Genomic DNA, 57,671 nt, shown 5'->3' with positions numbered 1-57,671 from the left:
GAACCGGAGTCGATGTATATACGCACAGCGAAATGCTTCCGGCCAACTATTACCCGGCCTTCAAGAAATACAAACATTTTGTCGGTAACTACGGAAATGCCTGGTGGAAACAACGGGAAGAGTTCGAGAGCTTCAACGGACCCATCCTGTTCACGACCAACTGTATCGTTCCGCCACTGGAAGGAGCTTCTTATAAAGACCGTGTGTATACAACCAACTCGACAGGCTTTCCGGGATGGAAACATATTCCGTCAAGGGAAGACGGCAGGACGAAAGACTTCTCGGAAATCATAGCCCATGCCAAACGTTGTGACGCGCCCAAAGAAATCGAGCACGGACAGATCACCGGAGGATTTGCCCATAACCAGGTTATGGCGTTGGCCGACAAGGTTATCGATGCCGTTAAGAGCGGTGCCATCCGTAAATTCGTCGTGATGGCCGGTTGCGACGGACGAATGAAAAGCCGTAATTACTATACGGAGTTCGCCAGCGAACTGCCTTCCGACTGCGTAATCCTGACGGCCGGTTGTGCCAAATACCGTTACAATAAGCTGCCACTCGGCGACATCGGCGGCATTCCCCGCGTGCTGGATGCCGGACAATGCAATGACAGTTATTCATTAGCCGTCATCGCCATGAAATTGCAGGAGGCTTTCGGACTGGAAGATATCAACGAGCTGCCGATTGTATATAATATTGCGTGGTATGAACAGAAGGCAGTTATCGTCCTGCTGGCGTTGCTGAGCCTGGGCGTTAAGAACATTCACCTGGGACCGACGTTGCCGGCATTTCTTTCACCGAACGTGGCGAAGGTACTGGTTGAAAACTTCGGCATCGGAACCATCAGCACCGTAGATGAAGATATAGAAAAGCTAATTCTTGCCTGATATTTTAACTAAACTTTGTATATTCGCAACCAAATGCAATCATTTATGGTTATAACATAAAAAAGGCGAATATGTATGGGAAAGTTTTTACAAGAATTTAAACAGTTTGCCATGCGCGGCAACGTCGTTGACATGGCTGTCGGTATCATCATTGGTGGTGCTTTCGGAAAAATCGTATCTTCGGTCGTTGGAGATATTATCATGCCTGCCGTAGGGTTACTGGTGGGTGGTGTCAACTTTACCGATTTGAAAATCGTGCTGAAACAGGCGGTTATGGAAGGCGATAAAGTCATTACGCCTGCCGTCACAATCAATTACGGGAATTTTATACAGGTGACTTTCGACTTTATCATTATCGCGTTTGCTATCTTTATGATGGTAAAGGGGATGAATGCCCTGAATAAAAAGAAAACGGAAGAAGCGCCTGCCGCCCCTCCCGCTCCGCCAGCCGATGTTCAGTTGCTGACTGAAATACGTGACTTACTGAAAGAAAAGAAATAAAGAAAAACCTTATCCGTAAGGTTTCCTGAACAACAAGGAAGCGTGTCAAAACAGAGGTCAGCCTCTTTTTGGCACGCTTTTGTTTTCAGGCACCAATCGCTTCCGTCTCATCCGGTTTCGGGAACAGGCGGGAACTCAGTGCCTGCAATGCACGCGTTTTATCGGCGGACTTCATCACCAGGGAGACGTTGCTGCTGCTTCCCCCGTAAGAAATCATCCGCACGGGAATATCTTTCAACGCATCTATGATTCTTGCCTCGAAGCCGACATTCTGCCATTCAAGGTCGCCGACTACACAGACGATTACCATATCCTTTTCGACACTGATCGTTGCATATTTCTCCAGGCTGCCCACTATTTCCTGCAAATGTTCGGGATTGTCGGTCGTCACGGAGATGCCTATGTCGGAAGTCGTCACCATATCGACGGCCGTTTTGTAGCGGGCGAATGTATCGAACACCGTGCTCAGGAACTTATGGGGCGGCAGGATATTCAACGACTTCATTTTGATAAAGACGATATTGTCTTTCGCTGCTACCGCCTTGATTCTGCCTTTCTCCGCGGTATTCGAGATTAATGTTCCGGGGGCATCGGGTTGCAGGGAGTTCAGCAGGCGGACCGGGATATTGCTTTCCTTTGCCGGGCGGATGCAAAAAGGATGGAGTATCTTCGCTCCGAAATAAGCGAGCTTCGCCGCCTCTTCAAAGTTAAGCTGGCGGACAGGAGCGGTATGGTTTACCACGCGCGGGTCGTTGTTATGCATACCGTCGATATCCGTCCATATCTGTATTTCACTGGCATGGACGGCCGCTCCGATCAGGGAGGCACTGTAATCGCTTCCCCCGCGTTGCAGGTTATCCGTCTCGCCATATGCGTTCCGGCAGATGAAACCCTGAGTAATAAAGATATCCGTGTCCGGGAAGCGGGACAGCAGTGTTCCGAGATGCTCTTCGATATAGGACATATCCGGCTCACCGTCGGCATTTATCCGCATAAAATCGAGGGCCGGAAGCAATGCCGACTTCATTCCCTGCTCTTGCAGGTAAAGATGCATCATGCCGGTGGAAATCAATTCACCCTGCGCCAGCACCACCTTTTCATCGAAGACGGTAAAAGGAGTACCGGCAAACGCCCATATTTCATTGAAACGTTCCGTTACCAGTTCCAGCGCCTTTTCCTTATAGGCGACAGAGGTATATAAATCCTCGATATGCCCGGCATAAGCCTGTTCAAGGCGGGTAATAATTTTATTTGCCTCATCGACCTCCTTGCGATAGAAGCAACGGGTGATGTCGACCAGCGAATTAGTTGTTCCGGCCATCGCCGATAAGACGACAATTTTAGGTTCACCGCCGGATATGATAGATACGACGTTCTTCATCCGCCGGGCCGAGCCGACAGATGTACCGCCAAATTTTAATACTTTCATGATTGTTTACTGTGTTTTCTTACTTATTATCAGACATTAAATGAAACGATAAAGGTACTGCCCTTTCCTATTTCGCTTTCCACGCGGATGGTTCCGCCATGAGCTTCGACGAAGTCTTTGCTGATAGCCAGTCCGAGGCCGCTACCCTGCACTTTCGTACCGGGAACGCGGAAGTAACGGTCAAATATACTCTGGTGGTAACGCGGGTCGATGCCCTTGCCGAAATCGCGGACGAATATCTCCACGACTTTGCCTTCCTGGCGGGCACCGATGATGATGCGGCCGTTCTCCGGCGTGTAGTGGATGGCATTCGACAAAAGGTTTGTCAGGACCCAGGCTATCTTTTCGCTGTCGACAAAGAGTTTGGAGATTTTCTCCGGATACTCGACCTCTATATGGCAGCCGAAACGCTCCGCCTGCACACGGTTCGCCTTGATGGCGTAGTCTATCAGTTCGATCGGCTTGGTGATTTTCGGGTTCAGTTGCAGTTTTCCGGTTTCCACCTGCGTCATTTTGAGGAGTTCGCCGGTTATTTCGAGCAGGCGGTCGCTGCTTTCCTTGATACTTTCGGCAAGCGCCCTCTGTTCGTTGTTCATATCGCCTACCCGCTGGTCTTCCAGGAGTTTGAGGCTCATCATGATGGCTGAAATAGGTGTTTTCAGTTCATGGGAGATGGTCGAGATGAAGGTCGTCTTTGCTGAATCCAGTTCCTTGAACTCGGTAATGTTTTTCAGGAGGATAACGTCACCGACGTATTGGCTGACGTCTTTCTGCCCGTCCGTCAGATGGATGGGAATGTATTGCACCTTGAAATAACTTTCTTTATTATCAGCATAAATTTTAAGCGGTTCCTTCTTTTCGTCGGGTTGCACCAGTTCGCGCACGAGACGTCGCAGAAGGTCGTTTTTCAGCGCCAGTTCGGCGGCAGACTTGCCGATGACATTTTCACGTTTCAGATTGAGGATTGTCAGGGCGACATCGTTGGCGAAAAGTATTTTACGGTTCCCGTCCAACCCGATGATCGGCTCGGTGATGCTGTTGACGATGGCTTCGATGTATTTTTTTCCCTGGATAATATCTGCCAGCGTACTTTTACGGTATTCGGTCAGCCGTTCTGCCATCCGGTTGAAGGAGTTGGCAACGGCGGCGAACTCTTCATATTTCCCAAGGTTGAGGCGCTTCTCATAATTATGGTTGGCAATCTCCATGATACCGTCCGTCAGCTTGCGGATCGGCGTGTTGATAGACCGGGGGAGGCGGATCAGGAAAGCAAAGGCAATCAGGATGCAGATGATGCCGAGGATGCAAATCCACAGCAAGGCATTATGTGCCGTATGCTCCGCCACCTGGCTTTTCCGGTAGATGGAGGCCATGTTCAGGCTCATCACCTCGTTCAATGCCATGCGGACACGTTGGATGGAGGCGTCGTTCATATCCTTTTTCATGGATTCGTATTGCGTGACCAGATGGGTGGTCGCGGCATTCTCATCCACTTCCGTTATATTCTCCTTTTGCAGGTTCAGGTTCTTTTCGAACTCGGTACGTGCCACCGGATCTGTCTTGATACGTTCGAGGGCATCCAGCATACGGCGCGAATACAGGAGCGTATTGTAATTATCCGCCAGGATATTCTGCGTATCTGCCGACATGCGGTAGATATTCTGTACCGAAAGACCGCCCAGCAGGACAATCATTGCAAACAGCAGACCTATACCATAGGTGAGCTTCGTTTTAATCTTCAGACTAATAGACTGTAACATATTATGCCAATATTATCAGGTCAATATTCATTTGCGACAAGCTATTCAGCAATTTCCGGTATTGGAAACAAGCACGGAACACGGAAACAAGCGTAAAGGCAGGCTTCCCGATGCAGACGGTCGAAATCTGCTTTTCGCGGCATACTTCGATAATACTGTCGGGGATGCTTCTGGACTGCACCTGTATGATTTCGCCCCCCAGTTCGGCCGCCAGCTTGAAATGATTCGACAGATAACGCTGGTTTGCCAACGGGATGCGGTCGATACTTTCGCGGGGCGTCTGCACGTAGAGGACAAAGAACTTCGTGTTGTAGCGGGTAGCCAGCCGGGCAGCCTTGCGGATGACCTTACGCGGCGTCTTCTCCTGACTGCTGATGCAAGCCAGGAATTTTTCATGTCGGACACCTGTATTGACGGGGACCGCGCTCTCCACCTTCTTCTCGACACGTAACGCAACCTCTTTCAGGGCAAGTTCGCGCAACTGGAGAATGTTTTCAGACTTGAAGAAGTTATTCAGCGCCGTCTGAATCTTTTCCGGCTTGTATATTTTTCCGGCTGTCAGGCGTTTCACCAATTCGTCGGCAGTCAGGTCGATATTCACCACCTCGTCCGCCTGTTCCAGGACACTGTCGGGGATGCGTTCCTTTATCTCGATGCCGGTGATATCCTGCACGTCCTCGTTCAACCCTTCCAGATGCTGGATATTAACGGCGGTGATGACGCTGATACCTGCCTCCAAAATGTCCGTAACGTCCTGCCAACGCTTTTCGTTCTTGCTACCTTCGATGTTGGTATGCGCCAGCTCGTCTACTATCACGACCTCCGGATGGATATTCAGGATAGCCTGCAAATCCATCTCCTCCACTTCTTTTCCCTTATAAAATGACCGGCGGCGCGGTATCAAAGGTAGACCTTCGACCAACGCCTCCGTTTCAACCCTGCCGTGTGTTTCCACGTAACCTACCTGTACGTCGATACCACTCCGAAGCAATTCGTGCGCCTCCTGCAACATACGGTACGTTTTCCCCACACCGGCAATCATGCCGATGTATATCTTGAAATTTCCACGGCGGGATTTTTTCAGCAAATCTAAAAAGTGTTGTACGCTCTGTTCTCTGTCCATGAGTTGCTTGTTTCAGATTACCACGGTCTTAGTGAAATGCCAAAGACCAGATGTGCATCTTCCATGCGGGGATTCCAAATAGCCTGCGCAAATATAGGCAAAGAGAATGAATCGCTAAACTTTATAGCGGTACTTCCTTTCAGCGCAACGTTGGTAACAGCAAATCCGTCGTTCGTCTTCGCCCCCGTATAAACTCCGTAAGAGGTATAGGGAAGGAAGCCGCAGGTGGCGGTCAGGTCGACCATTTTCACGCGGAACGGATAATTGAGTTCGACGTAGGAAGAATAGTTCTGATTGCCGTCCTCGTCCTTATCCTGTCCGGCAAACATGGTATACCAGGCAACGGAGAGGGGAAATTTCTCCACGGGAAGCGTATAAGCCAGTCCGGCCTCGAAATGATGAGCGGTTTCATGGCTTTTGAAGTTGAAGTATTTGTTCGCGCCCTGTCCGGCCCACCACAGGTCGGCGATGGAGAGGGTAAGTCCAGAGTTGCCGAAGGTATAGGCGGCCGTCAGGTCTATTTCCTTATTGGCGGCACCTTCCGAAGATTTATAACCGTCGAAATCGGTCGATCCCCACGCTGTCAGGGAGAAGCCGGCGACGCTAAAAGCGAGGGTCGGTTGGAAACTTGCTCCCGTTTGATAGAACCCTCTCCAAAGATACGAACTCAGAAGGTCCCCTTGCACGGTAAATGTGGCTCCGCTATCGTCTTTTTGAGCCATGACGCATGTAAAAGAGGTAAAAAACAGTAACAGAAACGCCGTTACTATGCGTTTTATGGATATATTCATTGTTTTATGCATTTTTACCAGGGTATTCATCATTCGATATATTTATTTTGAGGCTACGCCGCCGATTTAACCCATAAATAGTTGTTTTTATGCGTTTTTACCTAGGTATTTGCCCATAAATACGTTTATCTGATGATTTTTATCCTGCGTTTGGTATTTCGATACGATTGTTATTTATTTTTTTCGGCCTTTTCCAAAGCGATATTCAATTTCAGGACATTGACCTTCTCCGGGCCGAACAAACCTAATAATGGTCCTTCGGTATTAGCATTCACCAGGGCCATGACGCTTTCGGGCGAGAGGCCGCGGGCCTGTGCGACACGTTGTACCTGTGCGTAGGCGGCTTTCGGGGAGATATCAGGATCGAGTCCGGAAGCGCTGGCGGTGACCATTTCGGCGGGCACTTCCTCACGTGTCAGATAAGGATGATGAACGAGGAAGGTGTCGATGCGCGCCTTGATTTCCGAAAGGTATTCTTCGTTGGAAGGGCCTTTGTTGCTTCCGGCGGAAGAAGAAGCGTCGTAGCCGTCGCCCGCACAAGAGGGGCGTCCCCAGAAATAGATGTCCTCCGTGAAGTTCTGGCCTACGTTTGCGGCTCCCACGACTTTGCCATTGAGTTCAAGAACTTCGGCGTTACCTTTGTTCGGGCCTGCTACCTGTGCAAAAATCCATAAGACGAAGATGTAGCAGATACTAAACAACAGACTGAATGCTATTGTCAGTTTAAATGATTTGAAAAGAGTTGATATCATACTTGTTTTTCTTTATTTTATTATTAATGATTACATAAACATGCTTACCACCAAATCGATCAGCTTGATGCCGACGAACGGAGCGATTATCCCTCCTACCCCATAGATGAGCAGGTTGCGGCGAAGCAAGGCGGAGGCCCCGATCGGCTTGTAAGCCACACCGCGCAATGCCAACGGAATCAAAGCCGGGATGATGAGCGCATTGAAAATAACTGCACTGAGTATCGCGCTTTGCGGACTATGCAGGTGCATGATATTCAATGCTGCCAACTGCGGGATAGCGACCATGAACAAAGCCGGCACGATGGCAAAATACTTGGCAACATCGTTCGCGATGCTGAATGTGGTCAGCGTTCCGCGCGTCATCAGTAACTGTTTGCCGATTTCAACGATTTCGATGAGTTTGGTCGGGTCGTTGTCGAGGTCTACCATATTTCCGGCCTCCTTAGCTGCCTGCGTACCGCTGTTCATGGCGACACCGACGTTTGCCTGGGCCAGTGCGGGAGCGTCGTTCGTTCCGTCGCCCATCATGGCGACCAGTTTTCCGGCTTCCTGCTCCTTCTTGATATAGTTCATTTTATCTTCCGGCTTGGCTTCGGCAATGTAGTCGTCTACGCCAGCCTTTTCAGCGATATATTTTGCAGTCAGCGGGTTATCGCCTGTCACCATAACGGTCTTGACACCCATCTTGCGGAGACGTTCGAAACGTTCCTGTATTCCCGGTTTGATAATATCCTGCAACTCAATCACACCGATGATGAAATCATCCTGCGAAACGACCAGCGGCGTCCCTCCGTTGCTGGTAATCTTTTCCACCAGTTCGGCTACTTCTTCCGGATATTTATTTCCGGCAGCCTCGCTCATCCGGCGGATGGCATCGAAAGCTCCTTTGCGGATACGCGTTCCGTCTTTCAAGTCGACGCCGGAACATTTCGTTTCCGCCGTAAATTTAATCATGCGGGAACCCGACGTACTCAGGTCGCGGATGCGGACACCCTTTTCGCGTCCCAGTTCCACGATAGATTTACCCTCAGGCGTTTCGTCGGATAAGGATGCCATCAGGCAAGCCTGAACAAATGCCTGTTCGTCAATCCATTTTACAGGATAGAACTGGGTTGCCTTGCGGTTACCAATCGTGATTGTTCCTGTTTTATCGAGTAACAGCGTGTCGATATCGCCCGCCGTCTCCACAGCCTTGCCGGATTTGGTAATTACATTTGCACGCAAGGCACGGTCCATGCCGGCGATGCCGATAGCAGAAAGCAGTCCGCCGATCGTCGTCGGAATCAGGCAGACGAACAAAGAGATAAAGGCAGCAATCGTAATCTGCGTATTCGAATAGTCTGCCATCGGCTTCAATGTCCCGCAGACAACCACGAACACCAACGTAAAACCTGCCAGCAGGATGGTCAACGCAATCTCATTAGGTGTTTTCTGGCGGGAAGCGCCCTCAACCAGGGCGATCATCTTATCAAGGAAACTTTCGCCCGGCTGCGTAGTCACTTTCACACGTATCTGGTCAGACAAAACTTTCGTACCACCCGTTACCGAACTTTTATCGCCGCCTGCCTCGCGGATGACCGGCGCCGATTCGCCAGTGATGGCACTTTCGTCGATAGAGGCGAGTCCTTCGATAATCTCACCGTCGGAAGGGATGGTATCGCCTGCCTCGCAGATAAAAACATCGCCTTTCTTCAGTTGCGAACTGCTGACTGTCGTGATACTGCCATTCGCACCGATTAGTTTGGCAGGTGTCTCCTCACGGGTTTTCCGTAAGCTGTCTGCCTGCGCTTTGCCGCGTGCTTCGGCTATTGCCTCGGCAAAATTGGCAAAGAGCAAGGTGACAAACAGCACAATGAAAACCAACATATTGTATCCGAACGAACCCTGCGTGTGGTCGCCCGTCGCAGCGGACCAGATGGTAACAAAGAGCATTACGAACGTGACAACCTCCACGATAAACATGATTGGATTCCTGAACATCGTCTTCGGGTTCAGCTTCACGAATGATTGCTTCAAACTTTCTATAACAAGCTCCCTGGGAAACAGGGAAGCGGCTTTATTATTTTTCATAAAATATAGTCATTTGAATATAGATATAGATACTTTTTCTATTTATCTGATTATTAATATATCGAGAAATATTCCGCTATCGGCCCCAGCGTCAGCGCAGGGAAGAAAGACAGGGCGGCAACGATAAAGATTACGCTGAACGTCATCACGGCAAATGTGGCCGTATCTGTCTTCAATGTCCCTGCACTTTCCGGGATATATTTCTTTTGTGCCAGCAGTCCCGCAATGGCAACCTGCCCGACGATTGGGAGATAACGGCTGATAATCAGCGCCAGACCAGTCGTGAAGTTCCAGAAATAGGTATTATCGCCCAATCCTTCAAATCCCGACCCGTTGTTTGCCGAAGCCGACGTATATTCGTAAAGCATCTCGCTGAACCCGTGGAAGCCCGGATTATTCAGCCACCCTCCTTCCGCCTCCACAAAGGCCGGATTATATACCCAATAATAGCATGCCACCGCCGTGCCGATCAGGATAACAAACGGATGAGCCAGCGCCACAATCGTCGCAATCTTCATCTCGCGTGCCTCTACTTTCTTTCCCAGGAACTCAGGCGTGCGCCCGACCATCAACCCGCTGATAAAGACGGCAATAATCAGGAAAGCATAATAATTCATGAATCCCACGCCTACACCGCCGAACCAGGTATTAATCTGCATATTCAACATCTCCATCATCCCCGATAGCGGCATCGTGCTATCGTGCATGCCATTCACCGAACCGTTGGAAGTCACCGTCGTCGTGCAACTCCACAAAGCGGTGGCAGCCGGACCGAGGCGGGTTTCCTTTCCTTCCATGGCACCGGCCTGCTGGTCGATTCCCATCGCCGAAATCATCGGGTTCCCCTTCGTTTCATAGTATGTATTGATGCCGACACTCACGAGGTAGGCAAACAGCATCACCCCGAATATCGAATAGGCGAGTTTCTTCCGTTTCAGATAAAATCCCAATGCAAACACCATCGCCATCGGCAGTATAAGGATGGACCAGCATTCCACCATATTCGTCAGGTAAGTCGGGTTTTCCAACGGATGCGAAGAGTTAACCCCATAGTAACCACCGCCATTCGTTCCCAATTGTTTGATAGGGATGATTGCGGCAGCCGGACCTTGAGAAACAAGTTGTTCCTGTCCTTCCAGCGTCGTCAGCTTCATCTTGCCGTCGAATCCCATCGGCGTACCTTCTATAATCAGGATAAAACCAATCACCAGCGCCAACGGCAGCAGGATACGCGTACAGCTCTTCATCATCAGATTCCAGAAGTTACCGATCGTATGAGTCGATTTCGATGCCATCGCCTTGAATACTCCCGCCAGGGCCGCCATACCCGTTGCCGCCGTAATAAACTGGAAGAGCATGATGACAAACAACTGTGTAAAATAAGTCAACCCGCTCTCGCCGCTGTAATGCTGCAAGTTACAGTTCACCATGAAACTGATACAGGTATTAAACGACAGATGCGACGACTGGCTCGCATTGCCGTCGGGATTCAACGGCAGGTACTGCTGGAAATACAGCAGGAACATTCCCCAGAAAAACCAAAACAGGTTAATGGTCAGCAATGCTTTGAGGAAGCTCTTCCAACTCATTTCCACGTTCGGGTCGATGCCGCACAGTTTAAAAATCCATCTTTCCACCGGGGCCATGAAGTCCAGGCAGGTCTTCTCCCCTTTATAAACTTTTGCAATGTACTTCCCCAGCGGGTAGGCCAGCACGACCATGAGTACTATTTGCGCGATGCTACCTAATAATTCCGTATTCATCTTTTTACCTTCATTATTTGTTTAAAACTTTTCGGGCTTAATCAACACATACATCAGATACCCGAAGATAATCAGGCAGAGTATAAACAATGCTACGAACATATCTCTCCTCCTTCCTTTAAATCTTTTCAAACCAATCTACACACTTGAAAAAAAACCAGTAGCAAAGGCTACCTACCGCACATAAAAAAATAAATGATACAATTTCATTCTCTAACATAGCTTTGTCTTTTAATCGTTTATACAAATCATTTTGCCCTTCTATATGCCAAAGCCGTGCCAAAGCGGAGACAACAACCCATTTAACCTTGTATCACAACTATTTATCAGAAAAACGCTGCGTAACACCGGAAGAGGCAACCCTTCCATTTTGAAAAGGTCAGCCTGTCAAAACGGTAAAGTACACTAAAGCGGAAAGATGAAAAAGAGAGTAGAGATATAAAAATAAAGCCCCGGCTTGTATAGGGCCCGGGGCTTTAAAAAAAGTAAAGGTAGCCTATATCTCACGACATATCTGGCTACAGCAGGTCTCACGACCTAATAACTTAAAATCTAAAAAAATATTATTCGGTAAATTTGTAAGGTACGGTGAACCAGAAACAGGTACCTCTGTCTATTTCCGAATCCACCCATATCCTACCACCTAGCTTATGGACAATCATTTCACATATACTCAGGCCTAAACCGCTTCCCTGAATAAATGTATTCAACTTTGTGAAACGATGGAATATTTCTTTCATCTTATTTTTAGGAATGCCGATACCCGTATCCCTGACAAAAAACTTCAACAGGTTCCCTTTCTGCTCATACTCATACCCGACCGTTATAGACCCGGATTCCGTGAACTTCATGGAATTATTCACCAAATTCTCCAACACCTGTGCCAAACGATGTTTTGCGATGACGATATAGCATTGCGGCAATCCTTTGCTGGCGATAAACTGCACATCTTTATTTCTGTTCCTCATCCGGGCAGACGTCACGATCTCGTCGATAATATGGTTGACAGAAGTCCTCGATTCGTTAAAGTCTAGCGTTTCCGCATCTATCATTGCCAGGTCGAAAATATCGTTAATCAGTTGCAGCAACAGCGCGTTGTTATTTTCGATAATCCCGATATACTCCCGCTTTTCCTCTTCCGTCTCAACGTTAATCAACAAATTTGAGAAACCGATGATTGCATTCAGCGGCGTCCGTATCTCATGGCTCATGTTCGCCAGGAAGGCAGATTTCAGCCGGTTGGCCTCTTCGGCGGCAGTGAGGGCGTCACGCAAGCTCTGTTCCAGCAGTTTTTGTTCCGTGATAGGCATGAAAACGCCGTCGAGGGCAATAACATTCCCTTCGCTGTCGTACTCGACCTCAGCCAGCGTCTCTTCCCATGAGACTTCCTTGTCGTTATAGATATTCAGGTCGCTCAACTGGTATTCGAGATGCCCCCTGCGTATCTCTCCGCTGATTAATCGCCTGAACAACTCCTTCGCCTGATCACGAAAATCGGTATGCACCAGCATCAAAGCCGTTTCCAGCGAGACGTTTTTATCTTCGACCAGCCTCCGGTGTGTCTTTCCGGTCAACGGGTCGTATTCCGTCATCATCTTTTTTACGGAAAATATATCATTCTTTATATCGTAATACCAACAGACCATATTGGCAGCCTCTATCGCTATCGACAGTTTATAATTTACCAGTTCCAGATTTTCGCGGTAATTTTTCAGCTTCGTCACATCGACAAAGAACACATCCACTACATCTTCTTCTTCCGATAGACGGATTATAACTGTATAATAAGATCCGTTTATCAAATATTCACCCCTATGCGTTTCTTTCGTAATCAATATTTCTTGAGAAATATCCAGAAACCGCTCCATTGATCCCAATGAAGTCTGTTCCAGTTGTTCTCTATTTTTATGCAGGATATCTATTTTCGGCAGTACCTTTTCATTAAAAGCTTTATTAACATCGAGCACCAAAAGGTCGGGCGCCTCCCTGTCGCTCCGGATTTTACACCGCAAATATGGGATAGGCATGTTGTCGAATAAATCACGGTATTTAAGAAGCAATTTATATTCGCGGGTCCGCATCTTCGATTTTATATGCCTGATATAGATGATTGTAAGTAGTGCAACAATGATGGAAGCAAGGAAATAGAGGCTGAATATCAGCAGGTCATAATGTTCGATAAAATTCAATGGCTTTTCCAGCATGGAAGAATTTTCAGCACGAAACACATTCCTTCCTATTGCCGGAGAAATATTTATCGCAGAGATGCACCCTGCATATATCTTTCCGGTAAAATATTCCAGTAAAATAAATATACCGATGTTGCGCTTCATAATTTTATTTTAGACCCAAGTTATACCCTTTTAATAAATTCATTGTATTTTCTGTTTCATCTTATCCACATATGAAGAATAGTTGAAAAACATTGCTTTTATATTATCTGCAAAGTTATTGTAATAAATCTATTCTTCAAAGATAATTTGTAATTAAATCCATGAAAACCATTGATTTTTATTGACTATCACAAAAATAGCACATAAAAAACATAATATGGAATATCAAATTCGTATCAAAAATGCAGGCGGAAACCTCGCGGCCTCCGCCTACCCCCCTTATCAATCCTAACCTCCTATTCAATTTCAGGACGGTCGCCACCGCTACTTCCTCCCGATGATGGCGGGCGGGTAGTTCCGGTGCTTGTCTTTCCTCCCTTGCCTGCTCCGAGGCTGTCGGAGATGACGACACGGTAATGATCGATACGCGCGTTCCACCATGCGAACAGTTCGGCGTATTTATCATCTCCTTTGACGAGTGCCAGGGCATTTAGTTTTTCCACCAATGCGTTATAAGCCTTCTCGTAAATGGGACGTGTCATTTCGGTACTTCCTTTTCCGCTCTTTTCGGAGTGTTCTTTCGAGCGTTTCGATGTCAGTTCGGCACAAAGGTCGTTCGCTTTTTTAAGTTCGGCTATCCAGCCGTCCAAACCTAAGAGAGTAGCGTCCGCCTTGTATTTATCGGACGCCAGTTCCTGCAAAAAGTTATTGATGAAACTTGTCTGGTCGTCGAACGAGCGCCGTTGGGCACCGGTAAAAGTATCAGCCAATACGCTCAGACGCAAAGCACCGTCTCGCTTATCCTGATCGAAGTGTCTCAATCCGTTTCTTATTTCTATAAGTATGGCAACATGCAGGTTACCACGCTGTTTGTTACCCGTAGTCATCTGTTCGGTAATAGAACTTTTGGCAACGTTGACAATGCTATCATCGAACGCCTGCAATTTTGCTTTATAATCGGGAAATATATCGGTTATCTCCAGTGTATCGTCGCCTTTGGCTTCGATAGCTGTTTCTATTTCACGACCGAACGTTAGACTTTCGTTGTTCTTCAACCGTGTTTTTGTTCCAAATGTTTGTATTTTAGTCATAAGTATGTGTTTCTATTCTTTTAGTACCTGGTAAAAATATTTTCAATATTTTACAATAACATTACGCTCTAGACACAATCCCCCGATACTTATATCGATGAAACAAAAAACCCTTTAAACTGGTTCGATACTTATATCGGGGGCGCCTTCGTTGTGTAGAAAGCTTTCGATACGAGTATCGAAAGCTTTGGCTGCCGTATGTGTCTCACGACAAAAAATCGGCATATCTAGTATTAAATGATTTGCTTGAAAACAATTTTATCGTTATCTCTAATTTTTATTCTCGCTTCCTCCTTTTGTTTATCAACATCCGGAGGATGTTCAGATTGTCTTTGTTTCATTTTTATTAGATTTAAGTTATGGCCCGTCAAGGGGTCAAATTATATTTACGTTTATATTTATTAACAGCAAAATGACTAGAAAAAACGTTCCTTTTTTCCTGTCATTGCAAAGGAAGGAAAAATAATTAAATAAACAAATATTATTTCAAAAAAAATCAAAGAGAATGATTGATTTTCTTATCATAATGAGCGTTATTTAATCGGATATGATTATTTCTAAAGAAAAACTTAAACGTGACTAGAAAAAAGGAACGATTAATTTAGTCATTCGTACTTAACACTTTTCACGATTGTTTTTCAATAGATACAAGCTGGTTATTCATTTAGGATTTAACATGTTTCAATTGTAAAAATCCCCTATTAGTATATATATTTTTTTATTAATAAAAAATCAATCTTATGAGGATTTCGGTATTGATTGATTTTACAATAAGTTTTCAGTCTTCCTTTTCAAAAAATAGATTCCTTCAAAACGAAATAGCTATCTTTGCATCCAATCAATAAAACTTAGTAGAGAATGGATAAGCAAACGGCCTTTCCGAAAAGACAAATCGTCGATATTGAAACGTGGGAACGGAAAGATAACTTTAATTTCTTCCGGAATTTCCTGAATCCGTGTATCACTATTACCTCCGAAGTGGAATGCACGGCGGCAAAAGAGAAAGCGAAAAAGAACGGGCAGTCCTTCTTTATACATTATTTATACGCCATCTTGCGGGCGGCAAACGAGATTAAGGAGTTGCGCTTCAGAGTGGATAACGAAGGGCAGGTGATGTATTTCGAGACTGTCGATGTCTTATGCCCCATCCGGATGAAGGAGAACGGGAAATTCTTTACGGTCAGGATTCCATGGATAACCGGATTTGAGGACTTCCATCGGGAGGCGCGACGTATCATCGCCTCTATCCCGGAGGACGGAGACCCGTATAATGCCGAAAACCTGTCGTCCGAAGAAAATCGGTACAGTGTTATTCTGGTGAGCGCGACGCCCGACCTTTATTTTACATCGATGACACATACGCAGGAGCGCGAAAGTGGTAGCAGCTACCCGTTACTGAACGTGGGAAAGGCGGTGACGAGGGAAGGAAAACTGGTTATCCCCGTCGCGATCAACGTGCATCACGGGTTTGTGGATGGGGCGCATCTGGCGACGTTCTATCAGAAGGTGGAAAATTATCTGGGATAGTATCCCCTCCCCTCTCGAGAAGGGGGCAGGGGGTGTGTTATAGTTAACTACAACCCGTATTCCTCAATCTTCCTATACAGCGTAGTCAGCCCGATACCCAGCAGGCGGGAAGTTTCGGTTTTATTCCCGTTCGTATATTTCAGGACTTTCTGTATATGCATTTTTTCAACGCCGCTCAGGTCGAACCCGGCATAGGCTTCGTTTGCCGAGGCATTGGGTTGCTGAATGTTCAGGGGCAAGGAATCCGGTGTCAGCACATCGCCATCCGCAATAATCAGGCTGCGTTCCACCACATTCCGGAGTTCGCGGACATTTCCTTTCCAGCCGTATTTTTTCAGCAGGTTGATATAATCGGGCGAAATCGTCTGGATTTCCTTGCCCATCTTTGCCGACAAAGCCGCAACGAACGCCTTCACATGCAACGGAATATCCTCCGACCGTTCCCGTAACGGCGGCAGATGTATCTGGAAAACGGAAAGGCGGTAAAACAAATCTTCGCGGAAATGTCCCTCGGCAATCTCTTTGGAAAGATCGCGGTTGGTGGCGGCAATGACACGGACGTTGACCTTTAGCGGACGTGTATCGCCAATCTTGATGAACTCGCCGGTTTCCAGGATACGCAACAGCTTGGCTTGCAGGTCGAAAGCCATTTCACCGATTTCGTCGAGGAAGATAGTGCCGTTGTCGGCCTCCTCGAAAAGTCCTTTCGTCTCCTTCAAAGCACCCGTGAAAGCGCCGGCTTTATGGCCGAACATCTCGCTCTCCAGCAGGTCGCGGCTGAAAGAAGAGCAGTTGATAGCCACAAAGGCTTTTCCGCTGCGCGAACTGTGTTGGTGGATGGACTGGGCGAAGACTTCCTTTCCGGTGCCTGTCTCGCCTGTCAGCAGCACGGGTACATCGGTTTGCGCCACCTTGCGGGCCAGGGCGATCGCCTCCTGTATGGCAGGCGATTTGCCGACGATGGTGTCGAACGAATATTGCCGGCCGACCGGCGAAACGGCAGCTTTCTCCTGACAGTAGGCGGCGGAGGCTTTCTCCATAGCTTTGGCGATCAGGGGGAGGATTTTATTGTTGTCGTCGCCTTTGGTGATATAATCGAAAGCACCGTTCTTGATGGCTTGCACGCCGTCGGGGATGTTACCGTGGGCGGTCAGCAGGATGATTTCGGAATGGGGACGCAGCTTCTTTAGTTCGCGTACAAGTTCAACGCCGCTGCCGTCGGGCAGGCAGACGTCGCACAGGATGACTTCGGGGGTGTGTTGTTCCAGTTGTTTAAGACCTGCCCGGCAGGTGGACGCCTGGAACACATCGTAACCTTCAAGTCCGATAATACGTGAGAGTAAACCTAAAATCTGCTTTTCGTCGTCAATAATCAGTACTTTTCCCATACTTTCAACAATTCTGTAACGCAGGCAAATGTACGATGATTATTTTTTCCGGCAAGGGGATGCGGGGCAATATGCTGAATTTTATAGCATGCTGATAAGGGCTTGCTTGTTCAGTATCTTCACCTTGTTACGCGAGATGCGGATGAAACCGCTGTCTACGAGCTTATTGATTTCTTTGGAAAGGGCGGGCCGCGTGACGCCGAAATACTCGGCAAGCTGCACCTGGTTGTGCTCCATATCGACCGTGTCTTCGCCCTCTTTCAGATGGTCTATCAGATAATAGATGTAACGGCTGCGGATGCCGCGGAAAGAGAGGACACGCAGGCGGGTCATGGTGCATTTGTTGCAACTGGTGCTGACGCAAAGGAAGTTATGAAGGAGCACGGGCATCGAATGCATCATCTTAAAGAATGAATCTTTGGAAATCTTCATCAGGACGACATCTTCCTCGACCGAGAAGGTGGCGGGGAACTGGTTCTTTTCGGCAAAAACATGCGGAGTGGCAAAGGTGCGCGGGGCTTTGATGACCTCTACCCTGACTTCGCCTCCCGAGACATCGACTACGTCTACGTTCAGTTTGCCTTCGAGCAGAACGTGTATGGCCTGACACGGCGAACCCTGGTGGATAATCGTTTTTCCTTTCGGATGGTTCTCTAGTGTGTATTCCAGATTTTCCAGGAAGTCTTCCTGCATCTTCTGCGTGAAATTCCGGAACAACGGTATTTGAAAGATATCGGTTATATTCATTCAGCATCGATTTAGTGTCGGAAATGTTTCTTACAAAGATAAGAACATTTCCGACACCTGCAAGTTACCACTTGGCAATAAATATTCTCGGGTTGATGTTGATCGACAACCATCCCCAGTCTTGCCAACTATCTTTATTGCCTCCCTTGACGGCTTCCATCGTAGATGTTCCGAGCATCGTGGAGTAACCGGCGGAGAGTTTCACGTCTTTCATAATCTGCCAGTCCACCTGGAGGTCGAGTTCGGAACCCAGTCCGCGGTCGAGGTCTTTGCCTTTAACCGTCACGTCGCTTGTGGTGGAGAAATAATGGTAGGCGAGCGACAGGTCGACTTTTTTCGACGGTTTGAAGGCGAGCTTCACCTGATTGTCCCAAAGTCCCGGATTGAAACCCGGCAAAAACGGGGTGGCATAATAATAATCCATCGCACCGTAGAACTTGTGATGGGTTCCGTATAATGGGTCGAAGGCCGTGTATTTGGCATCCGGACCGTCCGTGTTGTCTGCACCGCTCAGGTAATCGCTGCCGAGGGCAGCGCTCCATTGCGAATTGATTTTATAGGCGGCATTCAAAGCCCAGAGGAAAGCGGAGACGTCACGTTTCTTCGCATTCTTGCCGGACTGGTAATAGAAGGTACCGCCAAAGGTCCAGTCGCCCGGCTGGTAATACAGGTTTGCTCCCATCGTTTGCATGAACTGGGTGTCGGAAACCTTTTCTTTCGGGTCGCCGCCTTCCAGTCCGAGGTTCATGAAAAGGAAAGAGGCTTTAAATTCTTTGCTGCCAATATGCTGGTACCAAAGGGTTTGCATGTTCTTGTAAGGCTGCGCGCCCTCGGCGTAGAAGGTGCCGCCTATTTTAGTTTCGTCGTTCTGGTTAAAGGCGAGGATGAGATGAAGTTTGTTCTGTTTGTTCTCATACCCCAGTTTCAGGGCGTCGTGATAACGGCCGGCGATGTTCCAATCCAGTCCGCCGAGGATACGTTCGTCATCGTAGATGAGCGACTGGCGTCCGAGCTTAGCAAAGAGGCCGTATCCGAAGTCGAGTTGTGCCCAGGCCTCGTTCAGGATGAAACGGCCGTTCTTGTCGATCTGCGGGTCCTGTCCCCAGACGCCTACGTGCTGTGCGGAAAGGCCGATCGAGAGGTTCTGCCGCTCGTAATTCATGGAGAGGCGGGCACGGTTATTGATGAAGCCGGCCGGCTCCTGCCCTTCGCTACGGGGATTTAAAACTCCGTTCCTGTACTCTGCACGCGGACGTATCTGCGCACTCATCGAGAATGTATTCTCTTTATCCTTGGATGTTTCATTTTCGTCTGCTTTCATCCACATCGAGCTTACCAACAGAAGCCCGGAAAAAACAATCACCCGTTTCTTCATATCGTTTATGTTTTAAGTTGATATTTCTTTTTATTTGTTATTCCATATTGTAAACGTGTACGCTGTTGCCTTGTGCCGAAGGCAGATAATTCACGCCGAACCAGCAAACTTGCAGCAAGATAAAAGCGAACACCAATATTCCAAGGGCTGCCCTGTACTGTTTGTTCTTCTGAAACCGGAAGTGTATATACAGCAGATTGCCCAGCCAGGTCGCTGCCGCCCAGGTCTCTTTCGGGTCCCAACTCCAGTAATGCCCCCAGGCTTCTTTCGCCCAGAGCGCCCCGAAAAGCATGCCGATAGTCAGGAAAGCGGTTCCCACATAGACCAAGTTATCGCAGAGATTCATTACACCCGGCTCAATCGCCCTCTTTCGCGACCGGACCAGCAGATAGACGGCCACCACGGTCCCCGCTCCCAGCATCGCATAGGCAAACATATAAACAATCACATGCGGTGCAAACCAGGGACTTTGCAGGGCGGGCATCAGCGTCTTATTATGTATCTCCGGCTTAAACAGGTTGATACAAATAAACACCAGCGACATGACCGTACTGAAAGACAATATCCATTTATAGCGCCAACGAATATAAGTAATGATTCCGGCCACCGGCAGGAAGAAGGAGTACCACAGGCGCGTCTCCCCCATCGTCCGCAACGGCGGTCGTTCCAACGACACCCACATCCCGACAATAAAAGCCATAAAGATAGCCAGGCCGACAACCGTCCACAAAACCACCTGCAACGACTTGCCGGGCCGGTAAGCCGCCATTGCTCCCATGCCCCAGCAGAATACGGCCGGCAAAGCGAAATATATAAAATGATTCCATTCCATACGTTATACTGTTTTTGTGTCATTAACGGCCGCCTGTTCCGGCTTGTTCCCGGGTGCCAGGATGAAGAGGCAGACGGAACCGAGCAACATCATCAGAATGCCGGTATATACCAACGGAAGCCACGGGTCTTTCACCAACTCGAAGATGCTCAGGCGGCTCCATTTCCCTTTTGTTTCGTCGTAGCTTAGCTGGTAAATCTTCCAGCCTCCCATACTTAAAGGCTTATTCACTTCAATCAATGCTTCGACCTGCTCCTTTTCCTTCGTATACACCAAAACCTCGGAGGCGAAGCGTTTCGGTTCGCGTTCCGGCATGACCAGGCTCACCTCCTCATTCAGTTGCAGTGATACGTACGGGAACATGAAACTGCCGCAACTCACCCAACCGCTTTTTTCGACACCGCTTGCCTTATTGCGGGCAGTTACGTATAAGGCGGTTGTCGCCCCTTCGGAATGAAAGGCGACAAAGTTGACCGTGTCCTTTCCGGGGACGCAGGCAGCCATCGGCAACAGGTCGGTTACTTCTATCTCCCAATCCAGCAGGTTGCCGGACAAAGGAGTGGATTCGACCAAGATGTTTTCAGGATTCTTTTCGGGCAACGCTTTACCGTCCGCATTGTCGATAATCAACAACTTCGGAGGATATTCGTCGATTGTAAATGATTTCAGTTCGATGGCTAAAGGCAGTTCCTGCATTTCTCCGGCTTCGTCGGTTGCCCGCCATTCCGGTTCGCCTTGCGGAACCGTCATCCGCAGACGTTGCAAGTCACCATTTCCTAAAATGGCTGCCAGCAACGTAATGAATAATCCGGCATGATTCAGGATAAAAGGAACATCTTTCCATTTAAAACAGCTTATCTTCCGAATCGTCACCAACCCCAATACGGAGAGAAAATAAAGGAACAGCAGCATAAAAGGCCACGAGACCGTCATTTGCATGAAACCTAACCCGGACAGTAGTCCTCCGTGAGTAACCGTTGCGGAGGGAGCCACTTGTCGGGTCAGTCCCATGATGATAACCGAAACCATCCAGGCCGTCAAAGACGTAATACTCGCCGTCAGGCTGTAAAACCACTGCAAGACAGCAGCTTTACGGCTCGCGGCATATATCATTATCAAGAAAAACAGGAACACTCCTCCTGCTATAGCGTTCAGGGGATACCGGAAAAGAGTCGCGTCCACCTTCCCGGTTGTCATTTGCAGAATGACTCCGGTAATGAACAGGCCGATACTTATCGCCCATCCTTCTGCATATCCCCAGGGTTGCTTCCACATAATCAAATCTTTTCAGCCAAACGTTTGTTTGCTTTCGCTTCCTTAATCCATTCCGGAACGACAGTGTTCAGGAATTTCTCTTTTGCCTGACGTTCGGCAGCCATATCCAGACCGATATATTGCTGTGCTTTTTCCTTTGTCGAGATATCCGGCATCGGAACATCATCTGTATAACCCAATTTAGCTAATACTTTGGATACAGCCAGACGTGCCTGCATGGTCCTGTCGAGGCCGTTACCCAGGATACGTTGTATCTCCTGCGGTGCATGGAATGCTCCACCGTGGGAAGCAACACCGAAATCCCAACGCCATTGTGCCTGACGGAGCAGTTTCAATACCGGAGCCATCTGGTCTTCCGTTGCGCCTTTATCCCAGGCAAACTTTGCTTCGATATGTGCTTTTGCCAGTTCGGCTTCCAGGCGGTTACGCATTTCGTTTGCCTTGTTCTGACGTTCGTAAACATTATTACGCAAAGTTTCTTCGCTTTCACGATGGCAAACCTGGCAGGTACGGTCAATCATAGCCAGCGGGCTCATGATATGGTGGTCACTGTATTTCACGCCGCCTTCGCTTTTATAAGGCATATGGCAGTCGGCACAGGATACGCCACGCTGTGCATGGATACCCATCATCGACAATTCATAATCCGGATGCTGCGCTTTCAGAATCGGTGTACGGCTCAGTTTATGGGTATAGTCTGCGAAACCTTCTTCGTCATAATAAGCCTCCATGTCTTCAACAGTAAAGCCTTTATCCCAGGGGAAAGTCAGATACTTGCCGTCACCCTTGAAATAATATTCCACATGGCACTGCGCACAAACCAGTGAACGCATTTCCTGCTGGGTCGCCTTGGTGATGTCGCGTCCCTGGTGCTGGAATGCTTCAATCAAGGCCGGACGACTGATATGCAGATTCATATTCTCCGGTTCATGGCAATCGGCACAACCGATAGGATTCACAATCTCCGTTCCCATTGCCGCCCATTTGCTCTTATAGAAATTATCTACTCCTATCGCCTGCATCATACGGGGAACGTCCGGACTCTTACAAGTCCAGCAAGTTGCCGGCTGCGGACCTTCATCGGGCGTCATCGGAGCGCCGACACGCAGGGTATGACGCATATCGTCAATCGCATGCATATGACCGCGTGGAGTTGAATAATCTTTAGAAAAAGCATATCCGGCCCAAAGAATAACCATTTCGGGACGGGCTGCCAGCACATCGACCATCTGGTTTCCGTTATACTTGCTTTGAAAACTGGTATCCATCGTCTGCGTCCAGGTTTCATATTCCCGCGGATAGTTCGGGGCAAACTTTTCGTTTACCGACTCAATGCCGGTAATCTCGACTTTCTTGTTATTCATCACACTGGCAATCTCGGCCCTCCGTTCATTGATCGAGGCAGCGAGTACGCCCAATACGAAAACAACGGCCATTGTTCCGCCGAACAACAACCAGCCTTGCCATGATTTAAGTTTCTTTTCCATATTCGTTGATTTTTATTTATTCGTTTTATTTAAGCATATCTTTCAGCCATTGCGGCGTATTGGTTTTCGGATAAGGCACAATGGCCGAAGGAGTGGACGAGAGGCTGTTGGAACCTCCGTGCGGAACATCGCGGTGACAGTCCCAACAGGCTTTTCCTTCACCCGCCATCGCCATATTGTGGTCGATACGTCCGGTGTTTACAAATTCGGTATTCAGTTGCGTGTGGCAACGGACACAGTTGTTCATGATTACTTCAGCGCTTTCGTCGATAGCCTGTATTACCTGCGGTTCGCCACGCATCATAAAGACAGCGGCATGTCGCATACCGTCCATTCCTTTGAAAAACCATTTCTTTGCGGCGTTTTCGTGCGGCACATGGCAATCGTTACAAGTAGCGTTCCGGCTATGCGAACTGTGACTCCAGGTAGCATAATAAGGCCCCATGATATGACAGTTCACACAGGTCGACGGCTCATCAGACAAGTAACTCCAGGCCCTCGATACATAAAATGTATAAAAGCCTAAACCACAAATCGCTCCGCTCGCGACAATGGCAAATAATTTCCATCGTCTGGAAGGAAGAATCGCGTTTATTATCTCTTTTATCTTCATACAGCCTTAATTAAAGTTTAATTCTTGACAAATATCTTAAATCGAGTACAGGTAAAGTGTAATAAATATTACATTGCGCGAAAATTATCCAACAAATGAGAAAAGTTTTATTCATGGCAGTCTCCGCACTGCTGATCTGCACCTCGTGTGTAACGAAGAAAAAATACCTGGAAGCCGAAAATGGGCGGCTCGAAGCCATCGGCCGCGGCAATGCTTTACAGGAACAACTGGTCGATTGCAAAGATGCCGGTGACAAACTGAACGAGCGCCTCGCCGCCCTCCAGCGAGACACGGCAAAGATGGGCAGCAACATCCGCAACTATCAGACGATGCTGAATTCGAACATGACACAACAGGAAAAGTTAAACTCCCTCCTCAGCCAGAAGATGGAAGAATTGAACGAGCGGGAACGGACAATTAACGAATTGCAGGACATGATTAATGCCCAGAACGAAAAAGTTCAAAAGCTGCTAAGCAGCGTAAAGGATGCCTTATTAGGTTTCAGCAGCGAGGAACTGACTGTTACGGAGAAAGACGGCAAAGTATATGTCGCCATGTCGGATAAGTTATTGTTCGAATCAGGAAGCGCCCGGGTGGATAAACGTGGAAAAGAGGCATTGGCTAAACTGGCGGAAGTCCTCAACAAGCAGTCGGATATAGATGTATATATCGAAGGCCATACCGACAGCAAACCGATTAACACGGCACAGTTCAAAGACAACTGGGATCTGAGTGTAATCCGTGCAACTTCGGTTGTCCGCATCCTGACAAAAGATTACGGCGTGAATCCGTTACAGATACAACCTTCCGGACGTGGAGAATATATGCCGGTAGCAGACAACGAATCGGCTGAAGGCCGCAGCAAGAACCGCCGGACAGAGATTATTATGGCACCGAAGCTGGATAAATTATATCAGATGTTACAATAACCTATAAATAGCGGGAATGAATTCTAAGTCCTCTCCAAACAATATCTATAAAATCTTACCCAAGTTTACGAACATTAACGTATCCTTGGGTAAGTTCGTATATAGACATAATTACTCTTCAGAAGTGTATAGCTACTTCCTAAACCTAAGATGTTTTCGAAATTAAGGGCCTTTTTATTATACGACTAATGTTACAAATGGAGTCTGTCTTCGTATCACAGCAAAAGACCTTGCTATGATTTTGGCTCTTACAGCATTGATTACAGATGCTTTATGTTTCCCCTCCGCTATTTTCCTTTTATAATATGCTTTCATCTGCGGATCCCAAGAGATGGCAGTAATAGCTGCCCGGGTAAGGTACACTTTTACTTCTTTGTTAGCCAATGGAGAAGTCTGCGTTTTTCCCCGTATGGAAATACCTGAAGTATGTTCAAAGGGAGCAACCCCGCAATAACAAGCAAACTTCCTTGGGTTGTCAAATCTTTGAAAATTGTTAGTAACACACAGTAATACAATGGCATTGATTATCCCTACACCTTTTATACTTCTTAATAACAAGTAGTTTGTGCAAAGAGAACAACTAGCGGCTATTAGTTGCTCCATAGCCTCTTCCACCTGCAGGATCTTTTCTTTTATCGACTTGAGCTGCTCTTCCAAAAAAGAAATGGAGTCTGTCACATCAGCCAACTTGGCCATCTGGGAGAATGTTTCCAATAACTTTATGCTTGATACTTTTTGCTTGACCAAATTGTCACGTATAATAATCCATCCCCGCAGTCTCACCAAGTCTTTGTCAGGCAATTTGTATAACTCTAGTTTTCGATAGTGTAATACCGCATAGTTCGCTATTCTTTTAGCGTCAATGCGGTCATTTTTGCCTCGTTGCAAGCCTATGGACTTCTTGATGGTCAACGGGCAAACCAAAGCTAGGGAAAAACCCATAGAGGCACTGGAAACAGATAACTCTGTGACATAACTTCCCATGTTTTCAGCACAGAACAAGAGTTTGGATAAAGAGAGATGATAACCTGCTATCCAATCTAATAAAGATTGGATCCCTTCTGAAGTGTTATCAAAAGACTTGTGAGACAACTCTTTTTCGTCCGCAGACATTAAGGATGCATCGAAAGTTTTTTTCCCTACATCAAGACCTACAAAATGAGAATAATTCATAACTTTGTATTTACAGTATTAAACATGAAGGAGAAACAGCTAATACATTTATTAGGTCGTGAGCCTACAATTCTAACTGGCTAGGTTCTCCAATTAAGAGAGTTGCAGTCTGATTCAGCCCATAGTCATTTAAGACTAGTGTCAAAGTTAGTTCACTGCAACTCTTCTTTTCAAATATACACTTATATTTTTATTGGGATATTTAATACTGCAAATGTAAATGTGTCAAAAGTCGCTATCCAGTCTGTCATCCCGGGCTTAACCCGGGATTGTATACTACGTTGATATGCACCATTTAGTATAAGTTGGCGGATCAAGTCCGCCATGACAAAACGGACTTTTGCAGCAGTCCTGCTATTCTATTGACCTATAGTGGATTTTTAATCGAAAAAAAGCTCCACTCCAAATCAAAGGGAGAATATGGGTACCAGATATCTTGTTTTTCTCCTCCTACTTCCTGAAAAATATGGATGAGACAGGTAGATGTTTTTAGATATTTATCTCCATTTTCTTTCAATACGCTTACTTGACTAATCCCTTTGTTTTCAAACTCTCTGGTCGAATATCCCAAATTCGTATATTCCCTGAAAGAAGCCAAACTTTCTTCGTTATCCTTCACTTCTACCGATGCTTCATATATATAATACAAATAAGATTTATCAAACCCTGATTCCTTTGCTACATTTCCTGGAAGTGCACCTTTGCACACGTCAAGAGCTTCACAACGCGTAAATCCTTTGACAGCCACACTGTCATAATCATCAAATGTAAACCAGGTTATCTCCGGTTCCGATAAATAGATTTTTTTATCATACTGAAACTTTGTCTTTGAACAAGAGAGTAAAGCAAAGACAACTAACAGACTATAAATAAATGACAGATTCTTCATAATTCCTTAATTTAATATTAAATACTAGTCTTTTCATTCGTAAAACAAACTATTTATCCTCTTTTGATTTTACATCTATATCTTTAAAGGAAAAACAATGCCACTCCAAATCGAAAGGGGAACACGGATACCAGATATCCATCTTTTTACCATCCTTTTCCTGGGAAATATAGATTAGATAAGTGTTCATGACAAATGAATCATCAAGACTGTCATAATCTTTTACAGTATTGGAAACCCCAATATAACCCATATCCGGAAAAGAATATCCCAATTTAGTATTTTGATCAGCATACATAATAATAAAATCCTCCTCATTCATCTTAAATTCGGCAGTAACCGCGCAGATATAATAAACATAAGATTTATCGTATCCCGAATCCTTCACAACACTATCAGGCAGCATACCTTTATGTTCATCCCCGATAGTCCAGCTATTAAATCCCTTCACTACGATACTGTCCCCTTTCTCTACAGGATACCGGTTCACTTCCGGCTCCGACAAATACAAATAAACCTGACCGTTAAAACCAATCTCAGTCTTAGAACACGACATCAAGGTCAACATCAATAATAGATAAAACACAAACATTCGATTTCTCATATCATTCTCACATTTTAAATACTTCTATCCATTAAACGCCAGCCTTTGTTTCATATTGCGTGAGTGATAATCAATAAATTATTGTATGAGGCAGTGATAATAAAATATAAAAAAGACTCCCCCTAATATTATTTATCATTAAATATTTATCATCTACTATCATACTATCATTATTTGATATAAATACATAATTATCAACACCCTATCTTATGACAGTAAGTGCTTTTAACTATCATATATCTATCATGCAACTATCATACCCGCTTAAAAAGTAAGATAGGAAACGTCTTCTTTTGGATAAATATATAGCTAAAAATCAACAACATAGTAACATATATTGCTTGACACCCGGGTCTTGACACCTTCGACACCCGGGTGTTCGCATCGTCAAGATGGGGGTGTAAAACAGGGTAAGATGGGCATCCCGGCAACAAAAAGTCTGTATTCGGGTGAAATTAAGTCATTGTTTTGGGATAAAAAAGTAGTAGACTAACGAATTATGAGAGACAGCATGTAACCGGGCAGTCATCTTTTTAAGGTCAAAAAGATGGCTGCTTAGTTAAAATAGAGTTAAAATGATGGTTGCATGATAGATAAATGATAGTTAAAAGCACCTACTATCATAGATTATAATGCTTATAATCAGATATTTATATCAACCAGTGATAGTATGATAGTAGAATTAAAGATAATTCTACTTCTTACATCTTATTGCAAAATACAGAATATACAGAAATGCAATCAACGGCACAAAGAACCCGATTGCCATATTGTTTTCCCCGATATATCCCATCAGCATCGGACTGAAAGCGCCACCAGCCACTCCCATCACGATATAGGAAGATGCCTTTTTGGTATAAGCGCCCATCCCTTCCAGACCTAACGCAAAGATTGTCGGAAACATGATGGACATAAAGAAGAATGAAATATACAACGCATACAAAGATATCGTTCCGGCAGAAACAATTACCAACGCCATGCAGATGGCATCAGCCAAAGCAAACCAGGTCAGCAATTTTCCCGGAGCCATCCATTTCATCGTAAAACTTCCGGAAAGGCGGCCAATCATGAATAAAGCCATCCCGCCAAACGCAAGTATCCGCGAGGCTTCGATATTCGTCATCTGCGGGTCGAGTTCCGTGACATAATTAATAAAGAAACTAAAGATACCGGTTTGCGCCGCACAATAACAGAACTGGGCAATCACCGCCCGTACAAACTGCCCATGCCTCCACATCGAAGTGGCGGGGAGTTTTGTATCAAGTCTATTTTCCTCCTGTTCCTCTACCTTTATCTCCGGCAAACGAGTGAAAAAGAAAAGGATAGCTACCAATAAAACGATACCGCCCACAAGAATATAAGGTTTCGTCAGGGTAAACGGGTCATCCTGCGCACCTCCGAAGATTAAAGCCCCACCAACCAGCGGACCAAGTATCCAGCCCAACCCGTTAAACGATTGCGACAAATTCAGACGCTGCGCACCCGACTCCGTCGGTCCCAGAATAGTCGAATAAGGATTGGCTGCCGTCTCAAGAATACACAACCCGCAGGCAATGATAAATAAAGCGACCAGAAAAGGAGTCGCAGAATGCAAAAAGGCAGCAGGGATAAAAGCGAAAGCCCCGGCAGCAAAAAGTAACAATCCCAAAATAATACCTTTCTTATAACCGTAACGCTTCATAAACATTCCGGCAGGCAACGCCATCAGGAAATAAGCGATATAAGTGGAAAACTGCACCAGGCCGCTCTCCGCCTTCGTCATCGTGAAAGCGCCCTGGAAATGTTTATTCAGTACGTCCAGTAAACCATGCGCAAATCCCCACAACAGGAACAGGCTGGTGATAAGTATGAATGGAACGAGATATGATTTTCCATTGGGGGCAGCAAATAAGCTTTGTTTGTTTTTCTTTTCCATCAGATTCTTTTGATTCGGGTAATTGAATACAGTCCATCAATTGCCATTTCTCCGCGGATATGGCGCCGGAAATGACTTAACAGATTGCAAAGGTAATTCTTTTCTGCCAATAAACTATGTATAATCAGGACCTCGCAGATATTGGAGGTCCTGACCGGTTATTTCTTTTTCAGATAATAATTCGGATTAAAATAGGAAATCCGGTAAGCAGAGTCCGGAGCGTTACGGTATAAATTGATCGTATTAAAAACCAACTTTGCCGAATCCATATCGAACTCAAGTAAAACAGGGAACATCTTTTCAGGAACAGAATCATAAGGAGTCAACCCGGCTTTTGCCAGCTGGTTGTTCCAGAATGTCGTCAAGCTCTCCTGGTAGATAGTATCTCCTTTATGGTTGAATAGATAAAAAGTATCCCGCTCTGTCGTTGTCCACATTTTATCGGGATTTTTATATCCGGCAACCGGCATTAAAAACTGATAACCCGAAATATCCACCGGCTCCCCGTTATCAATCTCAAGATAAGCCTGATAGTCATATCTCTTATCTTCCGGAGAGTAGTTATCCCGTCCGGTTTGCGAAATCCGTTCAATATCTTTTGCCGTGATTCCGGGTATATAAGTAACCACCGACAAGAAGACGATCGCCAGGCAGGAAGCATACAGATAACGGCCGTACTGTTTGGTAAAGAATAAAACGGCCAGACAAGTCAGTATCAACCCGACTACCACCAGATACACACGCGGCTCTGTAAATCCGTACTCGTTGATACGATAACAAGCACCCACCCAATACATCACCAAAGCGGGCAATACGGCAAAACTGGCCTGTTTATAAAACCAATCATAATACCTCTTCGTCAGAAAGACCTGGCAACCTTTCAGAATAAAAGTGACAGAAACAAAACTGACAACGATATAAGCCACCGCCCCTTTCGGCAACGACCAGAGAACCGCTACCTTAATAAAATAAAGATACAGAATGACCGCATAGATCAGCAAAGCCGGCGAAAGCACATAATTCAGCAGCACTTCAAACAGCCGGTTACGGCTCTCCTCCTTTTCTTCCCTTTCTTGATTGAACATGAGGAACAACAAAGGCATCCCACACATAAAAAGAAGGTAAGCCGAGTCGGTATAGAAACTCCTGTAACTGTTTTCCCATATCTCAAAGATGTATTGTATGGATGTATAGATCGAAATTGCCAGCAAATAAGCAATCCCCGCCAGTAATCCGGCAGACAACAAAGACTTCACATAACGCAACCCGACACGCACAAACTCATCATTATCACGTTTCCAGCCGCTAACCAGATAGAGAAGTTGCACTACAATCAATGAAACCAGATAGGTCGGTTCCCATATCTCATCCTTATCCAGCCACAAAAAAGGAATAAAAAAGAAAGCCGATAAGAAATACAACGGCCGTAGTTTGTGTTGTACGGTCAGTCCGTTCAGCATATAGGTTATCAGGAACAGGACCGGAAAATAAGCCAGCGGCGCCGCCAAAAAAGAATATCCGAATGCATACTCGAAATAGACACATCCTGCCAGACTGAAAACGACTGACAACACAACTTCCACCGGATGTTTCCTGACAGCCAGTTTCAACCTGTTTATGAGAACCTCTATTTTCTTTTTCATATTGATTCAACGTTTATTAGATAGAAACGAAGATAAGAACTTCTTATTACATAAAAGCGATGAGAGACGAAATAAATAAACACATATTAGAACAAATTCCATAACTGTTTGTTTTATTAATAAAATCAATAAACGTAATATAAAACATACAGCTATGACTTTAAGTAGAAAATTATCCGATGCTCTGAACGAACAGATACTGGCAGAGATGTGGTCTTCCAATCTCTATCTGTCCATGTACATTCATTTTGCTCAAATAGGTTTGGACGGTTGCGCCCATTGGATGAAAAAACAATCGGAAGAGGAACTCGAGCATGCCTATAAAATGATTGATTATTCTGTAAAACGTGGCGGACAGGTGAAACTGGAACAGATCAATGTTGTTCCGACAGCTTTCGGCACACCGCTGGAAGTATTCGAACATGTTTACCAGCATGAGGTTCATGTTTCCGAGTTAATCGACAAACTGGTAGACATCGCACATGCAGAAAACGACAAGGCGACACAAGATTTCCTTTGGGGTTTTGTACGCGAACAGGTAGAAGAAGAAGCAACCGCCAAAAACATCGTTGAAAAACTAAAACTCTACGGTGAACATCATGTGGCAATCATGGATCATCATTTGGGTAAGAGATAATTGGTTCAGATATTATCAGGTTTGAATGTTACTTTTCTCTTGATAGAAAAGTAACCAAAAGTTCAAGGCTGCATCCGCCTCGCTACTCAGCCTCCTACGTTCGCTGTCGTCTGTGAACTCGCTGCGCTCAAACAGCACAGCCTCCGGGCGCTCACTGCGGATGCTTCGTTTAACGCTCACCAGATGAGGCCTTTCATAGAACGCTTTGCGTTCTCCTAAGATTGCCGATACTACCTGTTAAATCCAAAAGTTTTTGTTCTATAAGTACCGGTATCGGCCATCTTAAGAGGAAGCACAGCTTCCTAGGAAAGGCCTAAGCGGATGAACGTCCGCGAAGGGGGAAGACGAAGCGGTTAAAAAAATCCGTTGTCTGAGCGAAGCGAGTTTCGGATTTTTCAGCGGAGTCTTTCACCGAAGCAGTGAAGCCGGTTAAGCCTTGATCTTTTGACTACTTTTCCATCAAGGGAAAAGTAGGTTCAATTATTTCTATATTTACTCTACTACCTTCATTATCGCCTTTCCCCAATATTCCCCCAATACGGCTGCCCCTTTTTCGTTCGGATGGAGATAGAACGTACCGGCATTACCTTCTTCCGGTATTAAATCCGTGAGATAATTGGCCTTGAAATAGTCGAATGCCTCCGTATCTCCCATAAACACCTGGCAGGGAAAACGTTTGGCATACTCTTCGACCAACGATTGCAATACCGGATAATAACTTTGTAGACGGTTTAAACCTTCTTTCAGATACATAGCGCCGTTATATGTATTCGGACTGTACCATACCGGACGATGTAAAACGATTTTACAACTGGGATACAACGCTAGTAACTGGTTGATAATAGCTTTCATGTTTTCTTCATATTTTTCAGGAGAGGCCGGTGCACCGTTCGGACCTGTAATCGCGCTATCGTTCGTCCCCAACATAATGGAAAAGACAAGGGTCGCCCAAGTCTCGTCCGCAAACTTATCGGCAGCCTCCTTTGCCTTCGGGAAAAGTGTTTCCGTTGTCGGCAGATAATCGGTAGTCGTACAGCCGCTTACTCCCTGATTGGAGTATTTGACAGAAGCGACCGACGGTTGCTTTGTTAAGTATAAAGCGGCTTTTACAGGAGGAGCGTCATGTGACGGAGTAGCGATTAACGCTCCCTGGGTAATACTGTTTCCTATAAATACGATGTTCATATTCTTTTTACTTTCCGCCTTCATAAAAGGACTACTTATCGCCAGTCCCAACAACAGGCAGGCTATTTTCGCGATCTGTTTCATATTCGTTTAGCTGAGTTAATTTATTCGTTTGCGAAGGTAAAAATAAATCAACTATTTCGGGATGTTTTTGCAGCCAAACTTTTGCTCCCTCCGATTCACGTAAAGGATACTCTTCCATTATATCCATCAGTTCGCTCAGCTGCTCATTGGTAAACCTGAAGTTTTTAAAGAAAGCCGCAACGTAAGGGTGAGTTTCGGAAAAGCCTTTAGTAGCAACGGCTTCGATATGTTCTGCATTACCGAACACACCTTTACTGTCTTCCAGAAATTTCAGGTCATAACGGGAAAACATCCAGTGAGGCGTCCAGCCTGTCACGACAATCCAGTCATTATGTTCAACCGATTTTTGCAGGAACGCCGTCATGGTAGGCCCGCTGGAAGGCATCAATGCCAGTTGTAATCCGTATTCATCAACAGCCTTTTCCGTCAGGTTCATCAGACTGGCACCGATATCGATTCCGATAATTTCATTTTTGAAACGTTCTTTGTGCGCATTCAGTTCTTCTATCGTATTGATCGTTACATAAGACGGAACAGCCAGTCCTAAACGGGCTTTTTCAAACGGAACACCAATCGTTTCCAGACGGTCGCCATATTTTTTCATATAGTCGACATGCGTATCCGGAAGCCACGCATCCAGAAACAGATCGACTTTACCGGCAGCGACGGAGGTAAAGATCGGAGCGATATCGGCATTCTTCAAAGTCACTCTATATCCCTGTTCCTCCAGCATTGCCTTTGCCAGGTAACTCATGGCGATGCCTTCCGACCAGTTCACATAGCCGATCGAAATCTCCTTCGGGTCTTTGGCACGACTGCAACCGGCAAGGAACATGAGCACAGCCAGGAGCAGGATCAGGTTGATAAGTATAAATAATCTTCTCATACAATTTTTCTTTTTACAGTTAATCACGCAGGTTTATTTCTTACGAACAAACCCCTGAGTTATACGATCCAGTACAATGGCCAGAATCACAACGGCAATACCGCCTTCAAATCCGAGACCGATCTTCATCTGGGTAATACCTTTCAATACGATCTCCCCCAAACCTCCGGCGGAGATCATTGCAGCAATCACCACCATAGACAATGCCATCATAATCGTTTGATTCACTCCCGTCATAATCGTCGGCAACGCCAACGGCAGCTGTACTTTGAAAAGTAGCTGGCGGGAAGTCGCTCCGAATGAGCGTGTCGCCTCAACGATATCCTCCGGAACCTGCCGTATTCCTAAATCCGTCAAACGGACAACCGGCGGCATGGCAAATATCACCGTGGCAAAAGCACCCGGCACAGGTCCCAGCCCGAAGAACAAGACAGCCGGGATCAGGTAAACAAAAGCCGGCATTGTCTGCATCAGGTCCATAACCGGACGAATTATTTTGGCGGCAATGCGGTTTTGAGCCGTCCATATCCCAAGCGGGACACCCAGGATGAGAGCGATTACGGTAGACGATAAAACCAATGCTACGGTCTGCATCGTTTGTTCCCAGAATTCCATCCCGTAGATCAGGAAAAGTCCCAGCAACGTAAGCACAGCTGTCCCTTTACCGGCTTTATACCAGGCCAGTACCGTTAAGGCCGGAATCATAATGTAAAAAGGTATCCATAACAATCCATGCTGAAAGGTCTCGATGAAACCACCGATAATATTATTGATGACATCAAAAAAATGTGCCCAGTGCTCCGTCATCCAGTTGATGACGATTTCTATATATTTCCCGATATTAATCATAAATCTATTGCGTTTTGAATTATTTCTTCTATTTCTTTCTGATCTTTCCCGGTCATCTCAATGATGATAGCGGAAGGAGAGACAACACCCACCAACCGATTTTCCTCATTGACAACAGGTAAAGCCTGCCGTACTTTCGGAAGTAAAGGAAGCATATCTTCCACCGTAGTATTTTCAAGGACAGAAGGTACTTCTTTCTGTACGATAGAACTGACATCCTTGCTTCCCTCTTTCCGCAATTTCAATACATCTTTATATTGTATCTCGCCGATAAACTGATCGTCATTCCCGATAACAGGCAGTGCATACAATCGTCTTTCACGCATTTTACGAAAGATCGCTTCCGGACCGTCTCTTTTAATCCTTACAACGATCGGTTGTTTAAGCATTATCGATGAAGCTGTTACGATGCGTCCCCGATCCACACTTTCTGTAAAACGTGTTACGTAAGCATTCGCCGGATCAGTCAGTATCTCTTCCGGAGTACCGACCTGCACGACTTCGCCATCTTTCATGATGGCAATACGGTCGCCCAGCTTAATCGCCTCGTCCAGGTCATGCGTAATAAAAACAATCGTCCTCTTCATCTTCTCCTGCAAAAGAAGTAATTCATCCTGCATCTGTTCACGGATCAACGGATCCAATGCAGAAAAAGCCTCATCCATCAAAAGGACTTCCGGATTATTAGCCAGTGCACGGGCCAGGCCGACACGTTGCTGCATACCACCGGACAGTTCATCGACCCGCTGATTTTCGTAACCTTTCAGACCGACCAGTTCGATACTCTCCTGTGCTTTCTTCTCCCGCTCTTCTTTAGGAACACTTTGCAATTCCAGACCGAACGAAACATTACTTAATACCGTACGGTGAGGTAATAACCCGAAATGCTGAAAAACCATTGCCAGTTCTTTCCGGCGTATCTGTAATAATTCCTTATCAGACGAACGTGTTATGTCGATCCCGTTCACACGGATCTCTCCCATTGTCGGTTCATTCAGCCGGTTTATGCAACGCAACAAAGTAGACTTTCCACTACCGGACAATCCCATGATAACGAACATCTCCCCTTCTTCAATTTCCAGGTTTGCGTTACGGACTGCGACTGTACATCCGGTTTCTTTCAAAATCTCCTGTTTACTTTTACCTTTCAGTATCATCTTTTTCGCCCTGTTCTTCTCAGAACCGAAAAGGATAGATAAGTTTTTTATTTCTATCTTCGTCATATATCTAATTATTTTGATTTCATGCCCGGTGGTTATAGTCCGGATCTGCTTTTTCAGACAAGTACAATCTGGTACCCGGACGCACATAATGAATCAGGAATAACTTTTTGACAATAAACTTTATATGCTAATTTTTACACCCTGGTGGTAAACGGAATCAGTACCGTTACATTATTACAACAAGTAAACCTTGATTTAGTTCATTTAAGGCTAAAAACATCTCGTGTCGGACAAATATTACCGGACAATAAAACGGCTTTCGCCATTTCTCTAAAAAACTTCTAAAGTTCAGTGAAAATCAATAAGATGAATTACATCTGAAAAATATCATATATTTTTGTAAGAAGAAACTTCCGTCAAATGCCGCTCCGCAGAATACCGGAGAAAAAAAGTTTATAAACTGTAGCCTGGAAAAATCAAAGAAGCGTGGATACTGTCAATATATAGACATTGAGGCTCTCGACAGGCCCCCCAACAATATGTATAACAGTACCACGCTCTTATCTATATACACGAACAACTTTACAATTATCTCATTGTGTATAAACAGAAAAGAACATTTGCATTTACAGTACTATTACTTGTTGGGTGAAATTGTCGAGATTTCGATGTCAAATAATATTAAAAAACGCTTATGTCTAACTTATAAAATGCTCATGAAGCAACACCTTGCATTTCATGTGCGGAACAAAGATACACAGAAGATTTAAATAATCAATTTTTCATCTAAAAATATACATGTATGCAATAGAAATACATGTAACCATTGTTATTTGATCAGTAAGTATTTTGTTTTCGAGGGCCTCATAAATGTTTTTGAGGACGCCAAAAACAGATTACTACCGGTAAAAAGAATAGGATTACCTAAAACAACCGGTAAACTAATTCGGTAATTCGGAGAGAAACATGTACATTTGCATTTTAAAGTATAAAATTAAATCTGTATCACAATGAAGACGCAATTATGCCAAAAGCTTGTAGTTCTCTTTCTCATAAGTGTATTTGTCAGCGGTTGTAACATCGGGACAAAAAAGACGACGGATAACGATGTGACATTCGATTCGATCAGTGTGGACAAAACATATCACCTCCTGGAAAATCCGGAAAATCCGAATTGTAATCTTCAGATAAACTTCACCTATCCGGCAAAATACGACAATAAAGATATCCTGAAAAAGATACAACAGCAATTTGTGTATTCTTACTTCGGAGATGGTTACGAAAACTTATCCCCCGAAGAAGCGACTGCCAAATATACCGAAGATTACCTGAACAACTACAAAGATTTGGAAGACGAATATAAAGCAGAAGTAGCAAAAGCCGACGAAACTCCGGTCGGAGCATGGTTCTCCTATTTTGAAATGTCGTCCGATGATATAGCCTACAATAAAAATGACATCCTAAGTTACACTGTCAACTTTGAAAATTACACAGGTGGTGCTCATGGCGCCCATTCTTTTACGAATCATGTCATAGATATGAAAACAGGTAACCTGATCAAGGAAGACGACATCTTTATCGAAGGTTTTCAGGAAGACCTGGCACAAATCCTTATAGACCGGATTGCCAAACAAAATACCGTGGAAAATCCGAAAGAACTGGAGAATATAGGGTTCTTCAGTATCGACGAGATTTTCCCGAACGGCAATTTCCTGATTGACGACAATGGTATTACCTATACATTTAACGAATATGAGATAGCCGCTTATGTAGTCGGTGCAACGAATGTACATCTTCCTTACGAAGAAATACAATATCTGCTCAAAAAAGAAAGTCCGATTGCACATCTGGCATTTTAAACATAATCTATGGAACTGATAAAAACTTATTTTCCGGAGCTGAACGAAACGCAACTTGCACAATACGAAGCTCTGTACGATTTATATACTGACTGGAATTCAAAGATCAACGTGATATCACGCAAAGATATCGAGAATCTTTATCCTCATCATGTCCTTCATTCGCTGGGGTTAACAAAAATGATGAAGTTTAAGGATGGTTCATCTGTTATGGATATCGGTACCGGCGGAGGATTTCCCGGTATTCCGTTGGCTATATTCTTTCCGGAAGTACAATTCCATCTGGTTGACAGTATCGGAAAAAAGATCAAGGTCGGACAAGCCGTGGCGGAAGCTATCGGTTTGAAGAACGTAACATTCCGTCACTGCCGGGCAGAAGAGGAAAAACAGCTTTTCGATTTTGTTGTCAGCCGGGCAGTCATGCCATTGGGAGACCTGGTCAAAATATCCCGCAAAAATGTAAAGAAAGAACAGCAGAACGCATTGCCCAACGGATTGATATGTCTGAAAGGCGGTGAGTTGCAACACGAAATACAGGCTTTTCAGAAACAGGCAATCGTTGTTGAACTGGGCGATCACTTCAAAGAAGAATTTTTTCAAACTAAAAAAGTAGTATACGTACCGTTATGATTACAATAAAGGCTTTTGAATTCAATTATTTCCAGGAAAACACATTCGTGTTGTATGATGACACCAAAGAAGCTGTCATCATCGACTGCGGTTGTCTTCGCCCGTCGGAAGAAAAAGAGCTGAGCGATTTCATTACAGAGAATAAACTGACAGTGAAACATCTGCTTTGTACGCATTTACACCTGGACCATATTTTCGGGAATCCGTTTATATATAAAACGTATGGTTTATCCCCGCAGGCACACCGGCTCGACGTGGAACAACTCCCTGCACCCGACAAACAGGCGCAGGCATTCGGACTACCGGGACATTTCCAAGAAATCCCGGTACAGAAACAGCTGGTCGGCAATGAAGTGGTCAAATTCGGACATTCGGAATTATTGGTCCTGACAGTTCCCGGACATTCTCCCGGCAGCGTGGCTTTCTACAATAAAAAGAACGGTTTTGCCATTGTTGGAGACGCGTTGTTTGCAGGAAGCATCGGCCGTACGGACTTATGGGGTGGTAATCAGGAAGTACTGATCGCAGCCATCAACGACAAATTGCTGTCATTGCCGGATGAAACGGTTATTTATCCCGGACACGGACCGGAAACAAGAGTTATCGACGAAAAATTAAACAATCCTTATTTATAAACACATTAAATACTATGGACACAAATAAATTTGTAAACCGCCACGTCGGCATTGCAGAGGAAGATATCCCGGCTATGCTTGAAGCTATCGGTGTTAAATCGGTTGACGAACTGATTGACCAGACAATCCCGGCCAATATTCGTCTGAAAGAACCTCTGAATCTTCCGGAGCCAATGACTGAGCGGGAGTTTGCAGAACATATCGCCGAACTGGCATCCAAGAATGAAGTTTTTACGTCATACATCGGAATGGGGTGGTATGATACTATCTGTCCTGCTCCTATCCAGCGTAATGTCTTCGAAAATCCGGTTTGGTACACCTCATACACACCATATCAGGCTGAGGTATCGCAGGGACGCCTGGAAGCACTGTTGAACTTCCAGACTGTAATCAGTGAGCTGACCGCTCTACCGCTAACCAACTGTTCTTTGTTGGATGAAGCGACTGCTGCTGCCGAAGCTGCAACCATGTTCTACGGAAGCCGGAGCCGTGCACAGGCAAAAGCCGGAGCCAATACACTATTTGTTGATGAGAATGTATTTGAATCAACTTTAGCCGTAATCAAAACACGCATGATTCCACAAGGTATCAACGTGGTAATAGGAAATTATAAGACATTCATCTTTACACCGGATGTATTCGGAGCTATCGTACAATTCCCGAATGCGGATGGTTCGATTGAAGATTATAAAGAATTTATTGCAAAAGCGAACGCCAACGAAACCCGTGTAGCCGTAGCAGCCGACCTGATGAGTTTGGTATTGCTGACACCTCCGGGCGAATGGGGAGCCGACGTAGTGTTCGGCAGCAGCCAGCGCTTCGGTATTCCGATGTTCTACGGTGGTCCTTCTGCTGCTTATTTTGCAACAAAAGACGAATACAAACGTGCTATTCCGGGACGTATCATCGGTATCTCGAAAGATGCTTATGGACATCCGGCTTACCGCTTGGCTTTGCAGACACGCGAACAGCATATCAAACGTGAAAAAGCAACTTCAAATATCTGTACCGCACAGGCTTTACTGGCAACAATGGCCGGTTTCTATGCCGTATATCACGGAGCAGAAGGTCTGCGCAACATTGCCGGACGCATCCACGCTTCGGCCGGATTCCTGGCTGCCGAACTTGAAAAATTAGGTTACAGACAACTGAACAAGGATTACTTCGATACATTGAAGATCGAATTACCGGCTCATGTTTCTGTAAATGCACTGCGTGAAATCGCTTTGGAATGCAAGGTGAACCTTCGCTACTTCGAAGGCGGCCAGGTAGGCATCAGTATTGACGAAACAACACAGCCTACCGATATAGGCGTATTGTTGTATATCTTCGCCGGTGCTGCCGGAAAAGACTATATGCTGGAAGAAGCCATCCCGGAAAAAACTTATTTCGATCAGAAATTCGCCCGTACTTCCGACTTCCTTCAGGAAGATGTATTCAAAAAATATCATACGGAAACCGAGCTGATGCGTTATATCACCCGTCTGGGACGCAAAGACGTATCATTGGCACAGTCGATGATCTCCCTGGGATCATGTACGATGAAACTGAACGCTGCATCTGAAATGCTTCCGCTCAGCCGTGCTGAATTTATGAATATTCACCCGTACGCACCGGAAGAACAGGTAGAAGGCTATACGGAGTTGATTGAAAACCTGTGCTGCTACCTGGCAGAGATCACCGGATTCAAAGGTGTTACATTACAACCGAACTCAGGTGCCGCCGGCGAATATACCGGACTTCGTGTCATCCGCGCTTATCTCGAAAGCATCGGACAGGGACATCGAAATATCGTATTGCTTCCGGCATCGGCCCACGGAACTAATCCGGCCAGTGCTATCCAGTGCGGTTATACCACTGTTACTGTTAAATGCGACGAAAACGGTAATATCGACCTGGAAGACTTCCGCGCCAAGGCAGAAGCCAACAAAGACAACCTGGCTGCCAGCATGATCACTTATCCGTCTACCCACGGTATTTTTGAAGTAGACATCAAAGAAATGTGTGATATTGTTCATGCTTGTGGCGGACAGTTATATATGGACGGTGCCAATATGAACGCTCAGGTAGGATTGACCAATCCGGGAACTATCGGAGCTGATGTTTGTCACCTGAACCTGCACAAGACATTTGCTTCACCTCACGGTGGTGGTGGTCCGGGCGTTGGTCCGATCTGTGTTGCCGAACATCTGGTACCGTTCCTACCCTCTCATCCGGTAGCCTGGGGAAGCGATTTGAATACGGTTTCTGCTGCTCCCTATGGTAGTGCAGGTATCCTTCCGATCACTTATGCTTATATCCGCATGCTTGGTACGGAAGGACTGGAAACTGTTACTAAAACTGCCATCCTGAATGCAAACTATCTGGCTTCTAAATTTAAAGACACTTACGGAATCGTCTATACCGGAGCCACAGGACGGGTTGGCCACGAATTGATTCTGGAATGCCGCGGTGTAAAAGAACGTTCAGGCATCGACGAAGGTGATATCGCTAAACGTCTGATGGACTTCGGGTATCATGCACCTACGCTTTCATTCCCGGTACACGGAACTTTAATGGTTGAACCGACCGAAAGCGAAAGCAAAGCCGAACTCGACCGTTTTGCCGAAGTGATGGACTGCATCTGGAAAGAAATCAAGGAAGTGGAAGAAGGCAAAGCTTCTAAAGAAGATAACGTGCTCAAAAATGCTCCTCATCCGGAATATGAAGTAACCGCCGATGAATGGAAGCATGAATATCCTCGTAGTAAAGCAGCCTTCCCACTGGAATGGTTGCATGACAGTAAATTCTGGATCAATGTGGCCCGCGTAGATAATGCTTACGGCGACCGCAATCTGATCCCGACACTCTGTGCTTGTGAAATTTAATAACAACAAACTATCTGAATGAAAAAAGTATTTTTAGCTTTAGCAGCCGTTGCCCTTCTGGTAACGGCTTGCAACAAAGCACCGGAAGCAAAAATCAAAGTGTACGGCTGGCAAGGTGAAGGCGGTAATACAACCGAAGAGACCTTACAAGCCGATTTTAGTAAATGGAAATCGCATGGGCTAGATGGTATGTGCTACAACGCCGGACATGATTTGCAAAAAATCCAGCGTGCCGCTAAAGTGGCTCACGCAAACGGTATGGAATACCATGCTTGGATACCGGCCATGTTACAGGGAGGCATGGACTCCACCCTGTATGCTGTAAACCGCAAAGGCGAACCGGCTTACGAAGTACAAGCGTATGTTCCTTATTACAAATGCCTTTGCCCAAACCATGAAGGGACTGCCGAATTCCTGACCGATCTATACGGCAAAGTAGCCGATATTCCTGAAGTAGATTACGTTCATCTGGATTATATCCGTTATGTAGACGTTATCCTCGCCAAAGGTCTTTGGGAAAAATACGGTCTGGTTATGAACGAAGAATATCCGACTGCCGATTATTGCTATTGCGACAAATGTGTAGCCGATTTCAAGGCTGCAACCGGTATCGATATTAAATCTGTTGAAGATCCTTCCAAATGCAAAGAATGGGCTCAGTTCCGTTGCGACCTGATCACTAAGCTGGTAGATCGCATTGCAGATACAGTCCATGCTAAAGGTAAAAAGATCAGTGCAGCCGTATTCCCCGGTCCTGACTCACACGCCAAATGGATGGTTCGCCAGGAATGGAATAAATGGAATATCGACGCATTCTTCCCGATGAACTACAACGACTTCTACCTGGAAGACGCTGCCTGGGTAGGCGAGGTGACGAAGGAAGAAGTAAACTCTGTGAACGGAGAAAAAACCGTTTTCAGTGGTTTATTCATCTGCCACGATTGGCAAAACAAAGCTAACATCAAAGATCCGGAAGGACACGGTCTGATCCCTTCTGAAATAGAAGAAGCAGTACGCGGATCGATGGAAAGCGGTGCAGCCGGTGTTGCCCTGTTCACCCCCGGTAACATGACCGACGAACATTGGAAAGCTTTCGACAAAGCGATTCATCAAACTTACACTGTAAAGAAATAAAAGACTTACACAAGATGTAAATAAACGCAGGTATACGCAGCTCTAATTTTCTCATCTGCATATCCCTGCGTTTTTACATTTCATATTCTAATTCTAAAAACAAATAACTATCGCATGAACACAACGACAAAGAAAGAGAAAATCAAATTCAGTAAAGCGTTTTGGGTAGCCAATACCGTCGAACTATTTGAACGTGCCGCCTACTATGGCGTATTTATCGTAATAACACTCTACCTCAGCCGCATCCTCGGATTCAACGACATACAAGCGGCAACTATCGCCGGAACATTCTCCGCATTCCTCTACTTCCTCCCGACTTTTGCCGGTGCACTGGCCGATAAGATCGGATTCCGCAATTCCATGCTATTGGCCTTCTCTTTGCTGACCATCGGTTATGCCGGGTTGGGGCTTTATCCTACCTGGCTCCAGTCAGCCGGACTGGTTGAATACGGGACAACAACAACATTTACCGGATTGCTCGAAAGTAATCTCCGTTATGGAATTATCCCGATCATGATACTGATCGTTATCGGAGGATCATTCATCAAAAGTGTAATTTCCGGAACTGTAGCCAAAGAAACAACTCCCGAAACCCGTGCCAAAGGTTTCTCCATTTTCTATGCAATGGTAAATATAGGAGCCTTCTCCGGCAAAACTATTGTAAAACCGTTGCGCGAAGCATTAGGGAACGAGGGGTTGATCACTCTCAACTATTTTTCCGCTTCAATGACATTCCTGGCTCTTATTGCGATCTGGTTTTTCTATAAAAGCAGCCAACATTCCGGTGAAGGAAAAACTTTCGGACAAATATGGACGGCACTGATCAAAGTCTGTACAAACGGTCGCCTGATCATATTGATCTTTATTATTTCCGGTTTCTGGATGGTTCAGCACCAGCTGTATGCAACCATGCCTAAATATGTTTTACGTTTGGCTGGCGAAGGAGCTTCTCCTTCCTGGTATGCCAACGTGAATCCGCTGGTTGTAGTATTGACCGTAAACTTAGTTACCCAGTTAATGCGTAAGAAAACCGCACTTACCTCTATGACATTCGGTATGTTCATCATGCCGATCTCCGCTCTTTGCATGGCATCGGGAAATATGCTGGATGGCAACACAACTATCCTCGGTATGCATCCGGTAGCTTTCATGATGGTAGTCGGGATTGTCTTCCAGGGACTAGCGGAAACATTTATCTCCCCCCGTTTCCTTGAATATTTCTCATTGCAGGCCCCCAAAGGCGAAGAAGGATTATACCTCGGTTTCAGCCACCTTCACTCCTTCCTGTCATCTATACTCGGATTCGGCTTATCAGGCTTCCTGTTAAGCAAATACTGTCCGGAACCGACACTGTTCGCCACACATGAAGAGTGGGTAGCCGCCAGTGCACATGCCCATTATATATGGTATTATTTCGGGGCGATCGCGCTAGTTTCGGCCGTTGCTCTGATTATATATGGGCTGGTAGTAAAGAAACTGGATGCAACCCGCTGTTAAAAACCTAGTATAGAGCAAAAAAGAAGGAGATTTTCTCATTTTCAGAGAATAATTTCCTTCTTTTTTATTAGGTTATCTACTTTCTATTTATTTAGCAATTGCTGAATTGCTGTTTGAGATCCTTTCTGCTTTTTTGATATAGAGATTGTAGGAAAAAGTGCTTCTATTTCATATGATTGCAAAGTATCTCTCGGATCAAAACGATCTGAAGCCACATATTTTTCAACCGAAGTTATTAATTGCCTCGTCGCTAAACGGTTATCTATATCACTTTCCGGATCTACACAAAGAACGAACAGCTTACCCTTTCTAACCTTTGCCTCGAAAGCAATACCCAGTTTCTGATTTGTTTCATACGAATCTATACTTTGAATAATAGGAGTTATATTATTCAAAGCAGTCAAATCCATAGCCGTTGCATGATTCAGAATATCCCACCATTGCCAGTCGGCATATTCATTTGTCGGAAAATCTGTAAAAACCGGATGGTTGGCATTAATCAAAGTACCCACAATCATCGGATTTCAATTAAACATGATCGGGTTCCAAAAATGACTGGCAAAATGAGTTTTACGCCCTTCGCATTTTTCCGGAATCAGTAATACATTATTTCCATCTTCAAGCATCTTCAAAGTTTCTTCATTCCATTTACGTGTATAGACAAAATTCGTTTGTTTTTCCGTTTGTTGCGGATATACCCAAATATTCCATTCATTTTTTACTCCTCCCATTCCTGCTTTCAATGTTAGTTGACAAGCATGAGTTATTCCATCCAAATCAATATCAATCGTACCTAAAGAGTCAACCGTATAAGGCTGGATATTTTTATTGTCCAAAGTGCCTTTACTTATTATTTTCCCATCTTCATCTATCAGGCTCCAGTTTAGCTTTTCCTTTTTAAGAACATCTTTACCAAAATGATATATATCCATTTTTACTTTCAATTGTTCACCTGAAAGAAAAGTTCGTTTCTGTAAACGGGCCAGCAAAACAGTCGGTGCACATGACTCACGAAATTTCTCGGGAGAAACTAAACCTTTACTTTCCCAAAAAGCATCCAGGATTCCTACAAAAGCACTCCCTTGCCCCGGAAAATCAGCAAGGCCTAACAATTGAAAACCTCCCGAAGTACGGGTACGAAGTAAAGATTCATTCACTTCTTTATACTGTAATACGGTATGTGCACCTGTAGCTTTGAAGAAATCATTTGCCTGATGTAACATTCCATTTTTGGTTAACCTTTCTCTAAACACTTCAAAATTACGCGCTTCGAGTACACCCGTATATTTCCTGATCTCATCAAAATTGGGATACATACAACGCTGCCCGGTTTCATGTGCTATAACAGGTACATCAATGTCTGACTCTTTGTTGCGATCCCAATCGGTAGACGGAGTCCCTTCATAAACAGTGATCCATCCTTTGGAAGTAACATGTGACACATAGTATTGATCGGAAGCGGTATGAGTACGAGCCGTAGATGCAGAATAAAGACGACGGTTATCATAAGTCTGCGCATTCTTGACCAAATCTTCCAAAATAGCAAAATCACCTTCATTTTCATTACCATTACACATTAAAATAAAAGAAGGATGATTACCGTAGGCATCCAGAATAGCATACATCTCTTTTTCAAAGAAATCGCGCCTGGCAAGATATTTGCCAACATCCTTAATCCACATGGGTAGTTCGGCTTGCAGATACATTCCCAATTCATCTCCTGCTATAAATGCAGCTTCGGGAGGGCACCATGAATGAAAACGGACATGATTCATACCATATTCCTTAATTGTAGAGAATATACGTTTCCAATCATCCACATAGGTAGAAGGATAACCGGTCAGAGGAAACACTGCACAGTCGAGTACACCACGCAAATGGATATCATGGCCGTTCAAACGGACATGATGCTTACCTTGTTCTACATTCCGCATACCGAACGTAATCGTCCGGGTGTCCTGCTTTCCGTCTACAAGCAATGTTGTTTCAAATTCATACAAAAAAGGATTGAACTCATCCCATAATTTTATCTGTTTACCTAAGCTAATCGTTTGCTCAATGCCCTTTTGTGCAACGAGACTATCTATCCCAACCTTATGGGTTGCAACAAGTTTGCCTCCTTTTTCACGGACATGCAACTCTAATGATCCTTTTTGAAATGTAGTTAAAGAAGATAACTCGACTTTCGCTAAAACAGACTTATTCTCTATATCAGGATACACATTTACACGGCGAATATGAACCTTTTCTTTGGCCTGTATAGATATATCACCTACTATTCCATTCCAATTAGTTTGTGTGTATTCGGTAGTTCCGTGGTTCCATTGATCCATTGGATATTTCAAACGATTGTCTACACAAAGGGTCAGGGTATGCACTCCCGGTGTTAAATATTTTGTTAAGTGGAAAATATTGGGTGTACTCAAACGTTCATCCATACCAACCAACTGCTCATCTACAAAAACTGTCGTCTCCCAATGACAACGTTCCAGATTCAAGACTATATCTTTATTCTTCCATTCTTCAGGAATAACAACTTCACGTTGGTACCAGGCAGCTCCCTGATACTCGAATTTACGACTGAGACGGTCCACATAACGAGCATTATTTTTAATACCTTTCCCTCCCTGATCCGTAGATCCGGGTAATACAATAGTCTCTACTAATTTATCCAGATAGAGTTCCGATCCGGGGGTTTTACCAAATCCCATAGGATCCAATTGAAAACGCCACATACCGGACAAATCAATCTTTAGCGAATCTGTTTTCGCCTGCATCAAATATGCCACAAAGCATAACAACAATAATACTACAGTTTTTCTCATCTTGTTTTTAATTATCACGCAACAAAGAAATATCAAATCCTCTCAATAAAAAATAGACTATATTTAACCGAGATGGACTATCTTAAGAAATCAGGTATAGATTTAAGCTAAATCGAAGCTAAAATCCATACCTGATACTTAACCTTAACACTCTAAAAAACTTTACCTATTATCTATTTTCCATACACATAAATCTCGGCAACACTTGTAGACGGTTCATTATTACTATCCGGAAGTAACAATTTCAAATAACGTCCCTGTTCTGCCGATTCAGGTATTGATATAGAAAGACTATCACCATCAACAAACACTGCATTTCCTATTTTTTTCCATCCATCGACATTTCCGTTCGATTGATCAGAAACATATAATTCCACGCTCTTCGTATCCGTATTACCGGCTCTGCGATAGATTTCGATCCTTGAGATTTTTTTCTGAGATTGCATATCGATTACTGCCCAGTGCGGCAGAGGCGCACTTTCTGTTTCCCATTCAGAATGCCAGAAAGTACTCAAATCTCCATCCAGCAAAGCGACTCTTCCTCCATGATCTGCTGATTCATCTGATGCAGCCAAAACAGTCCATGAACTACTGTCATATTTATAATCTTCTGGAATAACGGTTTCAAATGTTTTCCATGCAGTTGCAAACGTATCGATAGCTACCGTTTCCGGAATAAACAAAGACCTGTATTCAATCGAAGAACCGGGTTTCACCTCCGGAAGTTCTACAACATCCTTTGTTGAAGAAGTTTCAACTATCGACTGCGAACCATCATTCTTCGTATACCGTATTTCACTACAAACAAGGTCACCCGGAGCAAAATACCAGGAAACTACACCTCCTTTATCCGATAATGATACCGTTTTAATGCGGCGGTCGCTTAACCTTGATTGATAGATTTCGCCATACGATGTTCCAAAATCCGTCAGATATAATGATTTATGTCCGAAATTATCTGTAGTACGAACATCAAACGTATAAGATTTTTCTTCCATATTATCCAATATAACAGAAATACTATCATAACCAGTCTTCAATTCAACAGGAACGATCAGCGAATCTAGTCCATCATTCCAATATATATCAATAGACCGAACATTCGGAGCATTGTATGTGCGGCAGTTAAACAGAATCCGACCTTTACCGGCAATAAAGTTTATTGTATCAGGTTTGGGAGCATAAATAATCTCTCCACCCTCAATATATTCTTTGTGGACATCCATAAAGTCATCGCAAGAAGTGAAAGACAAAACAGATGCAACAAAAACAGCTAAACAATATATTCTTTTCATAATCTTTTCTTATTTATTGAATCAATCATTCCTCTACACTTCCATAAAAACTTATTTCTGCAAAACTCGTATATGAGGGCCCTAACCAACCAGATTTAATAAGTATACGTACATACCTCATGGTAGGTTGTGACAAATCAAATGAGCATTCATGTCCGTTCCTTGCTGCTTCCATATCTAAATCCGTTACAGTATTACCAGGAGAACCGGAAGGCTTTACAATCTCAAAATCTCTGATTTTCGTCCACTCACTCCAATCTCCACTTTGACTGGGTATATGGTCGCATGTATAAATTTCCATTTCCTTCACATTTCCCTGATTATAATATGTATCACCAAAAAAACGCTGATGTATGACAAATCGGCTAAGTTTAGCTGAACACCCCAGATCAAATGTCACCGCAGCTGGTATAGTGTTATTCGCGGTATGACCAAATGTTAAAACGTCATCATCTATTAAATTAGCATCTAAACACCCCCATTCTGCAAAAGAGGCATCATTATCCAAGCGCATTACACGCATCTTCTTCTTATCCAATTTCTCTTCGAACAAAGGGATAACTTCTGCAGAAAGTGTATCTGAATAATTATTAAAATTATCGCTTATTATCATTGAGAATTTAGATAATTCCGGAGCATATCCACGAACACTATACGCATTTTTTTCAATATCGCTTGTTAAAATATTCAATGTCGACATTTGACCTACAGAGTCAGGCCCGAGAAGTTCAACATTGAGAGGCACTTTGTCTGAATTCCTCCAACTAAAACCTGCGCCACCAAAATCAGCTTTAATTGTTGCAGTTTTTATCGCTTTGCTTAACGGAGATTCTTTGGGGTAAAACTTTACTTCCACCGGATCAGACAGTTCCTGTGCACGATTTACGGCATAAAGCGTTGCAGTATGCTCCAATGTATCATTATACCCTTGAATTAACAGTTTGTTTTCATAATATGATACCATTACTTCATTTTCTCTATCACCAGATAAAGTATATACACATTTTACGGCCAATAGATCTTCCGAATTGGGGATCTTATAAGAGATTGTAGCACCTCCGGCTAAAGGTTCTACTGTAACATCCGTAACAATTCCCGGCTTACCTAAACTACCACTAATGGGAGACAGTTCTTTCTCCGAACAAGAAGAAAAAGCCAACAGTAATAGGATAAAACTTAAATATTTTGTTTTCATATACTCATACAATTATATAAATTAATGATTACCACCCCGGATTCTGAATCAATTGCGGATTCTTTACAATATCCGATTCTGGTATAGGAGCTAAATAGTTTTTAAAAGAGAATGACTGTTCATAAACAGGAGTCACCGTATAATAATTTTCAGCATCAGAAGCATTTATATTCCATCCTTGAATCAAACGATTTTGTTCCTGTAATGCTGTTTTCCAACGACGACTATCCCAATAATAGCTTCCTTCACAGGCTAATTCAATCTTACGCTCACGCTGAATAATTTCACGCATACCTTCTTTTGTTGTCGGTTTTTCCGGATGATTGGAATATTTACGCCAACTTTGTAATACGCCTTCCAATCCGGCACGCTCACGCACCATATCTATATATTTATACACCTCCGCATCGGGAACGTCCTTCGACTCATTCAAGGCCTCGGCACACATCAGCAACAAATCGGCAAAACGCATATCCGGGAAAGGATATGATTCCCATGTCAAACTATTCGGATCCCTATAAGCTGAATTAATAGAAACCAACTTTTTAGGCCAATAACCGGTTGTATTATAATATCCCGGATCTCCTGCAGAAGAATATTCACCGAAACGATTTTTAGGATATAAACATTCTGCATCATCATCCGGTGTATTCTTGTAAGAGTTTCCATACCATTTACCCCGGTCAAAACCTAAGGTTGAATAATAGCGAGGTTCACGGTCAAAATTCAAAACAGCTGTTTGTTCTCCCTTCTGAATATAATAGCGATGCTCTTCATCCCCCGTACGCAAACTATAACGATTCGTATAATCATACGTCACGTCTTCTTCAATAGGTACTCCATTATTTGAATAAAACAATTCGACTGTCGATAAAGGAACACTCATTCTTTGGGCAGTATTCAATGATAGAGCTGATTCAAAAAAGGTAAAACATTCTGATTGGAAAGATTGACCAGCAGGATAAGACGTATTGCTCCAGATAAGTTCGGCATTCCATCTGTGGCTAATAACGCCTCTCAATGTCTGGACCAGCAAAGTCTGATCTGACAATTTCTTTGCAGATATGTAATCAGATGGTTGATACAAACGAACACCCCCAGCCTCACATATTTCTACGGCTTTCTTGCAAGCCTCCGCAGCAACTGTCCAGCGTGAGGCATCATAAACCTGATTGAAAAAAGGTTCTCCGTTATGATCCAGAAAACTGTTATAATCCGTATTTCCGTTAAACAAAGGACTTGCCCAATACAAAAGCATCTTTGCTTTCATCATATAGGCAACAGGCTGTGTAAAACGTCCCAACTCCGTTGTCGGATTAGAAAGGATCAATGGTAACGCTTCACTTTCTATCACTTCGTCCATCAGATCAATAACATACTGAAAACAATCATCCACCTTTTCGCGATAAACACGTACTCCTTGAGTGGATTCATTTACAGCCGGACTTTCACGTAATGGACAAATAGGTCCATAATAAGACAGCAGATAGAAATGAAAATAGGCTTTAAGCATTTTGACTTCGGCAACCATCCGTTTTTTCTCATATTCATCCAAATCTTTAACATCACCTATTCCTGCCATGAATGTATTGCAATCACGAATACCGGCATACAGCGAATAATCGCTAGCCCAATAATTCATTAGCGCACTGGTCGGACTATCTTGCCCCAGTCCCATTTTCATACCGTTAGGAGTAGTTTCTGTATTAAAAACCATTTCCATAGCACCATGAATACCCGGGTTCTCATTCCAATTGGCAGTCTTCGGCATTCTCCAATAACAAGAAGCCAGATATTTTTCTACAGTGTAGCGATCAGCAAAAGCATGCTCTTCGGTAGCCACATTGTCAGGAACCACATCCAGAAAATCACAGGATGTTGCAGCCAATGCAGTACAAACACATACGATATATTTATAAATTGATTTCATATTGTACTATTTTTCTTGTTTTAGAATCCTAAATTAATACCTACATTAATGACGCGTTGTATCGGATATCCCAAACCGTTTCCTGCCATTTCCGGATCCCACAGTTTGAATTTACTCCAGCATAATAAGTTTGTTCCACTTACGTACACACGTAAGTTTTGTACCTTGACTTTCTTTGTTAACACCTGTGGTACGGTATAACCTACTTCTACAGATTTCAAACGAAGGAATGTCGCATCCTGCATAAACCACGTACTCTTTTGATTGTTGTTTTCAACAGACTGATTCGACAATCTGGGCCAGAATGCATACGGATTACGGTTGTTCTCCGACCAATAACTATCGGCAATTACTTGCAAAACCTGGTTTTCACCTTTCAAACCATCGTCATCACTTTGACCGGAATTAGCGTCCATAAACGGAGTGATTTTCTTTTGGTCAAGCCAGAAAGACTGACGGGCTGATCCTTGAAAAAAGAAAGAGGCATCCAGTCCTTTATAGCCGACAGAAAGTCCAAAGCCATAATTGATCTCCGGTGTCGTAGGATAACCGATGGGAACCTTATCCAACTCTGAAATTTTACCATCTCCATTCACATCACGATATTTGATATCTCCCGCCATATAGTTACCGAACTGTGTCGGAGAGTTTTTTACTTCCTCATCGTCAATAAACAATCGTTCTGCAATATATCCCCATTCCTGTCCTAAAGACTTTCCGATCTTTGACAACCAGGGAGTAGAGCTATAATCCGGTTCTTCCCACTCTACCGCTTCACTCGTGGCATAGGTAAAAGTACCGCGTCCTGTCATCCACCAGTCTTTGTTGAAACTCTTCTCATAATTCAATTCCATATCGACACCATGCCCTTTTGCCTTTCCCAGGTTTGCCTTTACAGCCGGAAGGATACCCATTGTAGCAGGAATCACACGATCCAACAATATATTTTCACGACGTTCCGTAAAATACTCCACATTAGCAGATAAACCGAAAGTTGTCGTAGCCTCTAATCCGACATTCATTTTATAAGAAGTCTCCCAACCGATCTGATCATTGGCATAACGATTGAAGCTAATAGCACCGGGATTATAATTCATCTGTGTACCCCAGTTAACTTTACGGTCTGCATTCATATTTACATCTGACAAGTAATAAAAACGATCATTCCCACTTCCTATCTGATCCTGACCGGACATACCATAAGAACCCTTAAATTTAAATTGAGAAAATACATCCTTTAACGGTTCAAAAAACGCTTCATTAGAGACCATCCATCCCAATGCCCCTGATGGGAAAAAGCCCCAACGGTTATTTTCTGAGAATCGTTCGGAACCATTATAACCAAAAGTAAACTCTCCGAAATAACGGGAATCGAAGTTATAAGCCAAACGACCGGCTAAACCTATATTTCTATAAGGTAATGACAATTGAAGATTATCCGCAATACCGGATTTCTGATTGCGCATCGTATAAACCAACAGAGCATTCACATTATGTTTATCATTAAATAAACGGGTATATTCTGCTTTTCCTTCCAAATAGATACTACTGTTTATATAGCGCTGCCCTGGTTCGTAATTAATCCATTCCGTACCATCGTTAGGATTTAAACGATTCAACTTATAAGAATTTGCCTGCAAATCATAAGATCCTATGCTATAATAAAATGGTTTATATGCACGATTTACAGAATATTCTGAATAACGATCCATATTGACAAGCACACTAGCCGTCAAACCCTCTGTTATCATTTTCAAATCCTGATTCAACACAAATTGTGTCAGCATCGTATTCTTACTGTACTCATTATAACCTCTTAAAGCCTGCGCATAAGGATTAACATAGTTAGCACTTCCATAATTACCAAATAAAATATGATTAGCATGGGCATATTTTTCATCCGGTTCATAATATGGTTTAAACAAAACAGGATTAGCCTGCATCACATGAGTATACATACCACTACCACCGCCAATAGGCCCTGAATAATCATCAAACGCAGCACTCATTCGCAAAACCAGTTCTGTCGTTTTAGTCAAGTTCACATTCACATTTGAGCGAATTGTATATTTCATCAAATTGATATTCGAGTTAAAATTATTACGTTTATCAACCTTCACATTTCCATTATCCCGTGTCATATTGGCCGCCACATAATAACGAGCAACCGTACCGCCACCACTCACACTGATATTTGCACGCTGATTCATAGTCAAATCTTTGAACATGGTGCTATACCAGTCTGTCGAAGGGAAAATATCCGGATATAACCCACGTTCAGTCATGGTTATCTTTTCCTGAGAATATAAAGCTAACCCCAACGGATCACGTGTTTTAATTGCCTCATTCTGCATCCGCATGTAGGTAACCGGATCCGCTTGATCGACCCGGCTAGTTGGAGTAGAAAATGAATTTTCAATACGGACATTCACTGCGACCTTACCTTCACGTCCTTCTTTTGTTGTTACGGAGATAACACCATTTGCACCACGCGCACCATACAATGCTGTAGCCGTTGCATCTTTCATGATTGTAAAGCTGGCGATGTCATCGGTGTTCAAACGAGCCAGGTCATCGGTACTCAATTCGATTCCGTCAATCAGAATCAAAGGATCTTTTTTCGCATCTGCTCCAAAAGTCGTGATACCGCGAATAAAGAAGTTGGCATTATCCTGCCCTGGTTCACCACTTGTCTGATAAGAAATCAAACCTGCTACACGACCGGCAAAGGCTGTGGTCAAGTTACTACTCGGAATTTTCAGTTCTGCCGGTTTTACCGTTGTGATGGCAGAAACCACGCTTTCTTTTTTCTGCTTGGCAAAAGCAACTACCGTTACTTCTTCCAACTCATCTGCTTTCGGCTCCATCACGATATTCAGGAACCCCTCTCCCTTATAAGTCAATTCTTTCGTTTCCATACCAATGAAGGAAACAACCAGTACCGCATTGGTATTAACTCCATCGAACTCGAAATTTCCATCTACGTCAGCAATCACACCTTTCGTACTTCCTTTGATTTGCACAGTAGCACCAGGTAGCGGATCACCACCGGTGTCAGAAATCTTACCTTTTACTTTTTTCGAGTTCTGTGAAACAAGGCCGACTAACGGTTCGATCCTGTTTCTTTCCTCATCATAGCGACTGATTTGAATGTCTCTCTTCTCTGTTGCAGGTATATTTCCGGCAGCAAATACCGGAATTGTACAAACAAATGGCAGGGAGACAAAAAGTCCTAAGAGTACTTTTTGCTTCATAATGTATAATTTTTAGGATAAATATAAATTAGGTTATCTTCTCTTTCTCTAAGTCTTACTTCCGTGAAGAGACAGTACTATCTCCTGTATGGAGGCAATACTGTCTCCGGCATGGCGATAACGGTATCTCCAGATAAAAGACAGTAAAATATTCTATTGCGATAAAATTATTCAATTTCCGGACGGTCGCTTCCTCCTCCCGTTCCTACATGTACCGGAATCGAGACAGAACGAGGGGTTTTCAAGGTTATTCCTGTACCTTTTGTATATTGTGTGGTTACGGTCAGTTCATATTCGCCGTCGGTCAGTTCAGTAGGGACTAAAAAGATCAGCTCCGAAGGGTTATTAGTAGCAAACATATCCTCAGTCACTTTTGTCACAGTATCGTTCTCCTTATTACGAATAACGATACCCACAGAAGCATCATCACCTACAACCTTCAAATATGCACCGCGAATCACAAAATTCCGTCCGGGAGTCATACTACCATCTTTCAATTTGGTTTTCTTGTCTTCTGTTTCCAGGATATACATGACATCATTTTTCTCACCTTGTATAACCACCTGGGTTTTGGCAATTTCTTCCCGCAATACTTTATCCTGATTGAAGGATACATAAATACTGTTCTTTTCAGGATTCCAACGTCCTCCTTCTATCAGACCGGTAAAACGCGGAACCGCATAAAACAATCCAGTATTCACATTGTAACCATTCATCAGAAAACGGGCTATGATACGTTCGTAAAGGCTAACAACGTGTACCAGTGTTTCTTGTCTTAAACCGGTATCCTCTTCCCGCATTTCTTTGTACACCTGTTCAAGACCAACATTTCCGGCAGCATCAAGAATCAGAATCTTGTCATTGGGATCTTTCGTCACACTATTGGGTACGATCCATCCTTTTAATTTGTTTTGCATAATAGCTCAAATTGTGAAAGACTAATCTTTCTGGTTTGTATTAAATATTGTAAATCCTACAACCTAAAAAAGCAATAGTCTTAGCAGAACTATGGTATCCATCTACATATTCTGGAAGTTTATTCAATAGAAGTCGTATATTATGACAATAAAACTCAGATTGGATATCTCAACTCATTCTTTGAAAATAAACACATCAAACAACTGAATAAACATTACAATCTCAAATTAAATATTTTGAAATACAGATTTTGAAAGTTTATATTTATTTGTACTTTATCAGCTGTTTCGAAAGATAATCCATTATCAAAGAATGAAAGTCTATTTTCTATTCTTAGAAAGCTCTGTATTTTTGCATTGTTAATTAAATAACCTAAAACAATACCATAGTTCTGCTAAGACTACAGTAACTCAGATGAAAAAATACGGTTATATAATCTTCCATACAGATATGATAATTTCGGGAGAAATTATCTAAATATTAAAAACTGAAACTTTAGTACACATCAAAAAAATCAACTAAACATCAAGTTATTTCATCATATATTATATATGTAACCAGCTTTTAATTATTTGCACAATCTTTCGATTAGATGTACAATCTTTCGATTTGCCATACCTCAGCATTCTTTAAACTTACATTTTAAATATTTGTAAAAATCGGATATTACATAACTATTGAACTTTTCCCTTAAAATAGCGAATGAACAGCTTATGTCAAAAACAACAAAGGTGCAGTCTGGGTGCTCAAAAAACCCTAAAGTGTGCAGATTTCAGGTTAAAGTTCTTTGAGATAAAGAATGTTTGACTACTTTTGCAATCGGTAATTTTTTTACTAATTACCAATTAATTTTCAGACAATAGAAATCTAATATTCCTATTAATATGAGTTTAAGAATTATTGTTTTAGCGAAACAGGTTCCGGACACACGCAACGTGGGAAAGGATGCGATGAAAGAAGACGGAACGGTAAACCGTGCCGCCCTTCCCGCCATCTTTAACCCGGAAGACCTGAACGCATTGGAGCAGGCACTGCGCCTGAAAGATGCCTACCCCGGATCGACTGTTACATTACTGACTATGGGACCGGGACGTGCCGCCGAAATCATCCGTGAAGGTTTATACCGCGGAGCAGACGGCGGCTTTTTGTTAACCGACCGTGCCTTTGCAGGAGCCGATACACTGGCAACATCATACGCCCTGGCTACGGCTATCAAAAAAATTAACGAGTACGATATTATCATCGGTGGCCGTCAGGCTATCGACGGAGATACTGCACAGGTAGGTCCCCAGGTAGCTGAAAAGCTGGGATTGACACAAATCACCTATGCTGAAGAAATCCTGAACGTGGATGAAGCAGCACGCCGTATCACCGTAAAACGTCATATCGACGGAGGCGTGGAAACCGTAGAAGGCCCGCTGCCTATCGTAATCACAGTAAACGGCTCGGCAGCTCCCTGTCGTCCGCGTAACGCCAAACTGGTACAGAAATACAAACGTGCCATGGGAGCACAGGAAAAAGCGGCTCAACCGACAGCCTGCCACCCCAATGGCCCGCAAGCTATTCAGTATCCTGAACTATACGAAAAACGCCCGTATCTGAACATCCCCGAATGGAGTGTGGCTGATGTGAACGGCGACCTGCCTCAATGCGGATTATCCGGCTCACCTACAAAGGTAAAGACTATACAGAATATCGTGTTCCAGGCTAAGGAAAGTAAAACGCTGACCGGCTCGGACAAAGATATAGAAGATATGATTGTTGAACTGTTAGCTAACCATACCATCGGATAAGATTATGAATAACGTATTTGTATATTGTGAGATTGAAGGCACAACCGTTGCCGATGTAAGTCTCGAACTTCTGACCAAAGGTCGTAAGTTAGCGAATCAGTTAGGCTGCCAGCTGGAAGCAGTTGTTGCCGGTAG

Annotated in this window: 44 protein-coding genes and 1 pseudogene (2 of these 45 running past the window's edge); 13 read left to right on the top strand and 32 right to left on the bottom strand. The window is 44.2% G+C overall.

Features of this window, described 5'->3' with window-relative positions; translation table 11 throughout:
- On the top strand, positions 1 to 887 hold the 3' portion of the coding sequence (gene hcp / locus K6V26_RS03020; RefSeq protein ID WP_224264572.1) for a hydroxylamine reductase. The gene continues 769 nt to the left of window position 1, outside the view; the window shows 887 of its 1,656 coding nt (coding positions 770-1,656); its start codon lies off the left edge, out of view; the stop codon is at positions 885 to 887.
- Positions 888 to 962: 75 nt separating this feature from the next.
- Complete coding sequence (gene mscL / locus K6V26_RS03015; RefSeq protein WP_007659472.1) at positions 963 to 1,388, top strand: large-conductance mechanosensitive channel protein MscL; 426 nt, start codon at positions 963 to 965, stop codon at positions 1,386 to 1,388.
- Positions 1,389 to 1,473: 85 nt separating this feature from the next.
- Here the strand turns inward: mscL and K6V26_RS03010 are convergent, their stop codons facing one another.
- The 10 genes from K6V26_RS03010 to K6V26_RS02965 all read right to left on the bottom strand — a co-directional run bounded on the left by K6V26_RS03010 (position 1,474) and on the right by K6V26_RS02965 (position 14,503).
- Positions 1,474 to 2,817 (bottom strand): aspartate kinase, encoded by a 1,344-nt coding sequence (locus tag K6V26_RS03010; RefSeq protein ID WP_122328502.1) that lies wholly within the window; start codon positions 2,815 to 2,817, stop codon positions 1,474 to 1,476.
- A 29-nt stretch (positions 2,818 to 2,846) separates the two neighbouring features.
- Positions 2,847 to 4,565, bottom strand: coding sequence for a HAMP domain-containing sensor histidine kinase (locus K6V26_RS03005; RefSeq protein ID WP_394373142.1), 1,719 nt, complete (start codon positions 4,563 to 4,565; stop codon positions 2,847 to 2,849).
- A gap of 13 nt (positions 4,566 to 4,578) precedes the next feature.
- Positions 4,579 to 5,700, bottom strand: coding sequence for a sensor protein KdpD (locus K6V26_RS03000; protein ID WP_224264570.1), 1,122 nt, complete (start codon positions 5,698 to 5,700; stop codon positions 4,579 to 4,581).
- Positions 5,701 to 5,717: 17 nt separating this feature from the next.
- Positions 5,718 to 6,422 carry a TorF family putative porin gene (locus tag K6V26_RS02995; protein ID WP_224265802.1) on the bottom strand — a complete coding sequence of 235 codons (705 nt, stop codon included), beginning with the start codon at positions 6,420 to 6,422 and terminating at the stop codon, positions 5,718 to 5,720.
- A 239-nt stretch (positions 6,423 to 6,661) separates the two neighbouring features.
- The gene (locus K6V26_RS02990) at positions 6,662 to 7,243 is read right to left on the bottom strand and encodes a K(+)-transporting ATPase subunit C (RefSeq protein ID WP_224264569.1); all 582 of its coding nucleotides are present in this window, start codon (positions 7,241 to 7,243) and stop codon (positions 6,662 to 6,664) included.
- 30 nt (positions 7,244 to 7,273) lie between these two features.
- Positions 7,274 to 9,316, bottom strand: coding sequence for a potassium-transporting ATPase subunit KdpB (kdpB, locus tag K6V26_RS02985; RefSeq protein WP_224264568.1), 2,043 nt, complete (start codon positions 9,314 to 9,316; stop codon positions 7,274 to 7,276).
- A gap of 53 nt (positions 9,317 to 9,369) precedes the next feature.
- Positions 9,370 to 11,079, bottom strand: a complete 1,710-nt coding sequence (gene kdpA / locus K6V26_RS02980; protein ID WP_224264567.1) for a potassium-transporting ATPase subunit KdpA — start codon at positions 11,077 to 11,079, stop codon at positions 9,370 to 9,372.
- Positions 11,080 to 11,100: 21 nt separating this feature from the next.
- Complete coding sequence (locus K6V26_RS28680; RefSeq protein ID WP_118318664.1) at positions 11,101 to 11,181, bottom strand: potassium-transporting ATPase subunit F; 81 nt, start codon at positions 11,179 to 11,181, stop codon at positions 11,101 to 11,103.
- A gap of 461 nt (positions 11,182 to 11,642) precedes the next feature.
- Positions 11,643 to 13,412: a PAS domain-containing sensor histidine kinase gene (locus K6V26_RS02970; protein ID WP_224264566.1), complete on the bottom strand. Its 1,770-nt coding sequence runs from the start codon at positions 13,410 to 13,412 to the stop codon at positions 11,643 to 11,645.
- Positions 13,413 to 13,708: 296 nt separating this feature from the next.
- A complete protein-coding gene (locus K6V26_RS02965) occupies positions 13,709 to 14,503 on the bottom strand; it encodes a DUF6261 family protein (RefSeq protein WP_046147849.1) in 795 nt (264 codons plus the stop codon).
- Between the two features lie 858 nt (positions 14,504 to 15,361).
- On the opposite strand from K6V26_RS02965, the gene K6V26_RS02960 reads away from it, so the two are divergent.
- Complete coding sequence (locus K6V26_RS02960) at positions 15,362 to 16,030, top strand: chloramphenicol acetyltransferase (protein ID WP_224264565.1); 669 nt, start codon at positions 15,362 to 15,364, stop codon at positions 16,028 to 16,030.
- A 47-nt stretch (positions 16,031 to 16,077) separates the two neighbouring features.
- Here K6V26_RS02960 and K6V26_RS02955 read toward each other — a convergent pair whose 3' ends face one another.
- The 7 genes from K6V26_RS02955 to nrfH all read right to left on the bottom strand — a co-directional run bounded on the left by K6V26_RS02955 (position 16,078) and on the right by nrfH (position 23,747).
- Positions 16,078 to 17,418, bottom strand: coding sequence for a sigma-54-dependent transcriptional regulator (locus K6V26_RS02955; RefSeq protein ID WP_224264564.1), 1,341 nt, complete (start codon positions 17,416 to 17,418; stop codon positions 16,078 to 16,080).
- 81 nt (positions 17,419 to 17,499) lie between these two features.
- Positions 17,500 to 18,165, bottom strand: a complete 666-nt coding sequence (locus K6V26_RS02950) for a Crp/Fnr family transcriptional regulator (RefSeq protein WP_010800213.1) — start codon at positions 18,163 to 18,165, stop codon at positions 17,500 to 17,502.
- Positions 18,166 to 18,229: 64 nt separating this feature from the next.
- Positions 18,230 to 19,540, bottom strand: coding sequence for an alginate export family protein (locus K6V26_RS02945; RefSeq protein WP_224264563.1), 1,311 nt, complete (start codon positions 19,538 to 19,540; stop codon positions 18,230 to 18,232).
- Positions 19,541 to 19,577: 37 nt separating this feature from the next.
- Complete coding sequence (ccsA, locus tag K6V26_RS02940; protein ID WP_224264562.1) at positions 19,578 to 20,372, bottom strand: cytochrome c biogenesis protein CcsA; 795 nt, start codon at positions 20,370 to 20,372, stop codon at positions 19,578 to 19,580.
- A 3-nt stretch (positions 20,373 to 20,375) separates the two neighbouring features.
- Positions 20,376 to 21,647 (bottom strand): cytochrome c biogenesis protein ResB, encoded by a 1,272-nt coding sequence (locus K6V26_RS02935; RefSeq protein ID WP_224264561.1) that lies wholly within the window; start codon positions 21,645 to 21,647, stop codon positions 20,376 to 20,378.
- A 2-nt stretch (positions 21,648 to 21,649) separates the two neighbouring features.
- On the bottom strand, positions 21,650 to 23,134 hold the full coding sequence (gene nrfA, locus K6V26_RS02930; RefSeq protein WP_224264560.1) for an ammonia-forming cytochrome c nitrite reductase: 1,485 nt from the start codon (positions 23,132 to 23,134) through the stop codon (positions 21,650 to 21,652).
- Positions 23,135 to 23,159: 25 nt separating this feature from the next.
- On the bottom strand, positions 23,160 to 23,747 hold the full coding sequence (nrfH, locus tag K6V26_RS02925) for a cytochrome c nitrite reductase small subunit (RefSeq protein ID WP_010800218.1): 588 nt from the start codon (positions 23,745 to 23,747) through the stop codon (positions 23,160 to 23,162).
- 95 nt (positions 23,748 to 23,842) lie between these two features.
- Here nrfH and K6V26_RS02920 point away from each other — a divergent pair, with 95 nt between their 5' ends.
- On the top strand, positions 23,843 to 24,676 hold the full coding sequence (locus K6V26_RS02920) for an OmpA family protein (protein ID WP_007659432.1): 834 nt from the start codon (positions 23,843 to 23,845) through the stop codon (positions 24,674 to 24,676).
- 177 nt (positions 24,677 to 24,853) lie between these two features.
- Here the strand turns inward: K6V26_RS02920 and K6V26_RS02915 are convergent, their stop codons facing one another.
- From K6V26_RS02915 to K6V26_RS02895, 5 genes are all read right to left on the bottom strand, one after another.
- Complete coding sequence (locus K6V26_RS02915; RefSeq protein ID WP_046145281.1) at positions 24,854 to 25,849, bottom strand: IS110 family RNA-guided transposase; 996 nt, start codon at positions 25,847 to 25,849, stop codon at positions 24,854 to 24,856.
- Positions 25,850 to 26,216: 367 nt separating this feature from the next.
- The gene (locus K6V26_RS02910) at positions 26,217 to 26,738 is read right to left on the bottom strand and encodes a hypothetical protein (RefSeq protein ID WP_224264559.1); all 522 of its coding nucleotides are present in this window, start codon (positions 26,736 to 26,738) and stop codon (positions 26,217 to 26,219) included.
- A 49-nt stretch (positions 26,739 to 26,787) separates the two neighbouring features.
- A complete protein-coding gene (locus tag K6V26_RS02905) occupies positions 26,788 to 27,342 on the bottom strand; it encodes a hypothetical protein (protein WP_007659429.1) in 555 nt (184 codons plus the stop codon).
- 694 nt (positions 27,343 to 28,036) lie between these two features.
- Positions 28,037 to 29,257, bottom strand: a complete 1,221-nt coding sequence (locus K6V26_RS02900) for a sugar MFS transporter (RefSeq protein ID WP_007659426.1) — start codon at positions 29,255 to 29,257, stop codon at positions 28,037 to 28,039.
- Between the two features lie 158 nt (positions 29,258 to 29,415).
- Positions 29,416 to 30,900 (bottom strand): DUF4153 domain-containing protein, encoded by a 1,485-nt coding sequence (locus K6V26_RS02895; protein ID WP_224264558.1) that lies wholly within the window; start codon positions 30,898 to 30,900, stop codon positions 29,416 to 29,418.
- Positions 30,901 to 31,054: 154 nt separating this feature from the next.
- On the opposite strand from K6V26_RS02895, the gene K6V26_RS02890 reads away from it, so the two are divergent.
- Entirely contained in the window at positions 31,055 to 31,537 is a 483-nt protein-coding gene (locus K6V26_RS02890) for a ferritin (RefSeq protein ID WP_007659422.1), read from the top strand.
- A 492-nt stretch (positions 31,538 to 32,029) separates the two neighbouring features.
- On the opposite strand, the gene K6V26_RS02885 is transcribed toward K6V26_RS02890, so the two are convergent.
- From K6V26_RS02885 to K6V26_RS02870, 4 genes are read right to left on the bottom strand one after another with little or no spacing between them, the layout of a single operon-like run.
- Complete coding sequence (locus K6V26_RS02885; RefSeq protein WP_374692879.1) at positions 32,030 to 32,806, bottom strand: GDSL-type esterase/lipase family protein; 777 nt, start codon at positions 32,804 to 32,806, stop codon at positions 32,030 to 32,032.
- On the bottom strand, positions 32,754 to 33,692 hold the full coding sequence (locus tag K6V26_RS02880; protein WP_224264557.1) for a glycine betaine ABC transporter substrate-binding protein: 939 nt from the start codon (positions 33,690 to 33,692) through the stop codon (positions 32,754 to 32,756). Before K6V26_RS02880 ends, K6V26_RS02885 begins: the two co-directional genes overlap by 53 nt.
- A 33-nt stretch (positions 33,693 to 33,725) precedes the next feature.
- Positions 33,726 to 34,541 (bottom strand): ABC transporter permease, encoded by an 816-nt coding sequence (locus tag K6V26_RS02875; protein ID WP_224264556.1) that lies wholly within the window; start codon positions 34,539 to 34,541, stop codon positions 33,726 to 33,728.
- Entirely contained in the window at positions 34,538 to 35,764 is a 1,227-nt protein-coding gene (locus K6V26_RS02870; RefSeq protein WP_224264555.1) for a quaternary amine ABC transporter ATP-binding protein, read from the bottom strand. Before K6V26_RS02870 ends, K6V26_RS02875 begins: the two co-directional genes overlap by 4 nt.
- Positions 35,765 to 36,714: 950 nt before the next feature.
- On the opposite strand from K6V26_RS02870, the gene K6V26_RS02865 reads away from it, so the two are divergent.
- The 6 genes from K6V26_RS02865 to K6V26_RS02840 all read left to right on the top strand — a co-directional run bounded on the left by K6V26_RS02865 (position 36,715) and on the right by K6V26_RS02840 (position 44,326).
- Positions 36,715 to 37,563: a DUF3298 and DUF4163 domain-containing protein gene (locus tag K6V26_RS02865; RefSeq protein WP_010800224.1), complete on the top strand. Its 849-nt coding sequence runs from the start codon at positions 36,715 to 36,717 to the stop codon at positions 37,561 to 37,563.
- Between the two features lie 9 nt (positions 37,564 to 37,572).
- The gene (gene rsmG, locus K6V26_RS02860; RefSeq protein ID WP_007659413.1) at positions 37,573 to 38,193 is read left to right on the top strand and encodes a 16S rRNA (guanine(527)-N(7))-methyltransferase RsmG; all 621 of its coding nucleotides are present in this window, start codon (positions 37,573 to 37,575) and stop codon (positions 38,191 to 38,193) included.
- Positions 38,190 to 38,828 (top strand): MBL fold metallo-hydrolase, encoded by a 639-nt coding sequence (locus K6V26_RS02855; RefSeq protein ID WP_007659412.1) that lies wholly within the window; start codon positions 38,190 to 38,192, stop codon positions 38,826 to 38,828. The genes rsmG and K6V26_RS02855 overlap by 4 nt, the downstream gene beginning before the upstream one ends.
- Positions 38,829 to 38,842: 14 nt before the next feature.
- Positions 38,843 to 41,695, top strand: a complete 2,853-nt coding sequence (gene gcvP / locus K6V26_RS02850) for an aminomethyl-transferring glycine dehydrogenase (protein WP_224264554.1) — start codon at positions 38,843 to 38,845, stop codon at positions 41,693 to 41,695.
- Between the two features lie 18 nt (positions 41,696 to 41,713).
- Entirely contained in the window at positions 41,714 to 42,829 is a 1,116-nt protein-coding gene (locus K6V26_RS02845) for a glycoside hydrolase family 10 protein (protein WP_224264553.1), read from the top strand.
- A gap of 114 nt (positions 42,830 to 42,943) precedes the next feature.
- Positions 42,944 to 44,326 (top strand): MFS transporter, encoded by a 1,383-nt coding sequence (locus tag K6V26_RS02840; protein ID WP_224264552.1) that lies wholly within the window; start codon positions 42,944 to 42,946, stop codon positions 44,324 to 44,326.
- An 83-nt stretch (positions 44,327 to 44,409) separates the two neighbouring features.
- On the opposite strand, the pseudogene K6V26_RS02835 reads toward K6V26_RS02840, so the two are convergent.
- The 6 genes and pseudogenes from K6V26_RS02835 to K6V26_RS02810 form a co-directional block, all read right to left on the bottom strand.
- Positions 44,410 to 47,103: pseudogene (locus K6V26_RS02835) on the bottom strand (sugar-binding domain-containing protein).
- Between the two features lie 221 nt (positions 47,104 to 47,324).
- Positions 47,325 to 48,446: a DUF4998 domain-containing protein gene (locus K6V26_RS02830; RefSeq protein ID WP_224264551.1), complete on the bottom strand. Its 1,122-nt coding sequence runs from the start codon at positions 48,444 to 48,446 to the stop codon at positions 47,325 to 47,327.
- Positions 48,447 to 48,471: 25 nt separating this feature from the next.
- Positions 48,472 to 49,641: a DUF5000 domain-containing lipoprotein gene (locus tag K6V26_RS02825; protein ID WP_224264550.1), complete on the bottom strand. Its 1,170-nt coding sequence runs from the start codon at positions 49,639 to 49,641 to the stop codon at positions 48,472 to 48,474.
- 28 nt (positions 49,642 to 49,669) lie between these two features.
- Positions 49,670 to 51,571 carry a RagB/SusD family nutrient uptake outer membrane protein gene (locus K6V26_RS02820; protein ID WP_224264549.1) on the bottom strand — a complete coding sequence of 634 codons (1,902 nt, stop codon included), beginning with the start codon at positions 51,569 to 51,571 and terminating at the stop codon, positions 49,670 to 49,672.
- Positions 51,572 to 51,591: 20 nt separating this feature from the next.
- Entirely contained in the window at positions 51,592 to 54,825 is a 3,234-nt protein-coding gene (locus K6V26_RS02815) for a SusC/RagA family TonB-linked outer membrane protein (RefSeq protein WP_224264548.1), read from the bottom strand.
- A 167-nt stretch (positions 54,826 to 54,992) separates the two neighbouring features.
- Positions 54,993 to 55,742 carry a DNA-binding domain-containing protein gene (locus tag K6V26_RS02810; protein ID WP_122328482.1) on the bottom strand — a complete coding sequence of 250 codons (750 nt, stop codon included), beginning with the start codon at positions 55,740 to 55,742 and terminating at the stop codon, positions 54,993 to 54,995.
- Positions 55,743 to 56,627: 885 nt separating this feature from the next.
- Between K6V26_RS02810 and K6V26_RS02805 the strand changes: the two genes are divergently transcribed.
- Positions 56,628 to 57,536, top strand: a complete 909-nt coding sequence (locus K6V26_RS02805; protein ID WP_186962000.1) for an electron transfer flavoprotein subunit beta/FixA family protein — start codon at positions 56,628 to 56,630, stop codon at positions 57,534 to 57,536.
- Between the two features lie 4 nt (positions 57,537 to 57,540).
- Positions 57,541 to 57,671: the start of an electron transfer flavoprotein subunit alpha/FixB family protein gene (locus tag K6V26_RS02800; protein ID WP_224264547.1), read on the top strand. The gene runs 889 nt beyond the window's last position; the window shows 131 of its 1,020 coding nt (coding positions 1-131); the start codon lies at positions 57,541 to 57,543; its stop codon lies off the right edge, out of view.

It is taken from the genome of Parabacteroides goldsteinii, assembly GCF_020091425.1.
In the GTDB taxonomy this organism is placed as follows: Bacteria; Bacteroidota; Bacteroidia; order Bacteroidales; family Tannerellaceae; genus Parabacteroides; species Parabacteroides goldsteinii.
This window is presented reverse-complemented; position numbering and strand designations above follow the sequence as displayed.

Excerpts from the sequence above, each read along its gene's own strand:
- K6V26_RS02960 (WP_224264565.1), top strand. The coding sequence starts at position 15,362 with ATGGATAAGCAAACGGCCTTTCCGAAAAGACAAATCGTCGATATTGAA.
- gcvP (WP_224264554.1), top strand. The coding sequence starts at position 38,843 with ATGGACACAAATAAATTTGTAAACCGCCACGTCGGCATTGCAGAGGAA.
- K6V26_RS02995 (WP_224265802.1), bottom strand. The coding sequence starts at position 6,422 with ATGGCTCAAAAAGACGATAGCGGAGCCACATTTACCGTGCAAGGGGAC.
- K6V26_RS02920 (WP_007659432.1), top strand. The coding sequence starts at position 23,843 with ATGAGAAAAGTTTTATTCATGGCAGTCTCCGCACTGCTGATCTGCACC.
- mscL (WP_007659472.1), top strand. The coding sequence starts at position 963 with ATGGGAAAGTTTTTACAAGAATTTAAACAGTTTGCCATGCGCGGCAAC.
- nrfH (WP_010800218.1), bottom strand. The coding sequence starts at position 23,747 with ATGAAGATAAAAGAGATAATAAACGCGATTCTTCCTTCCAGACGATGG.
- kdpA (WP_224264567.1), bottom strand. The coding sequence starts at position 11,079 with ATGAATACGGAATTATTAGGTAGCATCGCGCAAATAGTACTCATGGTC.
- rsmG (WP_007659413.1), top strand. The coding sequence starts at position 37,573 with ATGGAACTGATAAAAACTTATTTTCCGGAGCTGAACGAAACGCAACTT.
- K6V26_RS02855 (WP_007659412.1), top strand. The coding sequence starts at position 38,190 with ATGATTACAATAAAGGCTTTTGAATTCAATTATTTCCAGGAAAACACA.
- K6V26_RS02840 (WP_224264552.1), top strand. The coding sequence starts at position 42,944 with ATGAACACAACGACAAAGAAAGAGAAAATCAAATTCAGTAAAGCGTTT.
- K6V26_RS02875 (WP_224264556.1), bottom strand. The coding sequence starts at position 34,541 with ATGATTAATATCGGGAAATATATAGAAATCGTCATCAACTGGATGACG.
- K6V26_RS02820 (WP_224264549.1), bottom strand. The coding sequence starts at position 51,571 with ATGAAATCAATTTATAAATATATCGTATGTGTTTGTACTGCATTGGCT.
- K6V26_RS02810 (WP_122328482.1), bottom strand. The coding sequence starts at position 55,742 with ATGCAAAACAAATTAAAAGGATGGATCGTACCCAATAGTGTGACGAAA.
- K6V26_RS02825 (WP_224264550.1), bottom strand. The coding sequence starts at position 49,641 with ATGAAAACAAAATATTTAAGTTTTATCCTATTACTGTTGGCTTTTTCT.
- K6V26_RS02950 (WP_010800213.1), bottom strand. The coding sequence starts at position 18,165 with ATGAATATAACCGATATCTTTCAAATACCGTTGTTCCGGAATTTCACG.
- K6V26_RS02945 (WP_224264563.1), bottom strand. The coding sequence starts at position 19,540 with ATGAAGAAACGGGTGATTGTTTTTTCCGGGCTTCTGTTGGTAAGCTCG.
- K6V26_RS02880 (WP_224264557.1), bottom strand. The coding sequence starts at position 33,692 with ATGAGAAGATTATTTATACTTATCAACCTGATCCTGCTCCTGGCTGTG.
- K6V26_RS28680 (WP_118318664.1), bottom strand. The coding sequence starts at position 11,181 with ATGTTCGTAGCATTGTTTATACTCTGCCTGATTATCTTCGGGTATCTG.
- K6V26_RS03000 (WP_224264570.1), bottom strand. The coding sequence starts at position 5,700 with ATGGACAGAGAACAGAGCGTACAACACTTTTTAGATTTGCTGAAAAAA.
- ccsA (WP_224264562.1), bottom strand. The coding sequence starts at position 20,372 with ATGGAATGGAATCATTTTATATATTTCGCTTTGCCGGCCGTATTCTGC.
- nrfA (WP_224264560.1), bottom strand. The coding sequence starts at position 23,134 with ATGGAAAAGAAACTTAAATCATGGCAAGGCTGGTTGTTGTTCGGCGGA.
- K6V26_RS02830 (WP_224264551.1), bottom strand. The coding sequence starts at position 48,446 with ATGAAAAGAATATATTGTTTAGCTGTTTTTGTTGCATCTGTTTTGTCT.
- K6V26_RS02970 (WP_224264566.1), bottom strand. The coding sequence starts at position 13,412 with ATGAAGCGCAACATCGGTATATTTATTTTACTGGAATATTTTACCGGA.
- K6V26_RS02805 (WP_186962000.1), top strand. The coding sequence starts at position 56,628 with ATGAGTTTAAGAATTATTGTTTTAGCGAAACAGGTTCCGGACACACGC.
- K6V26_RS02990 (WP_224264569.1), bottom strand. The coding sequence starts at position 7,243 with ATGATATCAACTCTTTTCAAATCATTTAAACTGACAATAGCATTCAGT.
- K6V26_RS02900 (WP_007659426.1), bottom strand. The coding sequence starts at position 29,257 with ATGGAAAAGAAAAACAAACAAAGCTTATTTGCTGCCCCCAATGGAAAA.
- K6V26_RS03010 (WP_122328502.1), bottom strand. The coding sequence starts at position 2,817 with ATGAAAGTATTAAAATTTGGCGGTACATCTGTCGGCTCGGCCCGGCGG.
- K6V26_RS02885 (WP_374692879.1), bottom strand. The coding sequence starts at position 32,806 with ATGAAACAGATCGCGAAAATAGCCTGCCTGTTGTTGGGACTGGCGATA.
- K6V26_RS02935 (WP_224264561.1), bottom strand. The coding sequence starts at position 21,647 with ATGTGGAAGCAACCCTGGGGATATGCAGAAGGATGGGCGATAAGTATC.
- K6V26_RS02915 (WP_046145281.1), bottom strand. The coding sequence starts at position 25,849 with ATGAATTATTCTCATTTTGTAGGTCTTGATGTAGGGAAAAAAACTTTC.
- K6V26_RS02845 (WP_224264553.1), top strand. The coding sequence starts at position 41,714 with ATGAAAAAAGTATTTTTAGCTTTAGCAGCCGTTGCCCTTCTGGTAACG.
- K6V26_RS02865 (WP_010800224.1), top strand. The coding sequence starts at position 36,715 with ATGAAGACGCAATTATGCCAAAAGCTTGTAGTTCTCTTTCTCATAAGT.
- kdpB (WP_224264568.1), bottom strand. The coding sequence starts at position 9,316 with ATGAAAAATAATAAAGCCGCTTCCCTGTTTCCCAGGGAGCTTGTTATA.
- K6V26_RS02955 (WP_224264564.1), bottom strand. The coding sequence starts at position 17,418 with ATGGGAAAAGTACTGATTATTGACGACGAAAAGCAGATTTTAGGTTTA.
- K6V26_RS02895 (WP_224264558.1), bottom strand. The coding sequence starts at position 30,900 with ATGAAAAAGAAAATAGAGGTTCTCATAAACAGGTTGAAACTGGCTGTC.
- K6V26_RS02910 (WP_224264559.1), bottom strand. The coding sequence starts at position 26,738 with ATGAAGAATCTGTCATTTATTTATAGTCTGTTAGTTGTCTTTGCTTTA.
- K6V26_RS02905 (WP_007659429.1), bottom strand. The coding sequence starts at position 27,342 with ATGAGAAATCGAATGTTTGTGTTTTATCTATTATTGATGTTGACCTTG.
- K6V26_RS02815 (WP_224264548.1), bottom strand. The coding sequence starts at position 54,825 with ATGAAGCAAAAAGTACTCTTAGGACTTTTTGTCTCCCTGCCATTTGTT.
- K6V26_RS02870 (WP_224264555.1), bottom strand. The coding sequence starts at position 35,764 with ATGACGAAGATAGAAATAAAAAACTTATCTATCCTTTTCGGTTCTGAG.
- K6V26_RS02890 (WP_007659422.1), top strand. The coding sequence starts at position 31,055 with ATGACTTTAAGTAGAAAATTATCCGATGCTCTGAACGAACAGATACTG.
- K6V26_RS02965 (WP_046147849.1), bottom strand. The coding sequence starts at position 14,503 with ATGACTAAAATACAAACATTTGGAACAAAAACACGGTTGAAGAACAAC.